We start from the raw sequence: 57,671 nt of genomic DNA, 5'->3' as shown, positions 1-57,671 counted from the left end.
CAAAATGCTATTGAGGAAGGTGTTGATTTTAAATTTAACTTACAACCTATAGAGTTTTTAAGTGATGGTGAAACTGCTCATGGCGTTCAATTTCACAAAACTTATTATGATGAAATCAAAAAAGAATTTATCACTAAAACAGACGAGATAATTGAACTTCATGCTGATGTTATAATTGTCGCTTTTGGTTTTAGACCTCATAATTTAGAGTGGTTAATAAACCATAACATTGAACTAGAAAATAACGGTACTATAAAAGTTTCAAAACAACATCTCAGAGAATCTCAAACTACAAATAGTAAAGTATTTGCTGGAGGAGATATGGTAAGAGGTTCTGATTTAGTTGTAACGGCAATAAGCGATGGTAGACTTTCTGGCAAGAATATTATTAAATACCTCAAAAGTAATTAAAAAGAGATATCAATGAAAATATTGGAATAATTGGCGCAATGCCTCAAGAAGTAGAGATTATTAAAAATAATATCAAGAACCTCAAAGAAACCAAAATTGGTGGGTGTAAGTTTTTCACCGGGACTATCTTAAGTCATAAAGTTACATTAACTCAATCGGGAATAGGCAAAGTTGCAGCAACAATTGGTACTACTATTCTTATTGAAAATTTTAAGCCTGATTTTATTATCAATACAGGCTCAGCTGGAAGCTTAAAAGATCATTTCTGTATTGGCGATGTTGTTGTTTCAACAAATGTAACCCATCACGATGTTGATTTAACAGCGTTTGGGTATGCTAAAGGGCAATGTGCTCAATTACCCATTCACTATAGCGCAGATAAAAACTTAATCGATCAACTAAAATCTGTTTTGGCGCAAGAAAATCAAAATTACCACTTTGGCTTGCTTTGCAGTGGTGACTCCTTTGTAGCATCTGAACATGCAACTTTAAAAATTAAGAAAGATTTTCCAGAGGCTATAGCAGTTGATATGGAGGCTGCTGCAATTGCTCAAACTTGTTTTATGTTTGATGTTCCATTTGTGGTCTTAAGGGCAATATCTGATGGTGCAAATAATGACTCGTCAATGACATTTGAAGAATTTCTTCCAATAGCATCAAAAAATTCATCTAAAATCATATTAATGCTTCTTGAAAACTTATGATACGTATTATTATTTCTTTCTCTATAATAATTTGTTTAAATTGTTATGGAGAAAGTTTCTTTGTCGCAAAGCGTGTTATTAGTTTATCACCACATTTAACTGAGCTAGCTTACTCTGCTGGAATGGGACAAAACTTAGTTGGTGTTAGTAGCTATAGTGATTATCCAAAACAAGCCAGCTTCATTCCTGTTGTAGCAAACTACAATGGAATAAATATCGAGAAAGTCTTAAGACTAAAACCTGACTTAATTCTTGCTTGGAGTGGAGGTAATTCCCCTAAACAAATTGAGCAACTTAAAAAATTTGGTATAAAAATTTTATATTCAGATCCTAAGAATATTAATGATATAATTGATACTGTAAAAGAACTCAGTCATTACGTCAAAAACAAAAGAGTTGCTTATAAAAATATAGAATCGTTCCAAGAAAAGCTACAGAAAATTAGGAGTAAATATCCTACCCTACATCATTTTAGATACTTTTATCAAATGTCTTCAACAAACTTGATAACATCTAGTGGAAAAAGCTGGCCAAATGCTATATTTTCTTTTTGTGGTGGCACAAATATTATTAATGAAGTAAAAGATAGTTATCCTGTGGTCAATAAAGAGTTGGTTATTCAAAAAAAGCCAAATATTATTTTTTCTGTGCAATCCAAAGAAGATATCTTGTCCTATTGGAGTAATTGGAAAGATATACCTGCAATAAAAAATAAAAATATAATTAAAGTTAACAGTAATATTTTATCTAGGCCAACATTTAGAATATTAACCCAAATAAAATATATCTGTAAAAAAGTACAAGAATCTAGTTTAGCTTAAGAAAACTTTTGCAAATTTTCGTTTACCAACTTGTATAACATACTCTCCTTTCTCTAATGAAGCTGTTGTTGAGGCAATCTTTTCTCCATCAATTTTCAGAGCTCCCTGCTTAATCATTCGCATTGCTTCTGATGTAGACTGACACAAATTTGATAACTTTAAAATTTGCGGCATAGTTAAGTTCAAATTTAATTTAAACTCTTGAATGTCATCAGGAATTTTTCCTTTTTTAAATTGATCAATAAAGTTAAGTTCAGCTTTATCAGCTTCCTCTTCTGAGTGAAATCTAGCTATAATCTCCTTAGCTAAAAGAACTTTGACATCTTTTGGATTTTTCCCTGCTATAACGGCACTACGTAACTTAGAAATTTCTTCTGTAGATTTAAATGATAAAAGATCAAAATATTGCCACATTAACTCATCTGATATAGACATCAACTTACCAAACATATCGTTAGGTGATTCGTCAATTCCAATATAGTTATTGGCAGATTTAGACATTTTTTTAACGCCATCTAAACCAATCAATAATGGCATGGTCAGAATAACTTGAGGTTCCTTAGAGTTGTGCTTTTGGAGCTCACGCCCCATTAGTAAATTAAATTTTTGATCAGTTCCACCAATTTCAATATCTGCTTCAAGTGCTACAGAGTCATAACCTTGAAGTAATGGATATAAAAATTCATGAATACTTATTGCCGTTCCTTCTTGGTATCTCTTTTTAAAGTCATCACGCTCTAACATGCGAGCTACAGTTTGACTTGAGGATAATCTTAACATTCCCTCTGCACCTAAAGCTGTAAGCCACTCAGAGTTAAATACTACATCTGTTTTTGAAGGATCAAGAATTTTAAAAATTTGCTTTTCATAAGTCTTGGCATTTTCCAACACTTGTTCTCTGGTTAACGGTGGTCTTGTAACATTTTTTCCAGTTGGATCTCCAACCATTGCAGTGAAATCACCAATTAAAAATTTAACAGTATATCCAAAATCCTGTAATAACTTCAATTTATTCAAGACAACTGTATGACCCAAATGAAGATCAGGTGCCGTTGGATCTGCACCTAGTTTTACGACTAATTTTTTTTTCTGCTTTAACTTGTTAATTAATTCAACTTCAGGCAAAAGTTCTTCAATGCCTTTTTTAATTTCTTTTAACTTTACACTTATATCATTATCATTCATCAAGTTTACCAATTTTAAATACTAAAAGAAGCACCACAGCCACATGTTGTTGTTGCGTTGGGATTATCAACAAAAAATCTAGAGCCTTCAAGACCCTCAGTATAATCTACTGTTCCACCCACTAAATATTGTAAACTCATCGGGTCAATAATAAGAGTTACTCCATTGTTCAGTATTTTAATATCACCCTCATTTTCGGATTCATCAAAAGTAAAGCCATATTGAAACCCACTACAGCCACCACCAGTTATAAAAACTCTCAACATTAGATTGTTATTTTCTTCTTCTTCGATGAGTACTTTTACTCTACTAGCGGCTTTGTCAGAAAAGTTAATAGGTAATTCACTTGAAGACATAGCTACCTCACATTAATAAAAGAATTAATTATGTAATTATCCAATAATCTAAGGTGATATTCAAGCCTTAAGCTTAAGTACTTGATTGTCTCTCTTTTTCTTGCTCAATTTTTCTTTTGAGTAACATCGAGTAAATAGGTTTACCACCCAACGCTTGTGCTAACATTGTCGCACCCAAAGTAGTGATGATGAGAGGTAGAATTATATTGTAATGGTGCGTGAGCTCAATGACTAGAAGAACTCCCGTCATTGGCGCTCTAACTGTTGCGGCAAAAAGAGCTCCCATCCCAGCTATTGCAAAAACACTAGGAGACAAATTGAATGTGGGAAATAAATAAACGGCAACAATACCAAAACACATGCCAAATAAAGTTCCTAAAGCTAACATTGGTGCAAAAATGCCTCCAGGTGCTCCTGAGCCGAAGCATAAAAGAGTTACAATAAGTCTCAAGGCGAATAAAATAAACAAAAATGCTATTCCATGAATTCCAGAAGTTAAACTTGGGATAATTTCAATACCCCCTCTTGTTATTTCAGGAAAATAAAAAAGAAAAATTCCAAAACATCCCCCCATTGTAGATACAATGTACATATAATATTTAGGATATTTATTTTGAATACTTGAAAAAACATTTTGAAATAATGTTACAAGTTTATTAAAAAAAACGCCAAAAACACCAAACAAACAACCTAACAATAAAAAAAGCCACAAAGACTGAACGGGTGGTGTTATATTATCAGGAATGATAATTTCCGCAGAAGGTCCTCTAAAATAATTTAAAACTATAACCGCAACGACTACAGATATTGTTACTCCTTTAATAGAAATAAAACTATATCTGAATTGAGGCCTCATTTCTTCAATTACAAACATAATACCTGCTAGGGGCGCATTAAAAGCAGCAGCTAGTCCGCCAGCTGAGCCTGATGCTATTAAGGCATGTCTTACATCTTTATCTTTTAATCGAAATAAGTCAAAGAGCATACAACCAATATTTCCACCAATTTGAACTGTGGGACCTTCTCTACCTAAGACCATCCCAGAACCCAATGCAGCTATACCACCTAAAAATTTAACTGGCAATACACGCCACCACCTCACAGGCCTTATATCATCAAGAGCTCCTTCTATTTCAGGGATACCTGATCCTGATGCTTCAGGTGCGAACTTGAAAACTAACCAATAGCTAAAATAAGCCAAAACAAAGCTTATCAAAAAGGATAATACACTGATAAGAAAAAAGTTTTGGACGCTCACATCAAATGAATTTACTCTATATTGAGTTAACCAACCTATTATTAACTGAAATGCAGTTGCTGCAAATCCAGTAAGCAGACCTGTTAAACATGATAACAAAAGTGTAGACAATGGAATTTTCCTAACCGAAAAAAACCTCCTTACAAGTCTACTAGGTTGATTTCTATTATTGTTATTTAATTCATTTGATTCATCTGTTATCATTGTGGCATATAAACCTAATCGAGATACATACAACTTTGGAAGTTGCAAGCTAAAATAATTAGCATGATCTTAACAAAAAGATGCAGATCTTCATAGTTTAATTTTCAATTTTATTATAGGAATTTTAACAACATGAACAATTCAGAAAAGTGCTTTCAACAAGCAAAATTATCCATACCTGGTGGTGTAAATTCACCTGTTCGTTCATTTAGTAGCGTAAAAAGAAATCCACTTTTCATTGATTCCGCTAAAGGTGCTTATGTATTCGACATCGATGGCAATGAGTATATAGATTATGTTGGTTCCTGGGGACCTATGATTTTGGGTCATAACCATCCCAAAATACAAGAGGCAGTTATCAACGCAACAAATAAGGGTTTAAGTTTTGGTGCCCCCACTAAGCCAGAAATAACAATGGCTGAATTAATCAAAAAACATATATCTTCGATTGATAAGGTTCGAATGGTTAACTCAGGTACTGAAGCCACTATGAGCGCTATTCGTTTAGCTCGAGGATATACAGGCAAGAGCAAAATTATTAAATTTGAAGGCTGTTATCATGGCCATGTAGATAGTCTTTTGGTTAAGGCTGGTTCGGGTGCTTTAACTTTTGGAAAACCAAGCTCTGCCGGCATCCCAGATGATACAACTAAAGATACGTTAGTGTGTCAATTTAATGACATTAAATCTGTAGAACAAGCTATAAAAAATAATGAGAATGAAATTGCTGCCCTAATTATTGAGCCAGTTGCTGGAAATATGAACTGTATTTTACCAAAAGATAATTTCCTCAAGAAAATCAGAGAATTATGTAATCTTAATAAGATTATCTTGATTTTTGATGAAGTAATGACTGGGTTTAGAGTTAATTATAAAAGTGCACAAGGATATTATGATGTTCAACCAGACTTAACTTGTTTAGGAAAAATTATCGGAGGTGGTTTACCTGCCGCAGCTTTTGGTGGCAAAAGTGAAATCATGGATATGTTAGCCCCTAATGGTCCTGTTTATCAAGCGGGAACTTTGTCTGGTAATCCTATAGCAATGGCTGCGGGAACAGCTTGCTTACAAACATTAATGAATGAAAAAAATTTTAAGGACTTAGATCATAAATCAAAATCTTTGACATCAGGATTACTAACAGTAGCAAATGATTATAAGGTGCCTTTTAAAACATCTCAAATCGGTGGTATGTTTGGTTTATTTTTTACAAATCAAGAATCTATTTCTACATTTAAAGATGTTAATCAATGTAATCAAGAACATTTTTTGAAGTTTTTTAATGAGATGTTAGATCAAGGTATCTATCTTGCGCCTTCTTCCTTTGAGGCTGGTTTTATTTCATTAGCTCATACTCAAGATTTAATTGAACAAACTATTAATGCATCAGAAACTGCTTTTAAAGAAATAGCTAAAGTTATATAAATGAATAAACAAAAAAAATTCCAAATGGAAACAAAACACTGGGTTTTAATCATACTTTTATTGATAAGTATAACCGCTTGCTATTATTTGGTCTTACCTTATATAAATGCAATTATTTTTGCTTTTATTTTATCGTTATTATGTTTTCCTCTTCATCAAAAAATAAACAAGCTGTTTAAAAATAAGCCTAATATTAGTGCAGTAATTACCTGTTCAATAATAACATTTATTTTAGTAATACCTTTTTTATTTATTTTCATGGCTGTAGTTAATCAAGGCAGTGCTTTCACAGATAGCTCTTATAAATGGCTTTCAAGTGGCGGTCCTAAAAGCTTGTTAAATCATCCTTATGCACAAAAAATAATTGATTACATCAATCACAGTGTACCCTTTTTGAACATTAACATACAAACTATAATTCATAAAATTACTGAAGTTGCATCTCAGCTAGGAAGTATGCTACTAAACTTCAGTGCAAAAATATTAAGTGATGCAACCAGTTTTTTTATTAATTTTTTCTTAATGTTATTTGTTTTATTTTTTATGTTGAGAGATAACAATAAAGTTATTGATACTCTTCGTCACTTAATACCCCTTACAAGAAGTCAAGAGGATGAGTTATTAAATGAAATTACTAAAGTATCAAAGTCAGCAATATTAGGTTCTTTTCTAACAGCTCTAGCGCAAGGTTTTTTTGGTGGGGTCGCTATGTATATTGTTGGTTTTCCTGGTTTTTTCTGGGGAACTGTTATGGCTTTCACATCTTTCATTCCCCTTATTGGAACAGCACTTGTATGGATACCAGCAAGTCTCTATCTTTTATTTTTAGGTGATTGGCAATGGTCATTATTCTTAGCTATTTGGTCAATTTTAATTGTAGGATCTATTGATAATTTTTTGAGACCTATCTTAATGAAAGGTGGTAACGCAGGAATGAATACTATTCTAATATTTTTTTCTATAATGGGAGGTATCCAACTTTTAGGCTTAATTGGCATATTATATGGTCCTATTATATTTTCTATTACGATAGTGTTATTTAAACTATATAAGATTGAGTTTAAAACATTTTTAGATCATCAAGATAAAAATTGACTTGTTAATTATGGTTATAAAACAACAAACACAAAAAGTATCTACAACTCAAAAATTAATTTCAAGAAACTTATCTCTTTTTAAAGACAAAAATGTTTTGGTGGTAGGCGCTATTCCAGATTTGAGCTTTCTAGAAATCAACAAATCTATCAATGCCTTGGAAGTTTTTACAACTAATTTTTGTATATATAAACAATTAAGTGGTCAAAACATTAAAGCGACATTTGATCATGTATACAAAAAAGCTTCTTCTAACAAAATAGATTTGATAATTTTTTATTGGCCTAAATCAAAAAAAGAAGCTGAATATTTAATGGCAACTATTTTAAATGAGTTCAGTAAAGATGTGGAAATATTTTTTATCGGTGAAAATAATAGTGGTATAAACAGCCTTAAAAAAGGGAGAGACTATTTATCAAATATAAAAAAAATTGATAATGCTAATCGCTGCTCACTATATTATTCGATATCAGTTTCTACTCTAAAATATAGACAATTTAATATAAATAATTGGTTTGAGAGCTTTTCTTTTGAAAAGCAGAATACCAAACTTAAACTAAAGTCTTTACCTGGAGTTTTTTCACATGGTAAAATTGATATTGGAACAAATATTTTATTAAAGTATTTAAGTACTGATCTTTTGACGGCAACAAATATTTTAGATGTTGGCTGTGGTTGCGGCATAATTAGTTTATTTTTAAAAAGCCTTTACCCTAATGCAAAGATAACAGCAGTTGATATAAGTGCTTTAGCGTTAAAATCAACAGAAGAAAGCTTTAGGATAAATAATTTCACTGGAGAGTTTTTTCCTAGTGATGTATATTCCGAAGTTTTTGAAAACCAATATGATTTGATTGTAAGTAACCCTCCCTTCCACAATGGATTAAATACTTTTTATGAATCTGCAGAAAGCCTAATTATTGAAGCAAAAGAAAAACTTCAAGGCAATGCTCAGTTGCTAATAGTCGCTAATAGTTTTCTTCCATATTTAGAACTATTAAATAACTATTTTAAAAACAATGCTAAAGTCGTTGAAGAAAAAGGGTTTTCAATATTCAAAGCTTATTAGAACATTTTTAATTACTACTTTAATGCAGGGGATTCATACTGACATTCTTAAAGTAATTAAATGTTTTTTGAAATCTTTTAAGAAATAGTGGCGGAGCGGACGGGACTCGAACCCGCGACCCCCGGCGTGACAGGCCGGTATTCTAACCAACTGAACTACCGCTCCGTAAAAAAGGGAAGCTTGGCGATGACCTACTCTCACATGGGGAATCCCCACACTACCATTGGCGCAATTACGTTTCACTTCTGAGTTCGGCATGGGATCAGGTGGTGCCATAATGCTATGGTCGCCAAGCAAAATTTGTTTACAATTCGAAAAGCTGACTCTGCAATACACATCAAGATCTTTATATCTTTAAAATCCTGCAAAACCCCTTGGGTGTTGTATGGTTAAGTCTCACGGGCAATTAGTACAAGTTAGCTCAACGCCTCACAACGCTTACACACCTTGCCTATCTACGTCGTAGTCTCCAACAACCCTTTAGGATACTTATAGTATCAGGGATGACTCATCTCAGGGCTCGCTTCCCGCTTAGATGCTTTCAGCGGTTATCGATTCCGAACTTAGCTACCGGGCAATGCTACTGGCGTAACAACCCGAACACCAGAGGTTCGTCCACTCCGGTCCTCTCGTACTAGGAGCAGCCCCCTTCAATCATCCAACGCCCACGGCAGATAGGGACCGAACTGTCTCACGACGTTCTAAACCCAGCTCGCGTACCACTTTAAATGGCGAACAGCCATACCCTTGGGACCGACTTCAGCCCCAGGATGTGATGAGCCGACATCGAGGTGCCAAACACCGCCGTCGATATGAACTCTTGGGCGGTATCAGCCTGTTATCCCCGGAGTACCTTTTATCCGTTGAGCGATGGCCCTTCCATTCAGAACCACCGGATCACTATGACCTGCTTTCGCACCTGCTCGAACCGTCATTCTCGCAGTCAAGCGGGCTTATGCCATTGCACTAACCTCACGATGTCCGACCGTGATTAGCCCACCTTCGTACTCCTCCGTTACTCTTTGGGAGGAGACCGCCCCAGTCAAACTACCCACCAGGCACTGTCCTCACCCCAGATTATGGGGCTAAGTTAGAACATCAAACATACAAGGGTGGTATTTCAAGGTTGGCTCCACGATAACTGGCGTCACCGTTTCAAAGCCTCCCACCTATCCTACACATGTAGGCTCAATGTTCAGTGCCAAGCTGTAGTAAAGGTTCACGGGGTCTTTCCGTCTAGCCGCGGGTACACAGCATCTTCACTGCGATTTCAATTTCACTGAGTCTCGGGTGGAGACAGCGTGGCCATCATTACGCCATTCGTGCAGGTCGGAACTTACCCGACAAGGAATTTCGCTACCTTAGGACCGTTATAGTTACGGCCGCCGTTTACCGGGGCTTCGATCAAGAGCTTCGTCCGAAAACTAACCCCATCAATTAACCTTCCGGCACCGGGCAGGCGTCACACCGTATACGTCATCTTTCGATTTTGCACAGTGCTGTGTTTTTAATAAACAGTTGCAGCCACCTGGTATCTGCGACTCTCAACAGCTCCAAGAGCAAGTCTCTTCACCGTCAAGAGCGTACCTTCTCCCGAAGTTACGGTACCATTTTGCCTAGTTCCTTCACCCGAGTTCTCTCAAGCGCCTTGGTATTCTCTACCCGACCACCTGTGTCGGTTTGGGGTACGATTTCTTATAATCTGAAGCTTAGAGGCTTTTCCTGGAAGTATGGCATCAATAACTTCACTGCCGTAGCAGCTCGACATCAAGTCTCAGCCTAACAATGACCCGGATTTACCTAAGTCATTAGCCTACACTCTTGAACCTGGACAACCGTCGCCAGGCCTACCTAGCCTTCTCCGTCCCCCCATCGCAATTATAAAAAGTACGGGAATATTAACCCGTTTCCCATCGACTACGCCTTTCGGCCTCGCCTTAGGGGTCGACTTACCCTGCCCCGATTAACGTTGGACAGGAACCCTTGGTCTTCCGGCGAGGAAGTTTTTCACTCCCTTTATCGTTACTCATGTCAACATTCGCACTTCTGATACCTCCAGCAGACTTTACAATCCACCTTCAACGGCTTACAGAACGCTCCCCTACCCAGCAATGCTAATGCACGCTGCCGCAGCTTCGGTGTATAGCTTAGCCCCGTTAAATCTTCCGCGCAGGCCGACTCGACCAGTGAGCTATTACGCTTTCTTTAAATGATGGCTGCTTCTAAGCCAACATCCTGGCTGTCTAAGCCTTCCCACATCGTTTCCCACTTAGCTATAACTTTGGGACCTTAGCTGGCGGTCTGGGTTGTTTCCCTCTCCACGACGGACGTTAGCACCCGCCGTGTGTCTCCCGGATAGTACTTACTGGTATTCGGAGTTTGCAAAGGGTTGGTAAGTCGGGATGACCCCCTAGCCTTAACAGTGCTCTACCCCCAGTAGTATTCGTCCGAGGCGCTACCTAAATAGCTTTCGGGGAGAACCAGCTATCTCCAGGTTTGATTGGCCTTTCACCCCTAGCCACAAGTCATCCGCTAATTTTTCAACATTAGTCGGTTCGGTCCTCCAGTAAGTGTTACCTCACCTTCAACCTGCCCATGGCTAGATCACCTGGTTTCGGGTCTAATCCTAGCAACTATTCGCCCAGTTAAGACTCGGTTTCCCTACGGCTCCCCTATTCGGTTAACCTTGCTACTAAAATTAAGTCGTTGACCCATTATACAAAAGGTACGCAGTCACCCCACGAAGGGGCTCCCACTGCTTGTACGTACACGGTTTCAGGTTCTATTTCACTCCCCTCACAGGGGTTCTTTTCGCCTTTCCCTCACGGTACTGGTTCACTATCGGTCAGTCAGGAGTATTTAGCCTTGGAGGATGGTCCCCCCATATTCAGACAAGATGTCACGTGTCCCGTCCTACTCGATTTCATTATCATTGCGCCTTCAGCTACGGGGCTATCACCCTGTACCGCAGAATTTTCCAAAACTTTCGCCTAGCACAATGAAAACTTAAGGGCTGGTCCGGTTTCGCTCGCCGCTACTACCGGAATCTCGGTTGATTTCTTTTCCTCGGGGTACTTAGATGTTTCAGTTCCCCCGGTTCGCCTCCTAAACCTATGTATTCAGTTTAGGATAACTGCTTATGCAGTTGGGTTTCCCCATTCGGAAATCGTAGACTCAAGTGGCTCTTACTGCCTTATCTACGCTTATCGCAAGTTAGTACGTCCTTCATCGCCTCTGACTGCCAAGGCATCCACCGTGTACGCTTAGTCACTTAACCATACAACCCCAAAGGGTCTCACGTATGTCTAAACAACCAAGGTTCTTTGTTTCGCCGGATCTTAAAAATACAAGACACTTGATGTGTTTTGCTTTTTGAGAACTCTTCTAACTTTCGTTAGAATTATTTTACTAGTCAGCTTTCCAAATTGTTAAAGAGCTATGGTTTTCAAAAAAACCAATTCCTAAAATGTCTCTATCAAACATCTTAGGAATTGGTGGAGCTAAGCAGGATCGAACTGCTGACCTCCTGCGTGCAAGGCAGGCGCTCTCCCAGCTGAGCTATAGCCCCATGAAACCATGGTTAAGATATGATACCAATAAAATATTGGTGGGTCTGAGTGGACTTGAACCACCGACCTCACCCTTATCAGGGGTGCGCTCTAACCAGCTGAGCTACAGACCCATATCTTTGTTCTTCATTACTAAATAATCTGTGTGGACACTGCATCAATATAGTCTTTAAGGTAAGGAGGTGATCCAGCCCCAGGTTCCCCTAGGGCTACCTTGTTACGACTTCACCCCAGTCATGAACCACACCGTGGTAAACGCCCTCCCGAAGGTTAAGCTATCTACTTCTGGTGCAGCCCACTCCCATGGTGTGACGGGCGGTGTGTACAAGGCCCGGGAACGTATTCACCGTGGCATTCTGATCCACGATTACTAGCGATTCCGACTTCATGGAGTCGAGTTGCAGACTCCAATCCGGACTACGACATACTTTATGGGATTCGCTCACTCTCGCGAGTTGGCAGCCCTCTGTATATGCCATTGTAGCACGTGTGTAGCCCTACTCGTAAGGGCCATGATGACTTGACGTCGTCCCCACCTTCCTCCGGTTTATCACCGGCAGTCTCCCTGGAGTTCCCACCCGAAGTGCTGGCAAACAAGGATAAGGGTTGCGCTCGTTGCGGGACTTAACCCAACATTTCACAACACGAGCTGACGACAGCCATGCAGCACCTGTCTCAGAGTTCCCGAAGGCACCCTTCTATCTCTAAAAGGTTCTCTGGATGTCAAGAGTAGGTAAGGTTCTTCGCGTTGCATCGAATTAAACCACATGCTCCACCGCTTGTGCGGGCCCCCGTCAATTCATTTGAGTTTTAATCTTGCGACCGTACTCCCCAGGCGGTCTACTTAACGCGTTAGCTCCGAAAGCCACGATTCAAGATCACAACCTTCAAGTAGACATCGTTTACGGCGTGGACTACCAGGGTATCTAATCCTGTTTGCTCCCCACGCTTTCGCATCTGAGCGTCAGTCTTTGTCCAGGGGGCCGCCTTCGCCACCGGTATTCCTTCAGATCTCTACGCATTTCACCGCTACACCTGAAATTCTACCCCCCTCTACAAGACTCTAGTTTACCAGTTCCAAATGCAATTCCCAGGTTAAGCCCGGGGCTTTCACATCTGGCTTAATAAACCGCCTGCATGCGCTTTACGCCCAGTAATTCCGATTAACGCTCGCACCCTCCGTATTACCGCGGCTGCTGGCACGGAGTTAGCCGGTGCTTCTTCTGTTGCTAACGTCAAATGATAACGCTATTAACGCTACCACCTTCCTCACAACTGAAAGTACTTTACAACCCGAAGGCCTTCTTCATACACGCGGCATGGCTGCATCAGGGTTTCCCCCATTGTGCAATATTCCCCACTGCTGCCTCCCGTAGGAGTCTGGACCGTGTCTCAGTTCCAGTGTGGCTGATCATCCTCTCAAACCAGCTAGGGATCGTCGCCTTGGTGAGCCCTTACCTCACCAACTAGCTAATCCCACCTGGGCTAATCCTAATGCGAGAGGCCCGAAGGTCCCCCCCTTTGCTCCGTAGAGATTATGCGGTATTAGCCATCGTTTCCAATGGTTATCCCCCACATTAGGGCATATTCCCAGGCATTACTCACCCGTCCGCCGCTCGTCAGCAGGAGAGCAAGCTCTCCCCTGTTACCGCTCGACTTGCATGTGTTAGGCCTGCCGCCAGCGTTCAATCTGAGCCATGATCAAACTCTTCAATTAAAGTTTTGGCTCAATGAATTCTGATTAATAAATTGACTGTGATGAATATCTCTATTCATTTCGGTCACTCAGCTCATTGATAATTCTTTTTTAATGACTATCATTCACGAGTGCCCACACAGATTATCTAGTTATATTTTTAAAGAACATACTAAAAAATTTTCTTTATTATCTCTTAGTGGAAAAGCATTATAGAGACTAATAGAATTATAGCAAGCACTTATTTTACTTTTTTTTTACTTGAATATTAATTAAACAAAACCGTGGTTTTTTATAAATATGATGCCTGATAGAACATATTAAAACTTAGATTGAAAACCCTGTAAATATTTCTTTAACAAGATACGAAAACACAAAATAGGATAAACCTCTATGATACAAAAATGACAATCCATTCTATATCTTCAATAACAAACACCTTTGAGTTAAATCAATCAAACAACTAATTAGAAGCAAAACAGAGCAAGAAAAATGTTCTACGAATTTTAGATAAAAACTGATATTTGAGCATCTAGCATTATATAGTATTTGGTTTAATGAATACAGTGGTACCACTGGGCGGACTTGAACCGCCACGCCCGAAGGCAACGGATTTTGAATCCGTCATGTCTACCAATTCCATCACAGTGGCATTATTTGAATTACGTTACACTTTTAGATTATACCTATGACATAGTTAACTGCAATAAATTATATTAGAAATTAAATCAACTGCTATTTTTTTAAACAAATGAAAAACAAAATCACTTTATTTTATAAATTAATCATCGCATTTGTATATGACTTAATATTAATTACATCGCTTATTTGTTTTTTCACTTTTGTTTATTTAATAATATTAAATAATTTTATTAACATATCCCAAAATATTGAAATAAGTAATGTTATAAAAAACAATCTGTTTTTAAATTTTATCTTATATTCAATAATAATTATTACACCCGTAACTTATTATCTGATTTTCATGATAAAAAGAAGGCAAACAATCGGAATGCGCGCTTTTAATTTATATCTCAAACATCAAAAAAATGATCGAAAAATAACAATTATTCATTTGATGACAAGACTTATATTTTCAATATTTAATTGTGGTGTTTTATTAATTTTATTTACAAAAAAGAATTTATCTTTACAAGATAAGCTCTCAAATACAAAAATCATCGAAAATGAAATTACATAAAAGTTCAACTTTTATTATTAATGTTTTCTTAACATTAAATAAACACCAAACATAGTAAATAAACTTATCGGAATTAGCACTCCGAAAATAGGCAAAACACCATACTGAAGCAATAATGGAGCAATAATTTGATTAGCTAAGTAAAAACAAGCTCCTAATGAGAAGCCCATAAGTAATTTTACGCCTAGATTACCACTTCTAAATGAACCAAATAAAAAAGCCATTCCTAATAAGATCATTATAAATACGTTTGCAGGATAAAAAAGTTTCTTATCAAACGTCAATCTCTCATTCAAGGAGCTTTGGTTGGTAGATTCTAAGTATAAAATATATTTATACAAGTCCCTCATAGATAAACCATCATGTTTTGAAAAACTTGCAACAGTTAAAACTAATGGAGTAAAAGAGGATTTCCAAGAAAAACTATCAACTTGCTCCTTAACCAATTTTGAACTATCAAATCCCTTGATTATTTTTACATTTTTTAACAGCCAACTTCGATCACTTTCGTAAGTTATATCATTAGATTGAGTAATAGATTCTAATTTATTCGTTTTATGGTTATTAAATTTCCAAATTTTAATACTCTTAATTTTCTTTGTACTCGGATCAAACATCATATAAATATATTCATCTCCGAACTTACTCCAAATAGGTAAACTGTTGACATAAACTATTTCTGAACGAGATTTTTTAGCTTTTAATATATCTTCTTTTTGTTGAAGATTAGGGGCTATAAATTCATTAATCGCCATAATTAATATAATTAGAGGAATAAATGTCTTAATAACAATAATCGCAATTCTTAATTTAGAATAACCAGCAACTCGAATAATTGTTAATTCAGAAGAAGATGCTAAAAGTCCTAAGCCTAAGATACAACTTAACAATACAATATAGGGAAACATTTCATAGATAAAAGTTGGCAATTGATACAATACAGTTAAAAAAGCATCGGTATAACCAAAGGACCCGCGCCCAACGTCACTAAGTTTAGGTAAGAGAGTAAATAAACAAAATAGACCAGTAAAAGTCAGTAGTATAAAGAAGAACATTATGATAATATTTTTTGCTATATACTTTTCTAATAAATTAAACATTTTTTTGAATCCATTAAAGATACGCTTAAAATCTAAGTTTAATAAAACACCAACAAGACCAAAAACAAGATGACAAATCAAATATGACAAAGCGGAAATCTTCCCATCAGATACGCTATTATGTAAAGTTTGAACAATTATGAAATAAGACATAAAGACAATCAGAGCAATGGGTAATTTTTGGAAACGTGAGCCTCTAGGCCTAACGTATGCAAGTGGTAAACTATATAAACCCAACACAAAAATTGTTAATGGAATAGTAAATCGGTAAATTAACACATTTCTACTTTGACTATCCTTATTATGAAAAAGTTGAATAGTACTAATATCATCATAATCGATTTGATTGGATTGGACGCTTTGAGCAAATTGATATGTCATCTTTTTAAATTTCAGATCTCTATATGCAAGACTACCATCATCATTTGAATAGCGATGTCCATCCCAAAGAACTAAGCTTTTAGTACCATTGGCATTTTTTTGTAATATACCTGATTTAGAAAATGTAATACTTGGTTTCAAACCACCAACTTTGCTTAATTGAGCAATGAAGATATTTTGCAAAACATCACCATCTTTATCACCAACATAAACATTAATCGAATGATCCGTATAATCACCTAGTGGATTAAATTGTCCTTCTTTTAAAAGAGAAATCCCAGCTGATGAAGATGCTTGATTCATGATTTTTTTAGCTACACTATTTGCACTAGGAGTTAAATATAATGAATTAAATGCTGATAATAAAAATGATACGGCTACTAATATGAATACAGCTTTGTATATATGCATTTTACTCATTCCTGTAGCTAGTATTATATCTATTTCATGCTCACTGTAGAGTCTACTTAATGATATTAAGGTACCAAGAAAAAGAGAAAGTGGTAAAATAATTTCGAGTAAATTAGGAATGTATGTGCTTACGATAATGAATAAATTGCTTACTTCCAAATTACCAGCAACGACATCTCTTAGTGCAAAAGAAATTCTCCAAGCATAAAGTATGAGCGTAAAAACACCCAGTGTAGCAATCTGAGTTTTAAACATTTCTTTAGCTAAATATTTTGTAATTATCACTAACTGTTATATCCTATCCATCGAAATTCTTTTTATTATAATTATTTTTTTATATTTTGTATCATTTTTTAGTTTAATAATATTAAAAAAGATACATTATTAATTAAATCTTTAGTATAATTTTCAAAAAAATTAGGAGATAGCATGGAGTTTAATGTTAAAAGTGGTAGTCCTGAAAAGCAGAGAAGTGCTTGTGTAGTTGTTGGTGTGTTTGAACCAAGAAGACTAACTCCTACCGCAGAACAAATTGATACCATTAGTAATGGTTATATCAGTGCTTTATTGAGACGAGGTGATATTGAAGGAAAAGTTGGTCAAGTGTTACTTCTTCATCATGTTCCAAATATTCTTTCTGAAAGAGTTTTATTAGTCGGGTGTGGAAAAGAAAGAGAGTTATCAGCAACTCAGTATAAACAAATTATTCAAAAAACAATCCATACCTTAAATGAAACTGGTTCAATGGAAGCTATTAATTTTTGAGTGAGCTTCACGTTAAAGGAAGAGATACTTATTGGAAAATAAGAGATGCAGTCGAAACTGCTCAAGACAATTTATATGTTTTTGATAAATTCAAATCGAATAAACAAGAAACAAGAAGACCTTTACGAAAAATGGTTTTCAACGTGTCCACTCGAAGAGAACTTACTGCAGGTGAAATGGCTATTACACATGGAACTTCAATAGCAAAAGGAGTATCGCTAGCTAAAGATTTGGCAAATATGCCTCCTAACATTGCAAACCCGGAATATTTGGCGAAACAATCTAAATTATTAGAAAAAGAATATCCATCAATAAAAACACAAATCTTAGATGAAGAATCAATGCAAGAGCTCCAAATGAACTCTTATCTAGCTGTCGGACGTGGTTCAAAAAATGAATCATTTCTCTCAATAATAAACTATGAAGGAGCAAAGGATACCAATGCAAAACCAATTGTTCTAATTGGTAAAGGACTAACCTTTGACGCTGGTGGTATATCATTAAAGCCGCCCGCAAATATGGATGAGATGAAGTATGATATGTGTGGAGCTGCTTCCGTCATTGGAACAATGAAAGCTATTGCGGAACTTAATCTACCTATAAATGTTGTTGGTATGGCTGCTGGCTGTGAAAACATGCCAGGAGGAAACTCTTTTAGGCCTGGTGACATTTTAACCTCCATGTCAGGTCAAACTATTGAAGTTTTAAATACAGATGCAGAAGGTAGACTTGTATTATGTGACGTGCTTACTTATGCAGAACGGTTTGAGCCAGATTGTGTAATCGACATAGCGACTCTAACTGGTGCGTGTATTGTTGCCTTAGGAAATCATGTAAGTGGTCTTATGTCAACTCATAACCCCCTCGCTCATGAATTATCAAACGCTTCTGAACAATCGGGAGATAAAGTATGGAGACTTCCAATGGATGAGGTGTATATGGATAAACTTAAAAGTCCATTTGCCGACATGGCTAACATCGGGACTCCTGGAGCTGGAACTACTGTGGCTGCATGTTTTTTATCCAAATTCACAAAAAAGTACAACTGGGCACACTTAGATATCGCTGGAACAGCTTGGAAACAAGGGGCTCATAAAGGGGCGACTGGTAGACCTGTTCCTCTTTTAGTTCAATATTTATTAAACAAGTCTGATTCAATTAATAATCACGAATCAAACAAATAGGTTAGAGAAAATAAATGAAAAAGGCAATTTTTTTTCAAATTGAAAATGATGAAGTTTTAGAACAAAGAAACTTGAATTTTTTGGTTGGAATTATTGAGCCTTTTTACAATATAAAAAAACAAATATTTATTCTAGTAAATAATGAATTGTCTGAACAAAAATTGGATGAGTTTTTATGGAATCTGCCAGCTGAAAAATTTTTAGCTCATTGTATTTCAAGTGAGGTCTCTTTCAATGGCTCACCTATTGTTATTAGTCACAATTTCTCTAACTATAGCTCTAATAGAATCTTCATTAATTTATCAGAAAGTTTAGTGATAAATAACATCAGTTCTGCGACAATAATTGACTTTGTTCCTAATAAAGAAGAGTTAAAAAAATCGGCCAGAATGCGATATATGCAGTATAAAAAGTTAGGTTTTAACATAAAAACCCATTCCATTAACTCAGTTTATGAGTTAGATATTTTAAATTAATCAGGTAAAAAAAATCAACATGGAAAAAACATATAACCCAAGTCAAATCGAAAAAAAAACTTATAAGTCATGGGAGTCAAAAAATTGTTTTGCTCCACAAAACCCTGAATTAAATAATTCCTACACTATTGTTCTTCCTCCGCCAAATGTTACAGGGAGCCTTCATATGGGGCATGCCTTTCAACAAACAATCATGGATATACTTATAAGAACATCAAGAATGCGGGGTAATAATACACTTTGGCAGGTTGGAACTGATCATGCTGGTATTGCTACACAAATGCTTGTTGAAAGAAAAGTTGCAAAAGAAGAAGGGAAAAATAAACATGATTTTGGCCGTGATAAGTTCATTGAAAAAATTTGGGAATGGAAAAACGAATCTGGTAATTTAATTTTAAATCAAATGAAACGATTGGGGTTATCAGCCGATTGGAGTAGAGAAAAGTTTACTATGGATGAAGATTTATCTCTTGCTGTAACGGCAGCATTTGAAAAACTCTATGATGATAAACTTATTTATAGAGGAAAAAGACTTGTCAATTGGGATCCAAAACTCAACACTGCAATTTCTGATTTGGAAGTAGAAAATAGAGAGTCCCAAGGTTACATGTGGGATATTAAGTATAAACTGACTGGTAACACAAAAACTATTGAGGGTCTCGATTATATTATTGTTTCAACCACAAGACCTGAAACTCTATTAGGTGATGTGGCTGTCGCTGTAAACCCTAATGATGAGCGCTATAAAAGTATTATCGGCAAACATGTCATGTTGCCAATAATTAATCGTGAAATCCCTATAATTGCTGATGAACATGCCGACTTAGAGAAAGGTACTGGATGTGTTAAGATTACTCCAGCTCATGACTTTAACGACTATAGTGTTGGTCAAAAACATCAACTACCATTAATTAATGTGATGACTTTCTCCGCCAAAATTAGAAATAAGCCTGAAATTTTTCACTTTAATGGTAAGATTTATAATGATTTAAGTATTGACATTCCCTCAAGATATCAGGGGCTTGATAGATTTGATGCTAGAAAAGAAATTCTATCCGAGTTAAAAGATCTAAACCTTTTAGTTAATCAAAAAGATCATATTCTTACAATCCCATACGGTGATAGAAGCGGTGAAATCATAGAGCCTCTTTTGACCAATCAATGGTATGTAAAAACAAAGCCTTTAGCCAAGACTGCCATTGATGCTGTGAAAAACAATGAAATTAATTTTGTTCCTAAACAATACGAAAACATGTACTTCTCTTGGATGAATGAAATTGAAGACTGGTGTATTTCTCGCCAACTTTGGTGGGGACATAGAATTCCTGCATGGTACGATTCAACCGGTAATATTTACGTTGGTAAGGATGAACTATTCGTAAGAAAAAAATATGAATTAGACAATAACGTAGAGCTTTCTCAAGATCACGATGTTTTAGATACATGGTTTTCATCTGCATTATGGACATTTGCTTCTCAAGGTTGGCCTGAAAAAACAAAAAATTTAGATCTCTATCACCCTACAAATGTTTTAGTTACTGGTTACGATATCATTTTTTTCTGGGTTGCTAGAATGATAATGATGACGATGTATCTAGTAAAAGATGAAAATAATAAACCTCAAATTCCCTTCAAAACTGTTTACGTTCATGGTCTAATTCGTGATGAAAATGGACAAAAAATGTCTAAGTCAAAGGGAAATGTATTAGATCCTATAGATATGATAGATGGCATAGAGCTTGACGATCTAGTTGATAAAAGAACAAGCAATATGATGCAACCTTCATTGGCAAAAAAAATAGAAAAAAACACCTTAAAAGCTTTCCCTGATGGTATCGCTTCATATGGTACAGACGCATTAAGGTTCACACTTGCTTCTTTAGCCAGCACTGGACGCGATATAATTTGGGATATGAATAGGCTTGAAGGTTACAGAAATTTTTGCAACAAACTATGGAATGCTAGCCGTTTTTTAATATTAAATATAAACAAAAATCCTAATTATGAAACAGTTGAGTTGGTAGATTTGTCCCTTCCTGATAGGTGGATTAAAAGTTTGTTTAATTCTACCGTTAAAGAAGTAAATAACCACATAGATAACTATAGATTTGATCTCGCGGCTCAATGCATTTATGAATTTACTTGGAATCAATTTTGTGATTGGTATTTGGAGTTATCCAAACCAACTTTAAATTCGAATAATGAAAACAAAAAAAATGCTACACTTTGTACTTTATTACAAACGTTAGATGGAATTTTAAGATTATCTCATCCTTTTATTCCTTTTATAACTGAAGAAATCTGGAGTAACATAAAAAAATTCCTACCCAACAGCCAAACTAGTACAATAATGTTATCAAAGTATCCTAAATTTGACCCTAGTCTAAATGATGTTTCAGCGACAAAAGAAATGGAATGGGTTAAATCTTTCGTCCAAGTTACAAGAAATATTAGAAATGAATATAAAATATCGCCAAATACAAAACTTAATGTTTTTTTATATTTTGATGATAATTCTGAAAAAAACGTATTTATCAAAAATGAATTATTATTAAAGACAATATCAAATTTGGACATGGTTACAATTCAAGAAAATAAGTCTAACTCTTCAGTAAAACTTAGCTCAACATATTTAATTAATACTTCTGAGTTAACTATTGATGCTTCTAGTTTGATAAATAAAGACGAAGAGATATCACGATTGACAAAAGAAATATCAAAATTATTAGAGGAAATATCAAGAGTCGACAAAAAATTATCTAATAAAGCTTTCGTGGATAAAGCTCCTGAACATGTTATTAATAAAGAGGAAAAAAAGAAAAAAGAATTTACAAGTCAATTAAACAAATTACGAGAGAAAAAGTTAATTCTTGAAAAATTATAAAACTATCAAAAAATACTAGCTACTTTGTCTCTTTCTAGTTAAAACTATATAAGAGTGAAGCGATTGAGTGATTTATTAATAAATTTCATATAGTTATATAACTCACTCTTTATTTTATACATGTATAAAATAAATTTATAAAAGTAAATTTAATTTATCTTATAAATCAATTTTTTGAAGCCCTCATTTTGAGGGTTTTTTTATAGGTAAAATCCATACTATGGCTGCTACAAATTTTGTAATGATTGATTTAGACGCTGAGCACCCAATATTACTTGCTTCAAGTGCATAAAATTCACAAATTTCATTTTTGTATTTAACATGTATGTTTACTCTCATATGTAATCTATAAGCATATCAAGCCACTTAGCATAGATTACATGTGTTTTGTTATGAAATATCACATTTAAATGCTCTTTTATTTACCATCACAGAAGTCCATACAGTAAGCTAGTATTCTTCATCCTCTTGAATATCTTCAAAGTATGTGCCCCATCCATCAAATTCAATATTTTTAGCTTTACACATTTCATGAAAATAAACTACATGTTTATTTATTATCGACTCCTTGAGTTCTGATTCAATTATGAGGTCAAAAGCAAATATTTTTTGATGACTTGATTCATCATTTAATTCTTCTATTTCCAAAACCTCATAACCTTCTTTAAATAGATTTTCTGCTATCGCAACCAAATCATTGAAGTTTTGTGATGAAAAATGATATTCAATGGTGTATATAGCACTCGGATTACTTCCATCTTCTAATAAATTTTGAATAATTAATTTTGTTTCATCTTGAAAAAATTTTAAGTTCTCCATTTTTCCTAATATTCCTAAAGTTGATTTATAAATTTATTCTAGAATAACACATAAATTATATTTATATTTTGAGATTGTAAAATTATTCACTTAGTTTCTAATTTAATTTAAAATATATTATATTAAATTAAACTAGTTGAGTTCAGCATGATATGAAAAACCATATATTTAATAAAAGTATTATTTCCCTATCTGACATCTCTAAAGAGCAATTAGAAAATATTTTATTAATAACAGATAAAATTAAAAAAGGTACAATTAACCCTAATATTGATTCTAAAATAATAGCCAGTTGTTTTTTTGAAGCATCCACTAGAACTAGACTTTCATTTGAAACTGCTATACAAAAGTTAGGTGGTAAAATAATTGGCTTTGATAATGATGGGAACACTTCATCAGCAAATAAAGGGGAATCTTTCATTGATTCTATGAAAATAATTGCCTCTTATTCCGATGCAATTATTATCAGGCACCCCATTGAAGGGACCGCTCGATTAGCATCTGAAATTTCTGGTATACCAGTAATCAATGCTGGTGATGGAGCTAATCAACACCCTACACAAACATTACTAGATTTGTACAGTATTTATGAAACACAACTTTCACTTAATAATCTCAAAATAGCATTTGTGGGTGATTTAAAATATGGTCGAACCGTTCACTCTTTAATAATAGCATTATCTAAATTTTCTAATAATCACTTTTATCTTTTATCGCCAAAAGAACTAGAACTTCCAAATTATCTTATAGAGCTAATAGAACTAACAAACAACACATTTTCTTTAGTAGATAGTTTTGACGATATAATACCAAGCACTGACATCATTTACATGACAAGAATACAAAAAGAAAGATTTGAACAAAGTGAATATACGCACTTAAAATCTACTTTTATTTTAGAAAAGTCTTCTTTGGATAAAGCAAAAGAAAATTTAAAAATACTTCACCCACTCCCACGGGTAGATGAATTAGATGTAAATGTTGATGAAACACCTTATGCATACTATTTCCAGCAAGCTAAAAATGGATTATATGCCAGACAAGCACTAGTTTACATGATTTTGAATAAGGAGTTATGATGTCATTGCAAGATAAGTTACAAGTAGAAGCTATAAAAAATGGGACTGTAATTGACCACATTCCTTCACCTCTAGGTTTTGACATACTGAGATTTTTAAAACTAGAGAACTCTAATGAGAGAATGACTGTAGGCATCAATCTACCATCTTCAAATATGAAAACAAAGGATATTATTAAAATTGAAAATGTTTTTTTACCTGAAAATAAAGCTAATCAGTTAGCTTTATTCAGTCAAAATATAACAATCAATCAAATTAAAGATTTTACCGTTATAAAAAAATATAAGATTATTTTACCAAGAGAGGTTCTTGGTATTTTTTCATGTCCAAATCCAAACTGTATAACTAACCATGAAAAGGTTAGAAGTTATTTCAAAGTTACTCATCATAACGATAATACTCTATTAAAATGCCACTACTGTGAAAAGTCATACCAAAAAAAAATAATAACCCAAATTAATTATAAGGATACAAAATGAATACTGTAATAAAAACTAACAAAGCACCAGCTGCTTTTGGTCCATATGTTCAAGGCATAAAATCAGGGAACTTAATTTTTACTTCAGGACAAATTCCAGTAGATCCTAAGACTGGAAATATACCAGAAAAAATTGAGCATCAAACACATCAAGCATTACAAAATATCAAAGGGGTTGTCGAAGAAGCTGGTTGTAACATGTCTCAAGTTATTAAAATGACTATTTATCTTACAGACATGAACGACTATGATACTTTTAATGATAGTTATAAATCATTTTTTGATAATCTAAGCTCAAATTATCCTGCGAGAACTTGCGTTGAAGTATCGAGACTGCCTAAAAATGTAAAAATTGAAATTGATGCTGTTTTATCATCTAAGTAACGAAAATAATAGATATCCTTTTGCGATATCTATTATTCATTAAAGTCTATTTTTTAATGATAGAAATTTTATTTACTTTTTGGAAACCTCTAGGTAATAACATTCCTCTTCTGCCTCTTTCTGAGATAAATTCTTGTAAGTCTTCATTTGATAACGTCAACTTTCTTTTACCAGAGAAAATAATTAAAGAACTAGATGTTGAAATTATATCTGCAAACAGTAAAAACTCTTCATTATTTAATAGGAAGTTATTAGGTATATTGATCATTTTATTACCTTTACCCTTACTTAATACTGGTAATTGTTTTAAAGGAAATAACAATAAACGTCCTTTATTAGTAATGTTGATAATGTATTCACTTTCTATATCTATAATTTTTTTTGGCTCGAGAAGATTTACTCCACTGCTAATATTTATTAAGAGCTTTCCTGATTTATTTTTGGATATTAATTTATTTCCTTCGATAATAAAACCATATCCAAATGAGCTACTTATCATGTAATGAAATACTGGATCAGGAAAAAACATTTGTTGAACTTCAGTAGTTGGCATAAAGTTTAATTTACTACTTAAAGGTTCACCTGAGCCTCGCGAAGAGGATAGTGAATGAACATCCAGTGAAAAGCTTTTTCCATCTGACATTAAAAAAGTAACTATGTCATTCATTTTTCCTTGAGATGACATTAATAACTTATCTCCAGATTTAAAAATTAATTTACTTAAATCTAAGTCATGTCCCTTAGAGCTTCTTATCCAACCTTTTTGAGATAATATAACCGTAACAGGATCTCTACCAATTATTTGTTTTTGATCCATCAATTTAGACTCGCTCCTTTGCACAATTTGGGATAACCTTTCGTCTCCAAATAGTTTTTTATCAGCGATAATCTCTTTTTTAATCAATGTATTTAAGCGTCTTGATGAATTAGAGATTTTCTCTAAAGTATCCCTTTCTTTAGAAAGTTCTTCTAATTCTTTTTTAATTTTTATTTCTTCTAATTTTGCTAAATTTCTAAGTTTAATTTCTAAAATTGAATGTGCTTGAATATCTGTTAAGTCAAACTCACTCATTAGAATTTCTTTAGGCTCATCTTCCGTGCGGATTATTTCTATAATTCTATCAATATTTAAATATGCAATCAAAAGGCCTTCTAATATATGAAGTCTTTTTTTAATCAGGTTGAGTCTAGTTTGAATTCTTTTTAAAACGGTTATGCGCCTGTATTCTAGCCATTCATTTAAGATTTGTAATAAGTTTTTAACTTGTGGCTTTTCATTTAAACCAATCATATTTAAGTTTACACGGAAGCTTTTTTCTAAATCTGTCGATGCAAACAAGTGGCTCATAACCTGCTCTTTTTCCACCCTTTTATTTTTTGGCACCAAAATTATTCGAGTAGGATTTTCATGATCACTTTCATCTCTAATATCAGTGATCATTGGTAGTTTTTTATTTTTTATTTGTTCAGCTATTTGCTGAATAATTTTTGCACCAGAAACTTGATGAGGAAGAGCATGAATTAAAATATCATTATCTTCATCTCGCCAAAGAGCTCTCATTTTTATAGAGCCCTTACCCTTGATATAGATATTTTTGATTTCATCTTGTGATGAAATTATTTCAGCTTTTGTTGGATAATCTGGTCCAGGTATTATGTTCATCAAATTATCAATTGATATATTAGGCTCTTCAATTATAGCCACTAATGCATCACAAATTTCACTTAAATTGTGTGGAGGAATATCAGTAGCCATTCCAACTGCAATACCGGTAATCCCATTAAGTAATATGTGAGGCAGTCTTGCAGGCAATGATTTTGGTTCATTAAGAGTACCATCAAAATTCAAATTCCAATCAACAGTGCCTTTGTTTACTTCTTGTAAGAGAATATCAGAAAATTTAGAAAGTCGAGATTCTGTATATCTCATTGCTGCAAATGACTTTGGATCATCAGGAGCTCCCCAGTTTCCTTGGCCATCGACTAAAGGATACCGATATGTGAAAGGCTGAGCCATAATTACCATTGCTTCATAGCATGCGGTATCTCCATGTGGATGATATTTACCAAGAACATCTCCAACAGTTCTTGCAGACTTTTTATACTTTGCCTGTGCATTCAAGCCTAACTCAGACATCGCAAATACAATACGTCTTTGAACTGGTTTTAAGCCATCGCCAACAAAAGGTAAAGCTCTATCCTTAATCACATACATCGAATAATCGAGATAAGATTTTTCAGCAAAATCTTTTAAGGGTAATACTTCTGAAAAGTCATGTTGTTCTATATTCATATCTTGTTTACCAACTTTTTAATTACTGGAAAGATTGCCTTTTTCTTCAAGCCACTTTTTTCTATCTTCTGCTCTTTTTTTCCAAGAAGCATATTCATTACTTCTAGTGCATCATCATCTTCATTAACAGATAGCTGAACCAATCTTCTTGTATTTGGATCCATCGTTGTTTCTCGAAGTTGGAGCGGATTCATTTCACCAAGTCCCTTAAACCTCTGAACATTTATTTTTGATTTTCGATGACTTAATCTATCTAAAACTCCTTGTTTTTCCTCATCATCTAGAGCATAAAACACTTCCTTGCCACAATCAATTCGGTATAAAGGGGGCATAGCGACATAAACATGTCCAGCTTCAACTAATCTTTTGAAGTGTTTAAAAAATAGTGCACATAAGAGAGTGGCAATGTGAGAGCCATCAGAGTCGGCATCCGCAAGAATACAAACCTTACCATACCTCAAGCCATCTAAATTAGATGTACCAGGATCAATGCCAAGCGCAACTGAAATATCATGAACTTCCTGTGAACTCAAAACTTGTTCAGAAGAAACTTCCCAAGTATTCAAGATCTTTCCCCTCAAAGGCATAACTGCCTGTATTTCTCGATTTCGTGCTTGCTTTGCAGAGCCACCAGCTGAATCCCCTTCAACTAAAAATAATTCTGTTTTGGAAAAATCTTGAATAGTACAGTCAGTTAATTTCCCAGGCAATGCAGGACCTTGTGTTATTTTCTTTCTAACTACTTTTTTTGCCGCCCTGAGTCTATTACTGGCATTATTAATAAATATTTCTACCAATTGCTCAGATAATTGTGGTCTTTCATTTAACCATAAACTTAAAGTGTCTTTAATAGCTCCTGATATAAATGGAACACACTGTCTGGAGGATAGTCTTTCCTTGGTTTGTCCTGAAAATTGTGGTTCCAATAATTTCACTGATAAAATATATTCACAATTTTCCCATATGTCGTCAGCTGTTAATTTAACACCTCTTGGCAAAAGGTTTCGGTAATCACAAAACTCTTTCACAGCATCAAGTAACCCTTGTCGCAGACCGTTAACATGAGTGCCTCCTAAAGGTGTGGGGATAAGATTCACATAACTTTCCTTTACGTTTGCAGACTCGCCTTTTGACCATGTTAAAGCCCAGCTTACTACTTCCTCATTACCCACAAATTCACCGGAAAATAACTCAATTGGAATGACATCAATATTTGTAACTTGTGCTTTGAGATAATCAACCATTCCATTACTAAAACACCATTCATGTTTTAAACCAGAACCTTTATTTTCATATAAGATTTTTAAGCTTGGACACAAAACAGCTTTAGCCTTTAAATCTCGACATATTTTATTTTCAGAAATCGTTGGTGAGTCGAAATAATTTGTATTAGGCCAAAATCTAACAGCTGTACCGGTTTTTTTCTTAGGACATTTACCTATTTCTTTAAGTTCTGATACTTTATAGCCATTTTCAAATATGATTTCATAAATAATACCTCCCCTTTTTATTCGAACTTCAACTCTCTTGGATAGTGCGTTAACGACAGATATTCCTACACCATGTAAACCGCCAGAAAATTGATAATTTTTTTTTGAGAACTTACCTCCGGCGTGTAACTTAGATAAAATTAACTCTACTCCAGAAATTTTTTCTTCTGGGTGAATGTCTATGGGCATCCCTCTTCCATCATCTATTACTTCTAGAGACATGTCTGAATGCAAGATAACATTAATTTCTTTTGCGTAACCAGCTAATGCTTCATCAATACTATTATCAATAACTTCTTGAGCAAGGTGATTGGGGCGAGATGTGTCTGTATACATCCCAGGTCTTTTTTTTACAGGTTCGAGACCTTTCAATACTTCAATTGATTCACTTGAATAGTTGTTAGAACTCATTTGTCATTTCCTAAAATCTACTATATTTAATTTTTTAGTACCCTTTTGATTCAAAATCAGGTAAAAAATTATTATTACTTATACGGAATACTTCTGACGTTAACTTTCCATCCGGGCTTAATTCTAAAACTCTCCAACCTGGGTTTTTATCATCTAAACAAAACTCATGGCTAAGGGGTTTAAATTGTATACATGTAGATGGTGTAGCTAGTAATTTAATATCATGATGATTTTTTTCATAATTTTGATGAATGTGGCCACAAATTATACCCTTTAATTTTGACGAGTAATTGACTATTGTAGACCAAAATTTATGTTGATTATCAAACTTATGTTCATCTAACCATTTGCAGTCACACTCTAATGGTGGATGATGAAGAGCAATTAATGAAAACAAGCTATTTGATTCAAGATTTTGTTCTAATGAAAACAACTGTCTATCGCTTAAACCACCGTTTACCTCGTTTTTGACTTGACTATCCAATAAAATAATTTGCCAGGAATCATTTATTAAAACCTGTTCATATTGCTCTATTTTTAATTGTTTAATTACATTGTTTAATTGTATACCTTCATCATGATTACCAGGAATAAAAACAAAAGGTAATTTTAAAGAACGAATCTGATGAAAAAAAAACTCATAAGACTCATAGGTATGATCCTGAGAAATATCACCTGTAATTAAGACTAAATCATATTCTGATTGACTTTTGTTTATATTAGAAACGACCTCAAGAAAACTATCATTAGTAGAAATTCCGAGTAACTTTTCTCTACTGCTTTTAAAAAGATGAGTATCAGTAATCTGTAATATTTTTATAATTCTATTTTTACTTCTGAGTTTTAACAAATTCAAAATAAAACTTAATCCTTTTAAGTCAACATGTAAATGAAAGCTTCCCCTTATGAGAGCATAAAATTAAGTACTCTCTTAGAAAAAGATTCAAATTTAATTTTTCAGTGAACTGCTTTTGAGGCGGATAAGTTCTGAAATCCAACTCAACCGAAGCCATTTTAGCATCATGATATAATCGTACTTTTATTGAAGATATCATTATGTTTGTATAGACACTATCGTACCAGTTTGGGAATTGAATCTCAATAACAGCTGTATATTTGGTAAATTCAACGACTTTAAAAGAGACTTTTGCGTGGTCGATAATATACACACATTTCATGTTTAAAGCTGTTAAACTAACTGTCAATTTTTTTAGGCTTATATAATTTTGTTCATAAATCTCAAAAAGATTGTAATCGGTTGGTTTATTCCGCATTTAATATATACCATTCTTTTTTTAATTCTTGATAGTTTAGCTCTAACCACTGTAAAGCTATTATAGCGGCAGCATTTTGTATTATTCCTTCTTCTACCATCTTAAAAGCCTCTTCTCTAGGAACAATGTGTATTTTTATATCTTCATGTTCTGTTTTTAAGCCTGAAAATTTTGTTAAAATATCAGATGATAAAAATTTGGAACAATACAACTGCATGGTTTCACTACTTCCACCAGAAGTAGAAAGATATTTAGTTATCTCTCTAAGTTGGCTCACCTCCAAATTAGATTCCTCCAGTGATTCTCTCTTAATAGCATCCTCAGGAATTTCATTATCATCAATCATGCCCGCAATAATTTCTAGTTGCCAAGGTGGTAAATTTGCAACATGTGCCCCTAACCTAAATTGTTCAATCAAAAGAACGCTATCTTGTTCTGGGTCATAAGGTAATAACCCTACAGCATGACCTCGTTCAAGTATTACACGATTTAACTTATCAGAAAATCCTCCTTCAAATAAAGCATGTTGTACTTCATATAAGTTAAGAGTAAAAAAATGTTCTATTAATTTTGTTTTTTTTACAATTTTTATAACATCTTTTTTTTGATTTAAATTAGTATAATTCATTTTTAATCTCGCTATTTATCAATAGGATTTCAAATTTAATATTTCATAGACAAACTACATATATATTTATAGAATATAAATTAGCTATTTCAGATTAAGCTTCTATTAAGTTGAAATAGCTCATAATATTGAATTCTTATATTCTTCATTTTTAAGATATCAATTAAAATATTGAGAATAACAATATTAACTATAAGATAATAATTTAAATCAAAAGTTAAATTAATAAAAAGAATTTTTAATTCAGGGAACAAATCCATGAAAAACAAAACTCCCTTTTTTTTAGGGTTTGCCTTATTGTTTGCAGGAACTCAAATTTCAGCGAAAGATCTTTTATCAACATATGAACTTGCAAAAAAAATGATCCTACTCTACTAAAATCTCAAGCTGAAAAACAGGAGTTCGAGTCAAAAATAGGTGTAAGTAAAGGTTTACTTTTACCTCAATTAGATTTTGATGCTACATATAATCATATTAGTTGTAGTGATGACAGTTCTGCTTCTGATGTATTATGTTCGCCTCCTGATAGACAATCTGTAAGTAATGCAGAGTTAGAGCTAACCCAGGCATTGTATCAACCGTCAACATGGAGAGACTGGAAGTTAGCTCAATTAAAATATCAAGCTAAAAATGCGACTTATTTGGTCAGAAAGCAAAATTTAATTATTAGAGTAACTAGAGCCTATTTCAAAGTATTAAATAATACATATATTTTAGAACAAAGGCTTGCCGAAATAGACGCTTTCAAATCATCCTTTGATTTAGCAGAGCAACAATTTAAAGTTGGTTTAGTCCCAATTACAAACGTTAGTCAAAGTAAAGCTAAATACCTTGATGCTCTTGGTAAAAAAGCTCAAGCTGAAAGTGAGCTACAAAAGTCATTAGAGGAGCTTGGTATCTTAACTGGCTATAGAGATCGTCAGCTGTCTCCATTAAATTTAAAAAAATTCAAAACTTACCCAATTCCAAAAAACTTGATTTTTACATAAGTGATGCAAAGAAGTATAATTTATCAATCTTAGCAGATCGTATTAAGGTTCAGGAGGCTAAAAAAGAAATTTCAGTCAAATCTGCTGGCGCCTTACCCTCTGTAAATTTAACTGCAAATTATTCTTTAAACCATAATAAATCGAATAATGATGCTCAACCGTACACTGATATTAACAACCAATACTCATATAATGGAAGGGAAAATAGTATTCAAATTGAAACTAATGTTCCAATTTATCAAGGAGGGCAGATAAGTTCAGCTGTTGAAGCATCTAAGTTTAATTATGTTAAATTTAGTCAAGACTTTATTAAAACTTATAGGCAAGTCATCACAGAAACAAAACAGAACTACAATAACATAAATGATGCAATCTACAACGTTCAAGCTTATGCCGATACCTACAAAGCAAATGAATCTGTTTACAAAGAAAAATTAGCGAAATATAAAGTTGGAACTGAGACCATGAATAATGTGCTTCAAAGTATTTCTGATCTTTATGACTCTAAAAGAATTCTGCAAGAAAAACGGCTTGATTATTTATTAGAATCATTAAAGCTGAAAAAAAGTCAAGGAACTCTAAGTGATCGTGATTTAATTCAAGTAAGTAAGTTATTTGAATAAAAGTCAATACGACCAAAATAGGAATTATAATGAATATTACAAAGAAATTAATAATAACTTTAGCAATTACAAGCTCTATCAAACTAGCCTTTGCTTCAAGTTTAATAGAAATATACAAAGATGCACAACTAAAGGATCCCACCTTACTGGGTGCGAAAGCCGAACGAGATCAAAACCAAGCATTAACAGGAGCTAGCTTTGGCACACTTCTGCCTCAAGTTGGTTTGACAGCAGATGCGCTGGCTAAATCTAAAACCGGTACGCCACATACTGATACCTTAAGTGCCACGATTGGGGTAACTCAAAGTGTTTATGATCCAGTTAATTGGCGAACTTGGAAACAATCTGAGTTTACTGCAAATGCCTCCAATGCAGCTTACGAGAGCGCAAAACAGCAACTAATAGTTGATTTAATTACAAAGTATACACAAGTTTTATTAAATGAAGATATTCTTAAATTCAGCAAAGCACAAGAGGAGGCATCAGCACAAGCCCTAAAAGTTGCTCAGCAAAAATTCAACGTTGGGTTATCTCCAATAACAGATGTTTATGAAGCTAAAGCAACTAACTCTCAAGATAAAGCTAATGTTGTTTCAGCTCAAAATGATGTTTCAAATAGTTTAGCTGATTTAGGAACTTTAACAGGTAAAGAGTACTTTGCTATCAATAAACTCAATAACAAAACTTTCAATGCAAAACCTTTAACCTTGAATAAATCCCATTATCTTAATTCTGCAAAAAAATATAATTTAAATCTGCTAACCCAAAAATATACACTCGATGCTTCCAAAAAAGGGATTTCAATTGCTTGGGCTAATTTTTTACCAACATTGAGCGTTAATGGAAGTTACGAACCTGCTAAGAACTATCCATCTGGCAGTGATAGCGGTACTACAAGAACATCCCAGTATGGTGCTGAAATAAACATGAATTTATTTAGTGGTGGAAGTGATATTTCAAATGTTCACGCAAGTAAGTTCTCTGCTGAGAAGACAAGACAAGATTATATTCTTCAATATAGAACACTAATGTCAGATACGTCTACATCTTATACAAATATTCTTGCTGATATAGAGACAATTAAAGCACAAACTGCTGCTGTTGTATCAGCACAGTCGGCATATGAGGCTTCTTTGGCTGAATATAAGGTTGGAACAGGAACCATTACAGATGTTCTTGACAATGTGCAAACATTAGCAGATAGTCAAAAAGAGTTATCTAAAGCTAAATATGATTATATAAATGATAATACTGCATTAAAACAAAATGCGGGGACTCTGAGTGACAATGACGTAAATAGATTAAATAATTTATTTAATATTAGATAAATTATCTTAGGGGTAGTCTCTTTTTTTAACAAAGACTACCTTTATAATGGTTAATTTGTTTCATTATTTATAATGTTGATTATATTTGTGGTTGAAAGTCCATCTTTAAAAGATAGAATTCGCACTTCTCCACCATTTTCAATTACATCTTCGGCTCCTGCAATTTCATTTATTTTATAATCACCCCCTTTAACCAACAAATCAGGTAAGATTTGAGCGATTAATCTTTGAGGTGTATCTTCATCAAACTGGACAACATAATCAACAGAACCAAGTCCACCTAAAACTTGCATTCGTCTATCACAAGTATTTATAGGTCTGCCTGCTCCTTTAAGCCTTCTAACTGAGTTGTCAGAATTAACTGCAACAATTAGTTTATCTCCTAATTGTCCAGCTTCATTTAAATAAGAAACGTGGCCAGCATGCAATAAATCAAAACATCCATTTGTCAAGACAATTGAAGTATTATTTTGCTTGTGGACTGTGACTATATCTACTAATTCTTCTAGAGTTAAAATCTTTTTATTTTTAAATTCTTCAGATTGAGCTTTTTCTGCTAGTTCAATATTATTGACTGTAGAAGTACCAATTTTGGAAACTACAATACCTGCTGCAAGATTCGCCAATAAACTTGATTCATAAAAAGAGCTTCCCACAGCTATTGAGGCAGATAAAACAGAAATAACAGTATCTCCCGCACCTGTAACGTCGTAAACCTCTTTAGCATTTGAAGGAATATGATATTCTGTACCATTTTTGAGCACTAAAGTCATGCCATTTGCACCTCTTGTGACTAATAATGCTTCAAGACTTAGTTTTTGAATTAATTCCAAAGATTTTTGAATGAGTACTTGGTCATCATTCACAGGCCCTACAATTTGTTCAAATTCATGAATGTTAGGGGTTAATATTGATGCATATGTATATTTGCTAAAATCATTTCCTTTTGGGTCAACAATAACTGGAATATTAAGTTTTCTAGCTTCATTTATAATATTTTCACAATCATCTAAAGTGCTTTTTGCATAGTCTGATAAGATCAATACATCAAAATCAGAAATTATATTACTTATCAATTGAGGCACTTTTTTAATACATTTATATGAAAATTTTTCTTCAAAGTCTATTCTAATTAGTTGTTGATTTTGTGACAATATTCTTAGCTTCTTTATCGTAGGATTAGTATCATCAACTATAAAGTTTGAATTTATTCCAACTGAAGATAATTCATTTTTTAAAATGTCAGCATCTTTATCAAGTCCAGTAATACCCACTAAAGTAACATCTACACCTAATGCAGCAAGATTCATAGCAACATTTGCTGCAGCACCTGGTTTATCCTCAATACTCTTTTGTTTTACTACCGGAACCGGGGCTTCTGGTGATATTCTATTAACAGAACCAAACCAATAACTATCAAGCATTAAGTCACCAACGACCAAAATTTTGGCTTTTCTGAAGTTAGGAAAAGACAATTTCATTTTTACATATCCCTAAATTAATTTGTTTCACTTTAACATATAATAGTTTTCTCTTATACTAGAACAATATTATTATTTTGATAAATATAAAAGTGGATTAATAATTATAAATGTCAAAGACTAAAGAACCAAAGTTCACAGTTAAAATGCTACATCCAAAATATTACATTACATGGATAGGTGTCCTTTTAATGTTCATCATCAGTCTACTTCCATATGCATTGCTTCAACTAATTGGTAAATTTTTAGGATGGTTAATTTTCAAAATTATTCCTAAAAGAAAAGCAATTATAAAAAGAAATCTGGAGCTTTCATTCCCTAAAATGAAAACAAATGATATTGAAAAGCTTGTTAATAAAAATCAGTTTTATTCAGGGATGTATGTTATAGAAATGATTATGGCATGGTTTTGGTCAGATAAGAGAATTAAAAAAATTGTCGACATTGAGGGTATAGAAGTATTAAATAAATTAAAAAAAAGCGATAAAGGTATTCTTTTAGTTGCTATTCACTCCACAAATCTTGAGTTGGGAGCTAGAATCTATGGCATCAACTGCCCAGGTGTTGGTGTCTACAGACCAAACAAAAATATTGTATTTGATTATATTCAGTTCAAAGGGAGAAAGCGTTCAAATAAGTATATGCTTGATAGAAAAGATGTAAAAGGCATGTTGAGGGCTCTAAAAAGCGGTGATTCTGTTTGGTATGCTAATGACCATGATTATGGAAGACATCGTTCCATATTCTTACCTTTTTTAGGTGTAAAAAAAGCTGCTACAATGACTGGAGGTAATGTACTAATCAATGCTACGAAATGCTCTTTACTTCCTTTCACGTTATCTCATAACTCGAATACAAGTCGATATACTTTTAAGTATCGTTCAGTAGATTCAGATTTCCCATACAAAAATGTCGAACAAGGTTGTTTATTTATCAATAACATTATTGAGGAGTCAATATTAGAGGCACCTGAACAATATTTATGGATGCATAAAAGATTTAAAACTCGTCCACTGGGAGAAGACTCTCTTTACCAAGATATTTAGACCAAGTTTCCTTCAAAAACTTTCGATATATTTTTGCCTCATTTTTTAACATGCTTGGAACTTCGTTTCTAAGCGACATATGATGAATCTTTGTTCTAAATGTGCAATATATGTTAATTAGATTGTTTTGCTCATCTGAACTTATAAAATTATACTGTCCTAATTGTTCTAATATCCTTATATTATCAGTATATTTAAATAAGTTTTTCTCCTCTCTTCCAAATAAAAGCACCATATATTGGACAAAAAACTCAATATCAATTAAGCCATAAGCTCCATTTTTTATGTCAAATATGTTTTTTGTACTTAAATCTTTTTGAGAAATAACTTTTTTTCTCATCTCAACTATTTCTTTTTTTAAAAAATCTTTTGGATGTGTTTTGGTGCACAAAACTTTTACTCTTAATGAATCAAAAGAATGTGTTTGTGCAGATGAATAAACACTTCTAGCACGAATAAGTGCTTGATGCTCCCATAACCAAGCATCATTTATTTGATAATTCAAGAATACTGAGTCGCTACAAACTAATAATCCGGACTTTCCTGAAGGTCTCAATCTAATATCTACATCATATAATTGACCCATTGAGGTTTTGATAGATAATATATGAATAATTCTTTGAATTAATTTTGAATAAAACTGATAACTTGAAATCTTTTTTGTTCCATTTGTCATAGATGTTTTTGGAAAATTTGACAAAAAACAAGATCTAAATCTGAATTGTAACTTAATTCATAACCACCTAATTTCCCAAAGCCAATTATTGTAAAATCTTTAAATGAAGACCCTTCAAGATATGAGGGAATACCATATTGATTAGTGATTTGATGCCATGCTAACTCAGTTACTTTATGTATAATTGATTCTGCTAAAGCAGTTAAGTGATCACTTACTTTCATTAAGGGTATTTTATTTCTCAAATCAGAAACTACAATTTTAAATATTTGAGATTGTTTAAACTGTCTAAGCAATTCCATTTGTTGTTCGAAATCATCTTGATGAAAGCTTAATGACAAATTTTCCAATTCACCTTTGTAGTCTTCTAAGTTTAATAAGGTTAGCTTTCCATCTGTTGTTAGAATTTCGTCTAAAAGAATTGGATATTTAGTAATTTGCTGAGTAACAAAAGTGCTTTTTGAAACAAGATTTATTAATTCTTCTAAAACAAAGTTGTATTTATTCAACAACTCTAAATAAGTTGTTCTGGTTACAATATTAAAGAGAATATCAAACATCCTCTTCAAAACATCACTTTTATTACTTATTTGCAAGTTTAAAATGATTTGTAGACTCTTCGGTATAAGTAAATCAAGGTTTATTTTACCAAACTTACCAATATTTTTTTTTCTGAGGCTTTTTTTAAAGTTTGAAATAATAGATGTGATTTGATTTGGTTCATTTTGATTTAGATCTAAGAGCAATTTATTGAGCACATCTTTTTTGTCCGAAAGGAGCCAGATGTTTTGAAAAACGTTATTAGAATCATTAGTATCTTCTTCATTTCCAAAAATATGTTGGAATATTTTATGAATGTTATGTGTATGGAATGCCAATGTTTCTAAAAAGTTTTCCCAAAAATCAAATTTAAAAAGTTTTTGTATAATGCGTTGTTCTTTTTCATTATTTGGAAGATGGTGTACCTGTTTATTATCTAATATTTGTAAATAATTTTCTAATTGCCTCAAGAACCAATAACTTTTTTTTAAGTTCTGAGTTTCCTTATCAGATAATAATTTTAATTTATTTATCGCTATAAGAGCCTCATTGAAGTTTCTGGATCTCAATCCTTCTTCTCTTCCTCCTCTCACAAGTTGGAAAGACTGGACGATAAACTCTGCCTCTCTAATACCCCCACAACCTAATTTGATATTCAATATATTATTATTAACGTGTTTAGATTCGATGTTGATTTTTTTTTTCATCAATTTTAAAGAGTCAATGATACTAAAATCAATATACTTTCTAAAAACAAACGGTAACAACTTTAACCTTAATTTTTGACTAAAACTATCATTTTCCCCCAAAATTTTTGCTTTAACTAAAGCGTAGCGTTCCCATTCCCTTCCTTGGGATTGATAATACTCTTCTAATGCACTAAAAGAATAAACTAATGCCCCACTATCACCGTATGGTCTAAGCCTCATATCCACCCTGTAACAATAGCCATCTGACGTTGATTGATTTAAACAAGAAATTAATTTCTGCCCTACTCGTGTAAAAAATTCAGAATGAGAAATTGATTTCTTCCCACCAACAGTAATTCCTTCGAAAGGAAAACAAAATATCAAATCAATATCTGAAGAGAAATTTAGTTCGTCACCACCTAACTTTCCCATTGCAAGAATTTTCATGTGTAATTCTTGATTTAACTTATCGAGTGGAGTACCAAGACTTTTTTTTAAAGTGCTGTAACACCATGCATACGCTACTAAAACAAGTTGTTCAGCAAGTTTACTTTGTCTCTTAACAATTTGTTGGATAGTTTCAAGATCGTTGAGATCTAATACGGCAATTGTGAGTGTCTCAAGTTTGTGGAAATATCTTAATTCCTGAAAATATCTTTTTTCATCATTAATACTATTGTTAATGTGATTTTTTATATTTAATTTTTTATAATTATTCAAATGATCACGATTTTTGAGTTTTAAGAATAAGTCTCTTATTAAACTTGGTTTTTGTTTTAAACTATCATGTATAAATTTACTCTTATTTGCTGAATAATAAATATAATTAACAACTGATTCATGCGTTTTTTTATTTTGACAGAACTCACTGTTTAGATATTTTTTTATGTAGTCTTTTGATAAACTACAACAAGTATTAGACAAATCATTACTCCAATTTAAAATTAATCTTTGATTACATTTACTTCTAACATTGCTAAACAAAATAACAAATAATCTGATGTATGAAACAAATCTCTAAATTGAATTAAATCAAATTCATTCAGTTTTTCTTCATTATCAAAATTAAACATTGTTTTTTCATATAATTTATTCAAGTTATCAATTAAAGATAAGAAGTTTTTCATGCAAGGCTTTTCTTCGAAGAGATCATCTAGATCAATTGACTCTAATATTTTTTTTAAGCCTTGGCTTGTTTTTATAAAAGCGTCTAAAGATTTTTTATTTCCAAAATCTAAGAAAGTTTGCTCATGCCTTTTCATCTCAATAAAGTAATTTTTAAATACACGATATTTACTATCGTAGTCAATAATTGGTAATTTGTTAGGATCATCATCATTATTTTTTTTAATAATGTGTTTAGATAATTGGTAGCCAATACTAGCCTTACTTGAAAAATCAATTCTCAAACCATCGAGCAAAGCTAATTTGCTTGCTAAAAAAAACAAATCTTCCATATCACCATCAATTAACTCAATTTCTACTTCAGATATTGGGCATTGGTTCTTATCAGTTTTAACCATACCACTATCAAAAGCAACTTCAATTTTTGATTTATTATTTAATAAAATCAGCCAATACTCTCTTTTGAAGTTTGTTGTAAATATCGGATGACAAGTTACACCACTTATTCCATTAAGTATATTTTTTCTAACACCACTAGGAAACAAATTTAAATCTAGCTTTAGATTATCAATCTTACAATTAAACTCTTTTCTTTCGATTAATTCTCTATCACTTGGTAAAATAAATTTTAATGTTTGTATATATTCGTCATTTACTTTTCTAATCCTAAGTCCAGCTTTTTGTCTTCCAAGTAAGAATTCGTCTGTATCAAAGTAGGTGTTTTGAATATTTTCAATTGAGTCAGATAAAATAGGAAATTCATTTAAGAAAGATAAAAATTTTTTTTTATTAAACTTATGCGCTCTAAATTTTAATTCAATTTCAGTATTATCCATAACAACATCTCAAGTAATTTTTATTTATGTTATCTAAATTTATGTATAATGGGAATATATTATTTCTTTGAGATTATTATGAAAATTTATTTAGTAGGTGGCGCAGTTAGAGATCAACTGTTAGGTCTCATTCCTAAAGATAATGATTATGTAGTTGTCGGTTCAAGTCCTAATGAAATGTTAAAAAAAGGGTTTAAAAAAGTTGGGAAGTTTTTTCCAGTCTTCATTAACCCTCAAACAGGAAATGAGTATGCCTTAGCTAGAAAAGAAATTAAAAAAGGTAAAGGTCATCAAGGTTTCAGAGTTATCTTTTCGAAGGATATCTCTCTTGAAGAAGATCTACTGAGAAGAGACCTAACTATAAATGCTATAGCTGAAGATGAATTAGGAACTAAAATTGATCCTTTTGGAGGGTTAAGCGATCTTAAAAATAGGCAACTTCGTCATATTTCAAATGCCTTCATTGAAGACCCATTAAGAGTGTTAAGAGTTGCAAGATTTAAGGCTCAGCTTCATAAATTTAAATTTGAAATTGCTCCGGAAACCATGAGTCTTATGCAGAGGATTTCTATTAGCGGGGAGCTAGAAACTATTTCCCAAGAAAGAATTTGGAATGAGTGGCATAAATCACTCCTTTCTGGTGTTCCAGAAGTTTTTATAAACACCCTTAGGCATTCATCAGCATTATCAGTCATATGCCCAGAAATTAATCAACTGTATAGTATCAAAATTAATAATACTAATCTTGGTTCTCAAACAGAACGTTTAATAAAAAAGGTTAGAAATATTTCTGGAACGTATCAAACTATATTTATTGCCACGATATTTTATTTACTCCATTCAAATTATGAAGAACAACTGAACTCCTTTATTAATCGAATAAAAATACCTAAAGAACTCAAAAAATTGATTTTAACCTTCCAAAAGTGTCATTTTTATTTCAAGTGCAGCTTGAAAGAGACGCCTGAATTTTCTTTATCATTTTTAGAAAAACTAAATGTTTTTCGCCAACCTAATAACTTGGACATATTCTTTAAAATTTATAATATTGAAAATAAGGATCAGTGTGAAGAAACCCAAATATATTACCAAAATGTATTCAAAATTCTTTCGGAGTTTAAATTAGATATTCCAAGCCATATCCATCCAAACCAAATAAAAAATTATGTTAGGGAGAAAAAAATAATAGAAATACAAAGTAAATTACACTAATTTTTATTTATTTTACTTCGTGCAATTTGAACGCCCACATTCATCGCAGCGCTAATTGCATCTGGCTTAGATACGGTAATTTTCACTGTTTTAGATTTTGTATGAGTCAGAATCCAGTTTGCACATACTTCTGCAACAGTTTCAATTAACTGGTACTTAGTATTCTGAAATAGCTTTACAATAGAAGTTGAAATAAACTCATAATCAACAGCATCTTCAATGTTATCAGTTTTAGCCGGCACAGTATTATCATGTGAGGCTTCTATATCTATAAGAAGTTTTTGCTTGGTTTCTTGCTCCCAATCATAGATACCAATTATCGTATGAACTTCTAGTGATTTAATAAAAACAATATCATTTTCATCGAAAGACTGCATATTATTTATTCTCCTTCTTTTAACTGAACTGACTTAATTTATCTAAGGGATACCTTGGATAAACTCTGACTGACAAATCATTTTCATTATAAATTTTTCGTTTAAACCTTTCAAAACCAACGTAGGCTATCATAGCACCATTATCCGTACAGTATTCATGTCTCGGATAAAATACTTCCCCATTAATTTCACTCATCATCTTCTGAGCAGCAGTTCTTAAATATTTGTTCGCACTAACACCACCGGCAATTACAAGTCTGCTATGACCAGTTAACTTCAAAGCCCTTTTACTTTTAATCATTAGTGTGTCAACAACCGCTCTTTGAAATGCATTCGCAATATTTGCTAAAGCAAGTTGATCTTTAGAGCTTTTATTTACAATATTTGCAGTATGTGTTTTTAATCCTGAAAAGCTAAAGTCTAAACCTGACTTATTTGTCATAGGTCTTGGATAAGAATCATCTTCTATGAGACTAAGTTCTGCTAATTTTGAAATTTGAGGTCCTCCAGGGTAACCTAGCCCCATAATTTTAGCTGTTTTATCAAAAGCCTCACCAGCAGCATCATCAACAGACTCTCCCAGAATATTATATGTACCAAAATCAAGAACTTCCACTAACATAGTATGTCCACCAGAAACGAGCAGGCAAACAAATGGATATGATGGTTTATTATCTTCTAGCATAGGCGCCAACAAGTGACCTTCCATATGATGTATAGGTATAGCAGGAATCCCCCAAGAAAAAGCTAATCCTGATGCTACAGTAGCACCAACCATTAAAGCACCTACTAAACCTGGTCCTGCGGTGTAAGCTATGGCATCTATGTCAGTTTTTTTTAATTGACTTTTTGTCAGAGCATCTTCGATCAAGGGTATGATTTTAGATAAATGATCTCTTGATGCCAACTCAGGAACAACACCTCCATATTTCGAGTGCAAATCAATTTGGGAATATAACTCATTAGATAGGATACCTAAGTCACTATCATAAATAGCTATACCAGTTTCATCACAAGATGTCTCAATACCTAATATGCGCATAATCATTTAAAACCTTAAAAATTTTTATTCATTGTACTGTTTTAAAAACAAATTAACTAGTAATTTTGATTTTTCTCTTTACAATTTGTACAAAAAATATTAAAATTCCGCACCATTTAGTAATAAATTTATTATGATTAAATTCATAAATTGTAAACTCTGAGGTGAGTATTAATTATGCCAGTAATAAAAGTACGTGAGAACGAACCATTTGACGTTGCTTTACGCAGATTTAAAAGATCATGCGAAAAAGCAGGAATTTTATCTGAAGTGAGAAAAAGAGAGCACTTTGAAAAGCCTACAACTGTAAGAAAAAGAGCTAAAGCTTCTGCAGTTAAGCGTCACTTAAAAAAACTTGCTAGAGAAAATTCAAAAAGAGTTCGTCTATACTAATATCTGTATAAACAACAATATTTTTATAAGTTGAGAGTTTTCATTCTCAACTTATAAAATAATTTTAAACTTATAATTTATAGTAGTTTCATTCATCAATTTTAATCATATCTTTTATCTTTGGTAATAGGAGATAGAATGAAAGGAAGAATTCCACGCTCATTTATTGATAACTTAATCAATCAAACAAACGTAATTGATATTGTTAATGAACGCATCCAGTTAAAAAAACAAGGCCAAAATTTCACAGCTTGCTGTCCATTCCATAATGAAAAAACCCCATCATTTATAGTAAATGATCGAAGACAGACTTATCATTGCTTTGGTTGCGGAGCACACGGCAATTCCATAGATTTTGTTATGGAGTTTGATAATATATCTTTTATTGAAGCAATAGAGACTCTTGCCCAAAGGCTTAACCTAGAGATCCCCAGAGAAAACCTGAACTCTCAAGAGCTTTTATCATTAAAGACCTCATCTGATGCATATCAAATAATGTTTCAAATTACCGAACACTTCAATACTAAACTTAAAGATTACAAAAACCGTGATGCAATGGATTATCTTATTAAAAGAGGGTTAACAACTGAGATAATTGATCGTTTCGAATTAGGGTTCTCTGAAAATGCCTGGGGTACAATATCAAACCATCAATATTTTAAAAATCATTTGGTTTCTCTGGAAAACTTAGGTATATCAATTAAAAGCCAAAAACATCATACTTATTACGATAGGTTCAGAAACCGGATAATGTTTCCAATTAGAAATACATCAGGAAAAGTTGTTGGTTTTGGTGGTAGAGTTTTAGATAATGAAAAACCTAAATATCTTAATTCACCAGAAACAATTTTGTTTCATAAACAAAAAGAATTATATGGTTTATATGAATTACTAAAAGTCAACAGAAATCCAAAATCAATCTTAATTGTTGAAGGATACATGGATGTTATTTCTCTTCATCAAGCTGGTTTCCAAAATACAGTCGCATGTCTTGGCACTGCAACTTCGGATCATCATCTTCGTACTTTGTTTAGATACACAAATGAAGTTATTTGTTGTTATGATGGTGATGCTGCAGGACAAAATGCAGCATGGAAAACCTTAACAAATGCTTTGAAATTTTTAGAAGATGGTAAGGAAATAAAATTTATATCCTTAAATAAAGATGAAGACCCTGATTCATTTATAAAAAATAATGGCAAAGAAGCATTTACAGACAAAATAATAAATGCTGAAAGTTTAGCCAGTTTTACTTTTGAGTACTACCAAAAAAATGATCAATATTTAAATAAATCAACTTTAACAAAGAATATTTTAGAGTTTATTGAACTTATACCCGGAAATGCAAACAAATTAATACTTACTAAAGAGCTATCCAAAAATCTATTCATTAATGAAGAACAATTAATAAAATTAAATTCCCAACAAAAAGTTAAAAAAATTAAAAAATATAAACACATAAAAAAAACCCCTCTAAGAGTTACTATAAGTCTATTATTACAAAACCCTCAGTTTATTCTCAACGAAGTAGTCCCGTCATCTTTACAAGAGGTCGCAGAATTAAAAATACCCGGTCTACCAATTTTAATAGAGCTACTTGAAATTTGTGTCACGAACCCATATATAAAGACAGGACAATTAATCGAAAATTGGCGAGATAGAGACGAATATTCATACTTAAAATTACTATCTACATGGGAAATACCTATGCAAGATGAATCGAGTGATAATTATTTTGATTACTTCCTAGATTCACTGGATAGTGTTTATGCGCTATGTATTGACAAACAAATAGAAAATTTACAAATCAAGTCTAATAAAGTTGGATTAACTGATTTGGAAAAGAAAGAGCTAACGCGATTAATATTATCAAGCAAAGACTAGTTGGATATAATTTAGTTATTTTGCTATAATGAAATGTTTATAATTAAAACTTTATAATTTTACTCTAAAACTACATTGGATGCTCCCTTATGACTCAAAATCCTCAATCACAATTAAAGCTGCTTGTAGCCAAAGGAAAAGAACAAGGTTATTTAACCTATGCTGAAGTGAATGATCACTTGCCGGAAGACATAGTAGATTCTGATCAAGTTGAAGACATTATTCAAATGATAAATGATATGGGTATCAAAGTAGTTGAATCTGCACCAGATGCCGATGATTTAATGATGACAGAAGATACAGCAGATGAAGATGCTGCTGAAGCTGCTGCCCAAGCCCTATCATCTGTTGAAGGCGAAATTGGAAGAACAACTGATCCTGTGCGAATGTATATGAGAGAAATGGGGACAGTAGAACTTTTGACTAGAGAGGGTGAAATAGATATAGCAAAACGTATTGAGGAAGGAATCAATCAAGTTCAATCCTCAGTAGCTGAGTACCCTGAATCTATTTTGCACATATTAGAGCAATATGATAAATATGAAAATGAAGAACTTAGACTTTCAGATATTATTAATGGCTTCGTAGATCCCGATGCTGAAGATGAACTATCACCAACTGCTACTCACATTGGTTCTGAGTTAACAGAAGTAGATTTAATGGACGAAGATCAGGACCTTGAAGAAGATGAAGACTCCGAAAGTTCAGAAGATTCGGAAGAAGATGTTTCAATCGACCCTGAACTAGCTAAAAGCAAATTTTCTGAATTAAGAGCTGCATACACTGAATTAGATAACAATATAAAATCACATGGAAGAGATAATCCTATAACAGCAGAATCTATCGAAAAACTATCGGAAGTATTTAAGCTATTTAGACTTATTCCTAAACAATTCGACAAAGTCGTGAACGAACTTAGAAATACAATGGATAAAGTTAGAACTAGTGAAAGACTTATTATGCGTATTTGTGTTGATCAAAGTAAGATGCCTAAAAAAAGCTTTATTAATTATTTTACAAAAAATGAAGCTAGTGAGTTATGGGTTGATGAAGCCTTAAAAAGTAATGAAGATTTCTCAAAAAGACTTTCTTCATATGAAGAAGACTTGAGAAGAAATATTAACAAACTTAAACAAATTGAACAGGAAACAGGTCTATCTATTCATAAAATCAAAGACATAAGCCGAAGAATGTCAATTGGTGAGGCTAAAGCTAAAAGAGCAAAAAAAGAAATGGTTGAAGCCAATCTTAGATTAGTTATTTCTATAGCAAAAAAATATACAAATCGAGGATTACAGTTTTTAGATTTAATACAAGAAGGTAATATCGGTTTGATGAAAGCTGTCGATAAGTTTGAATACCGTAGGGGTTATAAATTCTCAACGTATGCTACTTGGTGGATTCGACAGGCTATCACTCGTTCAATTGCCGATCAAGCAAGGACAATAAGAATACCTGTTCATATGATTGAAACTATTAATAAATTAAACAGAGTTTCAAGACAAATGCTTCAGGAAATGGGGAGAGAACCACTACCTGAAGAGCTAGCAGAAAAAATGCAAATGCCAGAAGATAAAATCAGAAAAGTTCTTAAAATTGCTAAGGAACCTATTTCAATGGAAACTCCTATTGGTGATGATGAAGATTCACATTTAGGTGATTTTATCGAAGATAGTACCTTAGAGCTCCCAATGGATGCTGCCACAGCCACAAACTTGAAAGGTGCTACAAATGAAATTTTAGCAGGTCTGACACCTAGGGAAGCAAAAGTTTTAAGAATGAGATTTGGCATCAATATGAACACTGATCATACTCTTGAAGAAGTAGGTAAACAGTTCGATGTAACCAGAGAAAGAATTAGACAAATTGAAGCTAAAGCTTTACGTAAGCTTCGACACCCTACTAGATCGGATGTATTGAGAAGTTTCCTTGACGAATAAACACCATCTATTTTTCGTAAAAAATGACTCTTTGAGTCGTTTTTTACAGATATAGTTCTAATTGATTCAATTTTAATCATTTTTTTGAATTTATTAATAGACAAGATTTTATATATACCATATAATCCTCAACACAAACAAGAAGGCCCCTTAGCTCAGTGGTCAGAGCAGTCGACTCATAATCGATTGGTCCCCTGTTCAAGTCAGGGAGGGGCCACCACTTCTACATTTGAATACCATTTCCTTTTTAATTAATTCCTACATTAGTTTTTTAAAAAAATGAAATTTCCTTATCTATAAAATTTTAATAAATTTAAAATAGTTTCGTGATTAGATTATAGATATCTGGTAAAATAATTGTGTTAAACAAAATTGGCAATCGGATGCCAATTACATTTATATTCAAATTAATCAAGATGTCTGGAGACAACTCAGATGAAAAAAACTAAAATTGTTTGTACAATTGGTCCTAAATCAGAGGCTAAAGAAAAATTAAAAGAATTAGCAATGGCTGGCATGAACGTTATGCGATTAAATTTCTCTCATGGAGACTTTAATGAGCATGGTCAGCGTATTAAAAATCTAAGAGAAATTATGGAGGAAACTGGAAAGCCTCTTGCTATTTTACTAGATACTAAAGGTCCTGAAATCAGAACAATTAAGTTAGAAAATGGTGAAGATGTTAGCTTGGTAGCTGGTCAAGAATTTAATTTTTACACAGACCCATCCAAAGTTGGCAATAAAGATGGTGTTGCTGTTACTTACCCTGGATTTGCTGATGATCTAAAAGCTAATGATACTATTTTAGTTGATGATGGATTAATCGAAATGCAAGTGATTTCAACTGAAAACGGTGTGGTAAAATGTCAAGTTTTAAACAATGGTGACCTTGGTGAAAATAAAGGGGTTAACTTACCTGGCGTATCAGTTAAACTTCCGGCTCTTGCTGAAAAAGATAAGGCTGATTTAGTTTTTGGTTGCGAACAAAAAGTTGATTTTGTAGCCGCATCTTTCATAAGAAAAGCTTCAGATGTTCATGAAATTAGACAACTATTGAAGGCTAATGGTGGGGACAAAATACAAATTATCTCAAAGATTGAAAACCAAGAAGGTGTTGATAACTTTGATGAAATTTTGGAAGCCTCTGATGGGATAATGGTTGCTCGTGGTGATTTGGGTGTGGAAATCCCTGTTGAAGAAGTTATCTTCGCTCAAAAAATGATGATTGAGAAATGTAACAAAGCACGTAAAATGGTTATCACAGCAACACAGATGCTAGATTCAATGATTAAAAACCCCAGACCAACCAGAGCAGAAGCTGGTGATGTTGCAAATGCAATTATGGATGGTACGGATGCTGTAATGCTTTCTGGGGAGTCTGCAAAAGGAAAATACCCTGCTGAAGCAGTAAAAATTATGGCTCAAATATGCGAACGCACTGACTCATCAATGCATGCTCAATTAAATGGTAGACTTGATAGTGATAGATTAAGAATTACTGAAGCTGTTTGTAAGGGAGCTGTTGACACATCTGAAAAACTGAATGCTCCTCTAATCATTGTAGCAACAGAAGCAGGAAAATCAGCAAGATCTGTCCGAAAATACTTCCCAACTGCAAATATTTTAGCAGTAACAACAAACCCAAAAACAGCAGCTCAATTATGTTTATGTAAGGGTGTAACTCCTGTAATAACAGGTGAAATTGCGAATACTGACAATTTTTATATGAAAGGTAAAGAGCTTGCTCTTACCCATGAAATGGGTAAAAAGGGTGACGTAGTTGTAATGGTTTCTGGTGCACTAGTCCCATCTGGAACTACGAATACCGCCTCCGTACATGTATTATAAAATGTAAAACCAATATATAAATGGCAATATTTTTAATATTGCCTTTTTTTATACTCGAAAAGCTTTATCTCCTTTCGTCATACCAATCACACCACTTCTTGCTGTTTCATAAACTTCTGTAATTTCTTTTATAACTGTAATAAATTCATCAATTTTTTTTGAGTTACCCGTCAATTCCACAACATACTGCGATTGAGATATATCTAAAACCTTACCATTGAAAATATCAATTATTTGTTTTAAATCAAGTCTAGTCGATTTGGTAACTTTTAATTTCAGTAATAATACTTCTTTTTCTAAATGGTCGGTTTCAGAAATGTGTGCTACTTTGATTACATCAATCAATTTATGGAGTTGTTTTTCAATTTGCTCTCTAACTGCATCATCGGAAACGTCAGTTGTTAAATTCAGCCTAGTAAGACTTCCAGTATCATCTATAGGTGATGCGGTAAGCGACTCTATATTGAAGCCTCTCTGAGAAAATAAGCCAACCACTCTTGACAAAGCCCCTGGTTGATTTTCCATGAGTACAGAAATAATTTTTCGCATAATTTAATTTGTCCTATTGTTTTTTTTCAACCACATATCATTCATGGACTCTCCAGCTACCAACATTGGATAAACATGTTCCTCTTTATCAACCATAATATCAATGAAAACTAATTTATCTTTGATGGCTAATGCTTTCTTTAAATCTTCTTCTAGAGTTTCAGGGTTATTAATAATTATTCCTTTGTGACCATATGCCTCAGATATTTCAACAAAGTTTGGTACTGATTCCATATAAGAATGTGAGTGTCTAGATTGATAGATCATGTCTTGCCATTGTTTAACCATGCCTAAATATCTGTTGTTTAAATTAATAATTTTTATGGGCAAGTTATATTGCATTGCAGTAGATAATTCTTGGATATTCATTTGAATACTGCCGTCACCCGTCACACAGACAACTTCTTCATCAGGTAAGGCTACTTTTATCCCTAGAGCTGCTGGTAAACCGAAACCCATCGTACCTAGTCCACCCGAATTAATCCATCGTCTTGGTTTATCGAACGGGTAATACAAAGCGGCAAACATTTGGTGTTGTCCTACGTCTGATGTTACATAGGCATCTCCATTGGTTAGTTTATATAATGCTTCTATAGCTTGTTGAGGCTTTATACTATTTTTATCTTTTACATAAGACAAACAATCTTCCTTTCGCCAGGATTCAATTAAATCCCACCAAGATTCTAAATGATTTTTATTAGGAGTTTTAATTATTTGTAACATACTTTTCAAAACATAATCTGCTGAGCCGACAATAGGTATATCCGCTTTAATTATCTTTGAAATTGAAGATGGATCAATATCAATATGAATAACAGTCGCGTCTGGACAATATTTTGCAATATTATTTGTCGTCCTATCATCAAAACGAACCCCAACTGCAAATATTAAGTCAGAATTATGCATGGCTCTATTTGCTTCAACTGTTCCATGCATTCCTAGCATACCTAAGCAGTTTTTATGCGTTCCTGGGAAAGCACCTAATCCCATAAGCGTATTTACGACAGGTAAATTTAAGCGTTCAACTAAATCAAGAATTTCTTGGGAACAATCAGCTGTAATTGCCCCTCCACCAAGATATAAGACTGGCCTCTGAGCAACTAATAATTGCTCAGTTGCTTTTTTAATTTGCTTAACATGACCTTTAATAGTTGGGTTATAAGAACGCATGTTGATATTGCCTGGCTCAATATATTTAACATTTTTTGTGTTATCAAGCATATCTTTGGGAAGATCAATAACTACTGGGCCAGGTCTTCCTGTCGATGCAATATAAAATGCTTTTTTTATAATCGTAGGTATTTCTTCAGCTTTTTTTACAAGAAAACTATGCTTTACAATTGGTCTTGAAATTCCAATCATATCACACTCCTGAAAAGCATCATAACCTATCAAACTCGACCTGACTTGACCAGACAAAACTATCATTGGGACTGAATCCATATAAGCAGTTGCAATGCCTGTAATCGCATTTGTAGCTCCTGGTCCCGAAGTTACTAGCACAACACCTATCTTACCTGTTGCTCGAGTATACCCATCTGCCATATGAGTTGCTGCTTGTTCATGTCGAACCAAAATATGCTCAATTTTTTCTTGCTGATGAATGGAGTCATAAAGATCTAAAACTGAGCCCCCTGGGTAACCAAATATATATTCAACACCTTCTTTTAACAAAGATTCTAGAATTAATTCTGAACCTGACATTTGCTTCATGACAACCCCTTGACTTTTTATTTTATTCTCAACCAACGCTTCTTTTTATGTAATCTATTTTTTCGGCTCTGTAAATAGTATTTATAACATGGAGTAATGCTTGACCTGCAGCTTCTACAATATCCGTAGCCAAACCAGTCCCATGAAAGCTCCTTCCTTTAAAATTAGCAATAATATCTATTTTGCCAAGACTATTCTCACCCTCACCTGTTGATTTTAAATGAAATTTATCTAATTGAATATCATAGCCAGTCACCTTATAGAAACAATGATATAAAGCATCAACGGGACCATTTCCAACAGCTGCATCTGATTTTATTTCACTGCCGCATTTTAACGTTATACTAGCAGTTGCCATTTTGTTACCAGATTGGACATTAATGTATTCTAAATTATAAAAGTCATCGTTATCTTTAGTATTTGTGAAATATATTAACGCTTCTAAATCATAATCATATACTTTACCTTTCTTGTCAGCCAGCTTCAAGAAAGATTCATATAAATTATCTAAGTTATAATCAGAGTCTTCGTACCCCATAGAGGCAATTCTTTCTTTAATAGCTGCTCTTCCTGATCGACTCGTTAAATTTAACGACTTATCCAACAGTCCAATAGATTCTGGTGTGATGATTTCATATGTTTTTTTATTTTTTAAAATTCCATCTTGGTGGATTCCAGATGAGTGACTAAATGCATTTTCACCAACAATTGCTTTGTTAGGCTGTATGGGCATATTACATAACTGACTGACAAGTTGGCTTGTTTTAGTAATTTCTTTGAAGTTCAAATCAGTATGAACTTTCAAATCTTTTGCTCTAGCCTTAATTGCCATTACAACCTCTTCTAAAGCACAATTTCCTGCCCTTTCACCTATGCCATTAATTGTACACTCAACTTGCCTCGCTCCAGCTTGAACAGCTGAAATTGAGTTAGCTACAGATAGACCTAAGTCATCATGGCAATGCACCGAAATTATTGCCTTATGAATGTTAGGTACTTTTAAGAACAATGAAGAAATGATGTTTTGAAATTCATTTGGCAAAGTATAACCAACAGTATCCGCAATATTTATGGTCGATGCCCCAGCATGTATCGCTTTTTCTACAATTCTACATAAATTATCTAATGAAGTTCTCCCTGCATCTTCACATGAAAATTCGACATCATCTGTAAAATTTCTTGCCAGTTTGATTGCTCTGACAGCAGTTTCTTCAATCTTTTCAAATGAACTTTTAAGCTTTTCTTTAATATGAATGTCTGAAGTAGATATAAAAGTATGAATTCGTTTGTTTTCCGCTGAATAGAGAGCTTTTGCTGCTACTTCAATATCCTTAGGAACCGCTCGAGCTAAAGCACATACCTTGCTGTTTTTTATACGATTAGAAATTAATTGTACCGCTTCAAAATCCCCCGGTGAAGAAATAGGAAAACCTGCTTCAATAATATCAACTTTTAGCTTTTCAAGAGCGAGAGCTATTGTCAGTTTATCCTTGATATTCAAGCTTGCATCTAATGATTGATCCCCATCCCTCAGGGTAGTATCAAAAATAATAATTTTCTCACTCATAATTATAATTTCTCCATAAAAAAACCTGCTTAATGCAGGTTATTAAAAAAAAAACACCTGCGCTTAAAAAGAACTTAAAAGCAGCAAAATATTAGATTTTAAATTTACAATTAATAAAAGGCTCATAGTTGAAATAGTTAAAAAACGTATAATAATTATGAATAGCAAAGACAACACCTTTTAGTCAAACTAATTTTGCTTTTTTTAAAAAAAAAACAATTTTTAATCGAAAACATAGCTTTTTTTAAGTTAAAATTTTACTAGAAATAATTCCTTAATTATTGAATAAGCATTATAATTTATGCATTATTTTTAAAATGACACTTTATTATTATGAAATTTTTGATTGGTTTTTTACTATATTTCCTTAGTTTTTTCATTTTTGCACAAGAAAAAACATTAACTATTTATACAACCGAAACCTTTGCTTCTCAGTGGGGGCCAGGAACAAAAATAAAAAATATCTTTGAAAAAAAATACAAATGTAAAATTAATTACCAAATTTTTCCAAACTCTATATCTATTATCAACAGATTAAAATTAGAAAAGTCAAACACAAAAGCAAATATTATTCTTGGTATAGATCAAACTTTAATTCACGAAGCTGAACAAACTAACCTTTTTGGAAAAAATAAAATCAAACTATCTGATTTAAATTTACCAGTCCAATGGAAGGATACATATTTTATTCCATATGATTATGGTTACTTTGCTTTCATTTATAACAATAAAAAACTGAAAAACCCACCTCAGAGCCTTTCTCAACTCATAAATGATAAAAATATTTCGGTAGTATATGAAGATCCTAGAATGGATACTGCTGGTACAGGTTTCATGTTATGGATGAAAGCCGTGTATGGAAAGGATGCATCTAAAATGTGGAAAAAATTATCTACGCATACCTTAACTGTTACAAATAATTGGACTCAAGCCTTTAACCTATTTAGAAAAGGAGAAGCTGATATGGTCTTATCCTATACTACTGATCCAGCATATAGTTTAATCGAAGAACAAAACAACTCTTTTTCAGCAGCTTCTTTCTCTGAAGGTCATTATATGCAAATTCAAGTTGCCGGATATATAAAAGAAAATAATTCCAAATTAACTCAGAATTTTATGAGTTTCATTCTCTCTAAAGGCTTTCAAAACGAAATGCCTACTGGCAGTTGGATGTATCCAGTAATTAAGACTAAATTGCCTAAAGAGTTTGATAGCCTAATAAGACCCAAAAAATCATTATTATTTTCGCCAGTTGAGGTTTTTCAAAATAAAGAAAAATGGCAAAGTGAATGGGAAAATTCAGTTTCTAATTAAAAAATACTTATGAATTTTGTTAATAAACTAGCGTTCTCTATAATATTTGTAATTTTTATTTTTTTATATTATTATTACATACTTTGATTACTCAGTCTGTTGTTATAAATATTTATAAAATCCTGAGTAATCAGTACGTTTTACACGTTATATTATTTACTTTATGGCAATCAATTCTATCAACTTTTTTTTCTATAATTATTGCTATTCCTGTTGGAATTGCCATATTTGAAAAAAAGAATAAATTTTCTTTATTTTTAATTGATTTTTCTTATATTCTACAAGTAATACCTGCATTAGTCATTGTGTTTGGAATTATTGCTGTTTTTGGAAATAATGGGATGATCAACAGTGTGCTTGAGTTGATTGGCTTAGAGCAATATTCTTTCCAATTGTATGGTTTATCTGGCATTTTAATTGCACATATCTATTTCAATTTACCATTAGCAACGCGTTTTGTATACCAAGGTTTGTCTAATATTCCCAATAATTACATTAGCCAATCACAAGTCTTAGGCCTTAGATTTCTGGATAATTTTAAATTAATTTATTGGCCTTTTATTGTCTCTGAGTTGCCAAAAGCTGCAATACTAATATTCGTAATGTGCTTTACAAGTTTTGCTATCATATTAACTTTGGGTGGGGGGCCGAAAGCTACTACGATTGGCGTTGCTATCTATCAGTTTCTTATGTTTAATTTTGATTTTGGAAGTGCGACAATCCTTGGGATAATCCAAGTTATAGTTTGTTCCCTAGCTATATATATACTTAATAGGAAGAAAACTATTGTTAAAGAATATTCAACAAAACGGATTTATAAAACAAAACAAAAATTATCTTTTATAAAATCATTTTTAATTTATTGTATTTTGTTTATTTTTGGTTTATTTATTTTTCTTCCTATCCTAGCAGTTATAATTGATGGCTGTAATGCTAATTTTTTTAAAAGCTTATCACAAAGTGGTTTATGGCTTTCTTTGATGAATTCACTCATTATTGGTATTTCATCTACAATTTTGAGCTTTTCTATATCTATACCGATTATTTTCAGCTTAGCAAACTTTAAGTATCATAATAAATACAAGATGGGATACTTACTACTTAATACTTTTCCCACTCTAATAATGGCTATACCCAGTATAATTATTGCTGCTTGTCTATTCATTAATCTTTACCAATACACAAATATATTCCTCACTATGTTTTTAGTAATCATTGTAAATGCAATTATCATGACACCTTTTATAATAAACTTTTTATCAGAGCCTATTTATTTAACACAGCTTGAAGTCACAAAACTATGTCAAACTCTGGGTATTAGTGGGTGGAGAAAACTATTGCTCATAGATTGGTTAAGCCTCAGAGAAGTAATCAGTAAAGTAATCAGCTTTTGTATCATTTTCTCATTTGGAGATCTATCTGTAATCATATTTTTTGGAAGCCAAGACTTTAAAACTTTGCCTTTATATCTATATGAATTACTAGGAAGTTATGATATAAGAAGTGCTGGTAACATTTCATTATTTTACCTAAGCTCATGTGTCCTCATTTACATTTTTATAAAATTTATTTTTAGTGGAAAATTATGCTTCAAATCAAAAACTTAAAGTTTAAATTTAACAATGAAATCTTTCAATATTCATTGACAGCAAATCATGGCGAAATCTTAAGTATTTTAGGTAAAAGTGGGGCTGGGAAAAGTACACTATTAAATTTGATTAATGGTCTTTTAGAACCCATGGAGGGTGAAATTATTTTTGATGGCCAAAATATCACGATGTTGCGTCCTCATGAACGTCCTGTATCTACTTTGTTTCAACAAGATAATCTTTTCAATCATTTAAGTAATTATAAAAATATTGCACTTGGGATATCTAGTAAGTTAAAACTAAGTAATAACCAACATAAAGAGCTACATATGATGGCTCAAAGATTAGGAATTGAAAAGCTTTTGAATAAAAAACCGGGGCAATTATCTGGAGGCCAACAGCAAAGAGTTGCAATCGCAAGGTGTCTTTTACGCGAGACTAAAATTCTTTTACTTGATGAACCTTTTGCATCACTAGAGCCATCGCTCAGAGGCAATTTACTTAATTTAATAAAATTTTTGGCCAAAGAGCGAAATTGGATTGTTTTTATGGTTTCGCATTTTCCACAAGATGCAGAAAAAATATCAGATACTATTCTTTTTATTCATGACCGTGAAATTTTATTAAACGGTCGAACATCAAAAATATTAAATAATACAACAAACCAACATTTGGCAAACTACCTCGACAATTATAAATAACTTTTATAAGTTCTCTTCAGCAAACTCAGCCAACTTACTTCTCACTACCCCATTAATATATATATTCGCACTTCTTTCAAAGTTTTTAAAACGTTCAACAATATAGGTTAAACCTGATGTTACAGGTGTTAAATAATTAGAGTCTATTTGAGATAAGTTTCCTGAACAGATTATTTTGGTACCCTCTCCACATCGAGTTATGATTGTTTTAATTTGGGATGCTGTTAAGTTTTGGCACTCGTCCAGAAGGACAAAAGCATTTTGTATTGAACGACCTCTCATAAAATTAACTGATTTGAACTGAAGATTGGCTTTATCATAAATATATTTCATTGAACCTTCACTGGATACATCATGTTTGTGAAGAGCCTCCATAGTATCAGTGACGGCCGCCAACCACGGCAACATTTTTTCTTCTTCTGTTCCAGGCAAAAAACCAATTGATTCTGCAATTTCAGGAGTATTTCTAGTAACTATAATCTTATCATACATACCCTTTTCAATAACTTGCTCAAGAGCTGATGCCATTGCTAGAATAGTTTTCCCACAGCCAGCTGGGCCAGTTAAAATAACCAAGTCTATCTCTGGATCTAAAAGTGCGTCCATTGCCATTCCTTGATATAAGTTTTTAGGTTTTATACCCCATGCTTCTAGAGACATTAGCCTATCAACAGATATGTCTTTTAATTTCACCTCATCTTCACCAATTTCTGTAATTTTTGCTGCAAAGTCTTCTGTATCATCAAGGATATATTGATTAACGTATGGTTTATCTAAAGTATTTTTGGAAATTTGATGTATCGTTTTACGTCCTTTATTTTCAGAAAAACAATCTAAAACTCGATCCCAGAACTTACCTTCATATTTAACAAACCCCTTGGATAGAAGGCCTATATCATCAATTAATTGATCTGTTCGGTAATCTTCAACATAACGAATACCAGAACTTTTAGCTCTCAACCTCATATTTATATCTTTTGTAACTAGCACTACACTTTTTTCATCACTCATTTTATGCTGAAGATATAAACATGCATTTAATATTCGATTATCCCCAGGTTTATCGGTAAAGGCATGAATTTTTTCGTTTATATCAAAATCAACAAAAATAGATATTTTACCCAAATTTTGTCCATCATCAGCAATAGTAATGCCTTT

44 protein-coding genes, 5 tRNA genes, 3 rRNA genes and 2 pseudogenes (2 of these 54 only partly in view) are annotated in these 57,671 nt (G+C 33.0%); 26 read left to right on the top strand and 28 right to left on the bottom strand.

Features of this window, described 5'->3' with window-relative positions; all coding sequences use genetic code 11:
* The 3 genes in view from CF386_RS04585 to CF386_RS04575 are tightly spaced (at most 20 nt apart) and all read left to right on the top strand, a layout consistent with a single transcriptional unit that may run on beyond the window.
* Positions 1-411 carry the 3' end of an FAD-dependent oxidoreductase gene (locus tag CF386_RS04585; RefSeq protein ID WP_089073244.1) on the top strand. 993 nt of this gene lie to the left of the window's left edge, so the window shows 411 of its 1,404 coding nt (coding positions 994-1,404); the start codon falls outside the window, past its left edge; the stop codon is at positions 409-411.
* 20 nt (positions 412-431) lie between these two features.
* The gene (locus CF386_RS04580; RefSeq protein WP_264080482.1) at positions 432-1,115 is read left to right on the top strand and encodes a 5'-methylthioadenosine/adenosylhomocysteine nucleosidase; all 684 of its coding nucleotides are present in this window, start codon (positions 432-434) and stop codon (positions 1,113-1,115) included.
* On the top strand, positions 1,112-1,936 hold the full coding sequence (locus CF386_RS04575; RefSeq protein ID WP_089073242.1) for a helical backbone metal receptor: 825 nt from the start codon (positions 1,112-1,114) through the stop codon (positions 1,934-1,936). The genes CF386_RS04580 and CF386_RS04575 overlap by 4 nt, the downstream gene beginning before the upstream one ends.
* Here the strand turns inward: CF386_RS04575 and tyrS are convergent.
* From tyrS to clcA, 3 genes are all read right to left on the bottom strand, one after another.
* Positions 1,928-3,121: a tyrosine--tRNA ligase gene (gene tyrS, locus CF386_RS04570; RefSeq protein WP_089073241.1), complete on the bottom strand. Its 1,194-nt coding sequence runs from the start codon at positions 3,119-3,121 to the stop codon at positions 1,928-1,930. The two genes, CF386_RS04575 and tyrS, sit on opposite strands and share 9 nt — an antisense overlap.
* A gap of 14 nt (positions 3,122-3,135) precedes the next feature.
* Entirely contained in the window at positions 3,136-3,477 is a 342-nt protein-coding gene (gene erpA, locus CF386_RS04565; RefSeq protein ID WP_089073240.1) for an iron-sulfur cluster insertion protein ErpA, read from the bottom strand.
* Positions 3,478-3,550: 73 nt separating this feature from the next.
* Positions 3,551-4,939: a H(+)/Cl(-) exchange transporter ClcA gene (gene clcA, locus CF386_RS04560; RefSeq protein ID WP_089073239.1), complete on the bottom strand. Its 1,389-nt coding sequence runs from the start codon at positions 4,937-4,939 to the stop codon at positions 3,551-3,553.
* A gap of 132 nt (positions 4,940-5,071) precedes the next feature.
* On the opposite strand from clcA, the gene hemL reads away from it, so the two are divergent.
* The 3 genes from hemL to CF386_RS04545 are packed head-to-tail and all read left to right on the top strand — an operon-like array spanning position 5,072 to position 8,528.
* Complete coding sequence (gene hemL / locus CF386_RS04555) at positions 5,072-6,364, top strand: glutamate-1-semialdehyde 2,1-aminomutase (protein ID WP_089073238.1); 1,293 nt, start codon at positions 5,072-5,074, stop codon at positions 6,362-6,364.
* Entirely contained in the window at positions 6,365-7,459 is a 1,095-nt protein-coding gene (locus CF386_RS04550) for an AI-2E family transporter (protein WP_089073237.1), read from the top strand. It abuts the gene before it with no gap.
* A gap of 10 nt (positions 7,460-7,469) precedes the next feature.
* Positions 7,470-8,528 (top strand): methyltransferase, encoded by a 1,059-nt coding sequence (locus CF386_RS04545; protein WP_089073236.1) that lies wholly within the window; start codon positions 7,470-7,472, stop codon positions 8,526-8,528.
* An 88-nt stretch (positions 8,529-8,616) separates the two neighbouring features.
* Here CF386_RS04545 and CF386_RS04540 read toward each other — a convergent pair.
* The 7 genes from CF386_RS04540 to CF386_RS04510 all read right to left on the bottom strand — a co-directional run bounded on the left by CF386_RS04540 (position 8,617) and on the right by CF386_RS04510 (position 14,445).
* Positions 8,617-8,693, bottom strand: a tRNA-Asp gene (locus tag CF386_RS04540).
* Between the two features lie 13 nt (positions 8,694-8,706).
* Positions 8,707-8,822, bottom strand: a 5S ribosomal RNA gene (rrf, locus tag CF386_RS04535).
* A gap of 91 nt (positions 8,823-8,913) precedes the next feature.
* Positions 8,914-11,805: ribosomal RNA gene (locus tag CF386_RS04530) — 23S ribosomal RNA — on the bottom strand.
* A gap of 215 nt (positions 11,806-12,020) precedes the next feature.
* Positions 12,021-12,096, bottom strand: a tRNA-Ala gene (locus tag CF386_RS04525).
* A 37-nt stretch (positions 12,097-12,133) separates the two neighbouring features.
* Positions 12,134-12,210 (bottom strand) — tRNA-Ile (locus CF386_RS04520).
* Between the two features lie 62 nt (positions 12,211-12,272).
* Positions 12,273-13,814: ribosomal RNA gene (locus CF386_RS04515) — 16S ribosomal RNA — on the bottom strand.
* Together the 16S, 23S and 5S rRNA genes with 3 tRNA genes alongside form the textbook arrangement of a ribosomal RNA operon.
* Positions 13,815-14,360: 546 nt before the next feature.
* Positions 14,361-14,445: transfer RNA gene (locus CF386_RS04510), tRNA-Leu, on the bottom strand.
* Positions 14,446-14,544: 99 nt separating this feature from the next.
* Between CF386_RS04510 and CF386_RS13625 the strand changes: the two genes are divergently transcribed.
* A complete protein-coding gene (locus CF386_RS13625; protein ID WP_089073235.1) occupies positions 14,545-14,994 on the top strand; it encodes an RDD family protein in 450 nt (149 codons plus the stop codon).
* Positions 14,995-15,011: 17 nt separating this feature from the next.
* Here CF386_RS13625 and lptG read toward each other — a convergent pair whose 3' ends face one another.
* Positions 15,012-17,171: an LPS export ABC transporter permease LptG gene (lptG, locus tag CF386_RS04500; protein ID WP_089073234.1), complete on the bottom strand. Its 2,160-nt coding sequence runs from the start codon at positions 17,169-17,171 to the stop codon at positions 15,012-15,014.
* A 144-nt stretch (positions 17,172-17,315) separates the two neighbouring features.
* Between lptG and pepA the strand changes: the two are divergent.
* The 3 genes and pseudogenes from pepA (at position 17,316) to CF386_RS04485 (ending at position 22,195) form a co-directional block, all read left to right on the top strand.
* Positions 17,316-18,835: pseudogene (pepA, locus tag CF386_RS04495) on the top strand (leucyl aminopeptidase).
* Positions 18,836-18,849: 14 nt separating this feature from the next.
* Positions 18,850-19,311, top strand: a complete 462-nt coding sequence (locus tag CF386_RS04490; protein WP_089073233.1) for a DNA polymerase III subunit chi — start codon at positions 18,850-18,852, stop codon at positions 19,309-19,311.
* A gap of 19 nt (positions 19,312-19,330) precedes the next feature.
* Positions 19,331-22,195, top strand: a complete 2,865-nt coding sequence (locus CF386_RS04485) for a valine--tRNA ligase (RefSeq protein ID WP_089073232.1) — start codon at positions 19,331-19,333, stop codon at positions 22,193-22,195.
* 183 nt (positions 22,196-22,378) lie between these two features.
* Here the strand turns inward: CF386_RS04485 and CF386_RS12770 are convergent, their stop codons facing one another.
* Positions 22,379-22,534, bottom strand: coding sequence for a hypothetical protein (locus CF386_RS12770; protein ID WP_158522300.1), 156 nt, complete (start codon positions 22,532-22,534; stop codon positions 22,379-22,381).
* Positions 22,535-22,645: 111 nt separating this feature from the next.
* Positions 22,646-23,014, bottom strand: coding sequence for a ribonuclease E inhibitor RraB (rraB, locus tag CF386_RS04480; RefSeq protein WP_089073231.1), 369 nt, complete (start codon positions 23,012-23,014; stop codon positions 22,646-22,648).
* Between the two features lie 152 nt (positions 23,015-23,166).
* Between rraB and pyrB the strand changes: the two genes are divergently transcribed.
* Genes pyrB through CF386_RS04465 form a run of 3 tightly spaced genes read left to right on the top strand, consistent with a single transcriptional unit; the run spans position 23,167 to position 24,955 of the window.
* The gene (gene pyrB / locus CF386_RS04475) at positions 23,167-24,093 is read left to right on the top strand and encodes an aspartate carbamoyltransferase (RefSeq protein WP_089073230.1); all 927 of its coding nucleotides are present in this window, start codon (positions 23,167-23,169) and stop codon (positions 24,091-24,093) included.
* Positions 24,093-24,572, top strand: coding sequence for an aspartate carbamoyltransferase regulatory subunit (gene pyrI / locus CF386_RS04470; RefSeq protein WP_089073229.1), 480 nt, complete (start codon positions 24,093-24,095; stop codon positions 24,570-24,572). Before pyrB ends, pyrI begins: the two co-directional genes overlap by 1 nt.
* On the top strand, positions 24,569-24,955 hold the full coding sequence (locus CF386_RS04465) for a RidA family protein (RefSeq protein ID WP_089073228.1): 387 nt from the start codon (positions 24,569-24,571) through the stop codon (positions 24,953-24,955). Before pyrI ends, CF386_RS04465 begins: the two co-directional genes overlap by 4 nt.
* Positions 24,956-25,001: 46 nt before the next feature.
* Here CF386_RS04465 and parC read toward each other — a convergent pair whose 3' ends face one another.
* From parC to CF386_RS04440, 5 genes and pseudogenes are all read right to left on the bottom strand, one after another.
* Entirely contained in the window at positions 25,002-27,248 is a 2,247-nt protein-coding gene (gene parC / locus CF386_RS04460; protein WP_089073227.1) for a DNA topoisomerase IV subunit A, read from the bottom strand.
* A gap of 18 nt (positions 27,249-27,266) precedes the next feature.
* Positions 27,267-29,149 (bottom strand): annotated as a pseudogene (parE, locus tag CF386_RS04455) (DNA topoisomerase IV subunit B).
* Positions 29,150-29,183: 34 nt separating this feature from the next.
* Positions 29,184-30,005 carry a 3',5'-cyclic-AMP phosphodiesterase gene (gene cpdA / locus CF386_RS04450; protein ID WP_158522299.1) on the bottom strand — a complete coding sequence of 274 codons (822 nt, stop codon included), beginning with the start codon at positions 30,003-30,005 and terminating at the stop codon, positions 29,184-29,186.
* A 22-nt stretch (positions 30,006-30,027) separates the two neighbouring features.
* Positions 30,028-30,423: a DUF1249 domain-containing protein gene (locus CF386_RS04445; protein WP_089073225.1), complete on the bottom strand. Its 396-nt coding sequence runs from the start codon at positions 30,421-30,423 to the stop codon at positions 30,028-30,030.
* Positions 30,413-31,051: an NUDIX domain-containing protein gene (locus CF386_RS04440; protein WP_089073224.1), complete on the bottom strand. Its 639-nt coding sequence runs from the start codon at positions 31,049-31,051 to the stop codon at positions 30,413-30,415. The genes CF386_RS04445 and CF386_RS04440 overlap by 11 nt, the downstream gene beginning before the upstream one ends.
* A gap of 413 nt (positions 31,052-31,464) precedes the next feature.
* Here CF386_RS04440 and CF386_RS04435 point away from each other — a divergent pair, with 413 nt between their 5' ends.
* From CF386_RS04435 to CF386_RS04425, 3 genes are read left to right on the top strand one after another with little or no spacing between them, the layout of a single operon-like run.
* Entirely contained in the window at positions 31,465-32,040 is a 576-nt protein-coding gene (locus CF386_RS04435) for a TolC family protein (protein WP_225971738.1), read from the top strand.
* Positions 31,983-32,663, top strand: a complete 681-nt coding sequence (locus tag CF386_RS04430) for a TolC family protein (RefSeq protein ID WP_089073222.1) — start codon at positions 31,983-31,985, stop codon at positions 32,661-32,663. Before CF386_RS04435 ends, CF386_RS04430 begins: the two co-directional genes overlap by 58 nt.
* 29 nt (positions 32,664-32,692) lie before the next feature.
* Positions 32,693-33,991, top strand: coding sequence for a TolC family outer membrane protein (locus tag CF386_RS04425; protein ID WP_089073221.1), 1,299 nt, complete (start codon positions 32,693-32,695; stop codon positions 33,989-33,991).
* A gap of 50 nt (positions 33,992-34,041) precedes the next feature.
* Here CF386_RS04425 and hldE read toward each other — a convergent pair whose 3' ends face one another.
* Entirely contained in the window at positions 34,042-35,472 is a 1,431-nt protein-coding gene (gene hldE / locus CF386_RS04420) for a bifunctional D-glycero-beta-D-manno-heptose-7-phosphate kinase/D-glycero-beta-D-manno-heptose 1-phosphate adenylyltransferase HldE (protein WP_089073220.1), read from the bottom strand.
* A gap of 110 nt (positions 35,473-35,582) precedes the next feature.
* Between hldE and lpxL the strand changes: the two genes are divergently transcribed.
* Positions 35,583-36,518 (top strand): LpxL/LpxP family Kdo(2)-lipid IV(A) lauroyl/palmitoleoyl acyltransferase, encoded by a 936-nt coding sequence (gene lpxL, locus CF386_RS04415; protein ID WP_089073219.1) that lies wholly within the window; start codon positions 35,583-35,585, stop codon positions 36,516-36,518.
* Here lpxL and CF386_RS13335 read toward each other — a convergent pair.
* Genes CF386_RS13335 through CF386_RS04400 form a run of 3 tightly spaced genes read right to left on the bottom strand, consistent with a single transcriptional unit; the run spans position 36,472 to position 40,384 of the window.
* Positions 36,472-37,218, bottom strand: coding sequence for a [protein-PII] uridylyltransferase family protein (locus CF386_RS13335; RefSeq protein WP_089073218.1), 747 nt, complete (start codon positions 37,216-37,218; stop codon positions 36,472-36,474). The genes lpxL and CF386_RS13335 overlap by 47 nt on opposite strands.
* Complete coding sequence (gene glnE, locus CF386_RS04405) at positions 37,191-39,347, bottom strand: bifunctional [glutamate--ammonia ligase]-adenylyl-L-tyrosine phosphorylase/[glutamate--ammonia-ligase] adenylyltransferase (RefSeq protein ID WP_158522298.1); 2,157 nt, start codon at positions 39,345-39,347, stop codon at positions 37,191-37,193. Before glnE ends, CF386_RS13335 begins: the two co-directional genes overlap by 28 nt.
* Positions 39,348-39,367: 20 nt before the next feature.
* Positions 39,368-40,384, bottom strand: a complete 1,017-nt coding sequence (locus tag CF386_RS04400) for a CYTH domain-containing protein (RefSeq protein ID WP_089073216.1) — start codon at positions 40,382-40,384, stop codon at positions 39,368-39,370.
* Positions 40,385-40,462: 78 nt separating this feature from the next.
* On the opposite strand from CF386_RS04400, the gene cca reads away from it, so the two are divergent.
* On the top strand, positions 40,463-41,596 hold the full coding sequence (gene cca, locus CF386_RS04395; protein WP_158522297.1) for a multifunctional CCA tRNA nucleotidyl transferase/2'3'-cyclic phosphodiesterase/2'nucleotidase/phosphatase: 1,134 nt from the start codon (positions 40,463-40,465) through the stop codon (positions 41,594-41,596).
* On the opposite strand, the gene folB is transcribed toward cca, so the two are convergent.
* Both folB and tsaD read right to left on the bottom strand, forming a co-directional pair.
* Complete coding sequence (gene folB / locus CF386_RS04390) at positions 41,593-41,973, bottom strand: dihydroneopterin aldolase (protein WP_089073214.1); 381 nt, start codon at positions 41,971-41,973, stop codon at positions 41,593-41,595. The genes cca and folB overlap by 4 nt on opposite strands.
* Before the next feature lie 19 nt (positions 41,974-41,992).
* The gene (gene tsaD / locus CF386_RS04385) at positions 41,993-43,015 is read right to left on the bottom strand and encodes a tRNA (adenosine(37)-N6)-threonylcarbamoyltransferase complex transferase subunit TsaD (RefSeq protein ID WP_089073758.1); all 1,023 of its coding nucleotides are present in this window, start codon (positions 43,013-43,015) and stop codon (positions 41,993-41,995) included.
* Positions 43,016-43,192: 177 nt separating this feature from the next.
* On the opposite strand from tsaD, the gene rpsU reads away from it, so the two are divergent.
* The 5 genes from rpsU (at position 43,193) to pykF (ending at position 49,080) form a co-directional block, all read left to right on the top strand.
* Positions 43,193-43,408: a 30S ribosomal protein S21 gene (rpsU, locus tag CF386_RS04380; protein WP_089073213.1), complete on the top strand. Its 216-nt coding sequence runs from the start codon at positions 43,193-43,195 to the stop codon at positions 43,406-43,408.
* Positions 43,409-43,546: 138 nt separating this feature from the next.
* On the top strand, positions 43,547-45,292 hold the full coding sequence (gene dnaG, locus CF386_RS04375) for a DNA primase (protein ID WP_089073212.1): 1,746 nt from the start codon (positions 43,547-43,549) through the stop codon (positions 45,290-45,292).
* Positions 45,293-45,381: 89 nt separating this feature from the next.
* Complete coding sequence (gene rpoD, locus CF386_RS04370) at positions 45,382-47,232, top strand: RNA polymerase sigma factor RpoD (RefSeq protein WP_089073211.1); 1,851 nt, start codon at positions 45,382-45,384, stop codon at positions 47,230-47,232.
* A 144-nt stretch (positions 47,233-47,376) separates the two neighbouring features.
* Positions 47,377-47,452: transfer RNA gene (locus CF386_RS04365), tRNA-Ile, on the top strand.
* A gap of 215 nt (positions 47,453-47,667) precedes the next feature.
* Positions 47,668-49,080 (top strand): pyruvate kinase PykF, encoded by a 1,413-nt coding sequence (gene pykF, locus CF386_RS04360; protein ID WP_089073210.1) that lies wholly within the window; start codon positions 47,668-47,670, stop codon positions 49,078-49,080.
* Positions 49,081-49,128: 48 nt separating this feature from the next.
* Here the strand turns inward: pykF and ilvN are convergent, their stop codons facing one another.
* Genes ilvN through leuA form a run of 3 tightly spaced genes read right to left on the bottom strand, consistent with a single transcriptional unit; the run spans position 49,129 to position 52,909 of the window.
* Positions 49,129-49,629: an acetolactate synthase small subunit gene (gene ilvN / locus CF386_RS04355; RefSeq protein ID WP_089073209.1), complete on the bottom strand. Its 501-nt coding sequence runs from the start codon at positions 49,627-49,629 to the stop codon at positions 49,129-49,131.
* Between the two features lie 3 nt (positions 49,630-49,632).
* Entirely contained in the window at positions 49,633-51,342 is a 1,710-nt protein-coding gene (locus tag CF386_RS04350; protein WP_089073208.1) for an acetolactate synthase 3 large subunit, read from the bottom strand.
* 28 nt (positions 51,343-51,370) lie between these two features.
* Positions 51,371-52,909: a 2-isopropylmalate synthase gene (leuA, locus tag CF386_RS04345; RefSeq protein WP_089073207.1), complete on the bottom strand. Its 1,539-nt coding sequence runs from the start codon at positions 52,907-52,909 to the stop codon at positions 51,371-51,373.
* A 333-nt stretch (positions 52,910-53,242) separates the two neighbouring features.
* Between leuA and thiB the strand changes: the two genes are divergently transcribed.
* From thiB to CF386_RS04330, 3 genes are all read left to right on the top strand, one after another.
* The gene (thiB, locus tag CF386_RS04340; RefSeq protein WP_089073206.1) at positions 53,243-54,223 is read left to right on the top strand and encodes a thiamine ABC transporter substrate binding subunit; all 981 of its coding nucleotides are present in this window, start codon (positions 53,243-53,245) and stop codon (positions 54,221-54,223) included.
* An 83-nt stretch (positions 54,224-54,306) separates the two neighbouring features.
* Positions 54,307-55,830, top strand: a complete 1,524-nt coding sequence (locus tag CF386_RS04335; RefSeq protein WP_158522296.1) for an ABC transporter permease subunit — start codon at positions 54,307-54,309, stop codon at positions 55,828-55,830.
* On the top strand, positions 55,809-56,513 hold the full coding sequence (locus CF386_RS04330) for a thiamine ABC transporter ATP-binding protein (RefSeq protein ID WP_089073204.1): 705 nt from the start codon (positions 55,809-55,811) through the stop codon (positions 56,511-56,513). The genes CF386_RS04335 and CF386_RS04330 overlap by 22 nt, the downstream gene beginning before the upstream one ends.
* 3 nt (positions 56,514-56,516) lie before the next feature.
* Here CF386_RS04330 and CF386_RS04325 read toward each other — a convergent pair whose 3' ends face one another.
* A protein-coding gene (locus CF386_RS04325; protein ID WP_089073203.1) for a PhoH family protein crosses the window boundary here: on the bottom strand, positions 56,517-57,671 show its 3' portion. It continues 225 nt past the right edge of the window; the window shows 1,155 of its 1,380 coding nt (coding positions 226-1,380); its start codon lies off the right edge, out of view — the gene reads right to left on this strand; the stop codon is at positions 56,517-56,519.

This window comes from Paraphotobacterium marinum, assembly GCF_002216855.1.
Classification (GTDB): Bacteria; Pseudomonadota; Gammaproteobacteria; order Enterobacterales; family Vibrionaceae; genus Paraphotobacterium; species Paraphotobacterium marinum.
This window is presented reverse-complemented; position numbering and strand designations above follow the sequence as displayed.

What these genes read in the sequence shown, in the direction of transcription:
- dnaG (WP_089073212.1), top strand. Translation starts at nt 43,547, where the DNA reads ATGAAAGGAAGAATTCCACGCTCATTTATTGATAACTTAATCAATCAA.
- CF386_RS04485 (WP_089073232.1), top strand. Translation starts at nt 19,331, where the DNA reads ATGGAAAAAACATATAACCCAAGTCAAATCGAAAAAAAAACTTATAAG.
- rpsU (WP_089073213.1), top strand. Translation starts at nt 43,193, where the DNA reads ATGCCAGTAATAAAAGTACGTGAGAACGAACCATTTGACGTTGCTTTA.
- hemL (WP_089073238.1), top strand. Translation starts at nt 5,072, where the DNA reads ATGAACAATTCAGAAAAGTGCTTTCAACAAGCAAAATTATCCATACCT.
- cca (WP_158522297.1), top strand. Translation starts at nt 40,463, where the DNA reads ATGAAAATTTATTTAGTAGGTGGCGCAGTTAGAGATCAACTGTTAGGT.
- CF386_RS04425 (WP_089073221.1), top strand. Translation starts at nt 32,693, where the DNA reads ATGAATATTACAAAGAAATTAATAATAACTTTAGCAATTACAAGCTCT.
- CF386_RS04350 (WP_089073208.1), bottom strand. Translation starts at nt 51,342, where the DNA reads ATGAAGCAAATGTCAGGTTCAGAATTAATTCTAGAATCTTTGTTAAAA.
- CF386_RS04545 (WP_089073236.1), top strand. Translation starts at nt 7,470, where the DNA reads ATGGTTATAAAACAACAAACACAAAAAGTATCTACAACTCAAAAATTA.
- rpoD (WP_089073211.1), top strand. Translation starts at nt 45,382, where the DNA reads ATGACTCAAAATCCTCAATCACAATTAAAGCTGCTTGTAGCCAAAGGA.
- CF386_RS04490 (WP_089073233.1), top strand. Translation starts at nt 18,850, where the DNA reads ATGAAAAAGGCAATTTTTTTTCAAATTGAAAATGATGAAGTTTTAGAA.
- clcA (WP_089073239.1), bottom strand. Translation starts at nt 4,939, where the DNA reads ATGATAACAGATGAATCAAATGAATTAAATAACAATAATAGAAATCAA.
- ilvN (WP_089073209.1), bottom strand. Translation starts at nt 49,629, where the DNA reads ATGCGAAAAATTATTTCTGTACTCATGGAAAATCAACCAGGGGCTTTG.
- hldE (WP_089073220.1), bottom strand. Translation starts at nt 35,472, where the DNA reads ATGAAATTGTCTTTTCCTAACTTCAGAAAAGCCAAAATTTTGGTCGTT.
- pyrI (WP_089073229.1), top strand. Translation starts at nt 24,093, where the DNA reads ATGTCATTGCAAGATAAGTTACAAGTAGAAGCTATAAAAAATGGGACT.
- pykF (WP_089073210.1), top strand. Translation starts at nt 47,668, where the DNA reads ATGAAAAAAACTAAAATTGTTTGTACAATTGGTCCTAAATCAGAGGCT.
- pyrB (WP_089073230.1), top strand. Translation starts at nt 23,167, where the DNA reads ATGAAAAACCATATATTTAATAAAAGTATTATTTCCCTATCTGACATC.
- folB (WP_089073214.1), bottom strand. Translation starts at nt 41,973, where the DNA reads ATGCAGTCTTTCGATGAAAATGATATTGTTTTTATTAAATCACTAGAA.
- CF386_RS04330 (WP_089073204.1), top strand. Translation starts at nt 55,809, where the DNA reads ATGCTTCAAATCAAAAACTTAAAGTTTAAATTTAACAATGAAATCTTT.
- CF386_RS04445 (WP_089073225.1), bottom strand. Translation starts at nt 30,423, where the DNA reads ATGCGGAATAAACCAACCGATTACAATCTTTTTGAGATTTATGAACAA.
- CF386_RS13625 (WP_089073235.1), top strand. Translation starts at nt 14,545, where the DNA reads ATGAAAAACAAAATCACTTTATTTTATAAATTAATCATCGCATTTGTA.
- erpA (WP_089073240.1), bottom strand. Translation starts at nt 3,477, where the DNA reads ATGTCTTCAAGTGAATTACCTATTAACTTTTCTGACAAAGCCGCTAGT.
- tyrS (WP_089073241.1), bottom strand. Translation starts at nt 3,121, where the DNA reads ATGAATGATAATGATATAAGTGTAAAGTTAAAAGAAATTAAAAAAGGC.
- CF386_RS12770 (WP_158522300.1), bottom strand. Translation starts at nt 22,534, where the DNA reads ATGAGAGTAAACATACATGTTAAATACAAAAATGAAATTTGTGAATTT.
- lpxL (WP_089073219.1), top strand. Translation starts at nt 35,583, where the DNA reads ATGTCAAAGACTAAAGAACCAAAGTTCACAGTTAAAATGCTACATCCA.
- leuA (WP_089073207.1), bottom strand. Translation starts at nt 52,909, where the DNA reads ATGAGTGAGAAAATTATTATTTTTGATACTACCCTGAGGGATGGGGAT.
- thiB (WP_089073206.1), top strand. Translation starts at nt 53,243, where the DNA reads ATGAAATTTTTGATTGGTTTTTTACTATATTTCCTTAGTTTTTTCATT.
- tsaD (WP_089073758.1), bottom strand. Translation starts at nt 43,015, where the DNA reads ATGCGCATATTAGGTATTGAGACATCTTGTGATGAAACTGGTATAGCT.
- CF386_RS04465 (WP_089073228.1), top strand. Translation starts at nt 24,569, where the DNA reads ATGAATACTGTAATAAAAACTAACAAAGCACCAGCTGCTTTTGGTCCA.
- CF386_RS04400 (WP_089073216.1), bottom strand. Translation starts at nt 40,384, where the DNA reads ATGGATAATACTGAAATTGAATTAAAATTTAGAGCGCATAAGTTTAAT.
- CF386_RS04575 (WP_089073242.1), top strand. Translation starts at nt 1,112, where the DNA reads ATGATACGTATTATTATTTCTTTCTCTATAATAATTTGTTTAAATTGT.
- CF386_RS04550 (WP_089073237.1), top strand. Translation starts at nt 6,365, where the DNA reads ATGAATAAACAAAAAAAATTCCAAATGGAAACAAAACACTGGGTTTTA.
- parC (WP_089073227.1), bottom strand. Translation starts at nt 27,248, where the DNA reads ATGAATATAGAACAACATGACTTTTCAGAAGTATTACCCTTAAAAGAT.
- CF386_RS04440 (WP_089073224.1), bottom strand. Translation starts at nt 31,051, where the DNA reads ATGAATTATACTAATTTAAATCAAAAAAAAGATGTTATAAAAATTGTA.
- rraB (WP_089073231.1), bottom strand. Translation starts at nt 23,014, where the DNA reads ATGGAGAACTTAAAATTTTTTCAAGATGAAACAAAATTAATTATTCAA.